Origin of the sequence: Arthrobacter sp. NPDC080031, from assembly GCF_040702485.1 — a bacterium.
In the GTDB taxonomy this organism is placed as follows: domain Bacteria; phylum Actinomycetota; class Actinomycetes; order Actinomycetales; family Micrococcaceae; genus Arthrobacter.
On sequence record NZ_JBFBLA010000012.1, the window covers coordinates 112164 to 168769 of the forward strand.

Sequence of the window (56606 nt, forward strand, 5' to 3'; positions counted from 1 at the left end):
GGCCGTGTTCGCCTCGCTCGTGGGCTATGGCATCTGGAACCGGCTGCTCAGCCTTTACCCGAGCTCGGCCGTGGTGCCGTTCACGTTGTTGGTTCCTGTGGTGGGAATGACCGCCGCGTGGCTGCTCATCTCAGAGGTCCCGACGGCGGCGGAGCTGGCCGGTGGCCTCCTCCTGCTGGGCGGCGTGGCGACTGCCGTGCTGCAGCGGCGCGCCAAACCTGAGGAAGCGGGGGCGCCCGAAGTGCCTCAACGCTTGGGGGCCGGCTTGCGCTGAACCGGCGATCGCGGAGGAAGGGATCCGGACGTCGCTCGCTTGGTAGGCGCTGCCGGGCTGCGGGGCGCAGGACGCTTGGCAGTCCCCGACGCCGGACGGGCCGCCGGCCGCTGGGCGGGCCTGGCGGGTGCCGGGGAAGGACGCGACGCCGGACGGGCCGCCGGCCGCCGGGCAGCCTGTCGGGCCGCGACCTTCGCACGGTTCTTGCGGGAGGGCCATACCGCCGCCACGAACAAGACCAGCAAGGAGATGCACCCGGCGAGTGCGGCGAGGTAGAAGTAGATGTCCGAATCTTTGGTGCTGACCGCGCTGCCCAGGGCATTCTCGTCCTGGTTGAAGGCCAGGCCCCACATGCGCAGGAACGCGATTCCGAAAGCGATGAACAGGATCGTCGAGATAGCTCCGAGAACCAGCATGAAGTACCTTCGACGGGCGAAAACCTCGGCGACGCACGCCAAGTAGCCAACTGCCAAGACTCCGAGGAAGGTGTACATCACGGTTTCCTCAAGGGTGATGGCGAGGAGCACCAGCAAACCAGCGGACACCACGGCAGAGATGATCGCAAGCTTTCCGCTGTTCCCCATGTGACGCATGGGATTAATCATCCCTGACCGGAGCATCGCCACGCCTCATGACGCGGCAGTTGCCATACCGTTACCGCAGCACATAGCCGCGCATGATGGTCATGATGGCAGCTATGCTCTGTTCGCGGGTGCGCTCGGGGTTGTACGTCTGCCTGTCAAGGCCCACCACGAAGATCGCTCCGAACATCGCCGCTTCGAGGCTGCCCCGGGCAATGCCGGCATCCACGGTGTAGGTGGAGGCGACCTTTTCGATGGCCGCGCCGATCACCGCCAGTAACTCGCTGCGGAGTTCGACGAAGAGCTTGCCCCATTCGCTCGGTGTCCGCCAGTTCTCGCTGATCCAGAGCCGCGCGAAGGACGGGTAATCGTCCATGAAGTCCATGGCTTGCCCGAGCATGGCTTCCATGGCCTCGAGCGGATCGGCGTGCAGGCCTTCGATTCTCTGGAGCCGCCCGAGCATGATGTCGACGCCGTGACGCAGCAACTGGGCGATCAGATCGGACTTGCTCCCGAAGTTGTAGTAGACCGTTCCCTTGGACACTCCGGCTGCGGCCGCGATTTCGTCCACCGTGACGCCTGCTGCGCCGCGCTCGCCGATCAGCTCCATGGAAGCGTCGAAGAGCCGCTGCTTGGTCGCGTTGGTGCGGGCCGGGCGGAGCTTCTTCTCCGGGAGCCCGGGGACATCCGGCTCTTGCATGCTCATACCGCGATCTCCGGCTTCAGGGTCTTGAGGGTCCAGAACTTGTGCTTGCGGACGGCCAGCGTGGAAAGCGCGGCTCCCAGCACAGTGTAGCCAAGCAGGCCCAGGACAATCGGCCAGATCATGGACAAGTCGCCACCGTAGATCAGGTGCCGCATGCCGGTCACCACGTAGCCCATGGGCATGATCTCGTGCACCACATGCAGCGGCATGGGGGTGGTTTGCCACGGGAACGTTCCTCCCGAAGACACCAACTGCAGGACCAGCAGGACCAGCACCACGAACTTTCCGGGAGTTCCCAGCAAAGCCACGATGCCCTGGATGAGGGCCGTGAACGCCATGACAGCAGCCAGCATGAACAACCACATCCATACCGGGTGGGCCGCGTTGAGCCCCAGCCCCAGGTCCACCACGAGGGTGAGGATGCTGGCTTGCAGCACGGACACCACGAAGAACGGCAGCCAGCCGCCGACGGCGATTTTCCACGACGGAGCGTTCGAGGCCAGGGCCCGCTGCGTGATAGGACGCATGGCCTGGACCAGCATGAACACGCCGATCCAGAGGGACAGCGTCAGGAAGAACGGGGCCAGGCCGGCACCATAGGACCCTGCCTTCGCCTGCGAAACGTTGTTGACCGCGACCGGATCGGCGATCACCTTGGACACCTCGCTCTTCTGGGCGTCGTTCGGGTTCGGGACCTTGCCCGCGCCCTTCGCCAACTCGCTCGCCAAGGTGCGGGATCCGTCTGCGGCCGTGGCTGCACCGCTGGCAAGCTGCGCCGCGCCGTCGTCGAGCTTTGCGGCACCGTCCGCGAGGGCCGCGGTGCCGTTGACGGCAGACTGTTCACCCGCGGCCAGCGTCCCAGCGCCGGAGCTGAGCTGGTCCGCGCCTGCCGAGGCCTGGCCGATGGCCCCAGTCAGCGCCGGCGTGGTGCCCGCAAGTTTGGCGGCACCCGCACTGACAGCGGCCGATCCGTTGGAAAGCTGTTGGATCTGGGCGGCATCGGCCGAGATTTTGGCTTTGGCGTCGGTGACCGGGCCGGACCCAGCGGCAGTGTCGAAGTCCGCCATGATCTTATTTGCCTGGTCCTGCGTGATGACACCACTCGCCACGAGTTTCTGGGTGCTGCCCACGACGCGGTCGCGCGCCCCGGCGTCGAACGCCGAGAGTTGCCCGACGACGTCCTGGACTTTCGCGTTCAGCTGCGCGTTTCCGGCGGCTACTTGGGCGGCGCCCTCGGCGAGCTTTTGTGAATCGGACGGGAGGGAAGCGGTCTTGTTCTTCAGTTCGGTGAGCCCCGCGCTGAGCTGGCCGGCGCCGTCGTTCAGCTGATTGGCGCCGTCGCGCAGTTTGTTTTGCCCCGCCAGAAGCTCGGACGCGCCCCCGCTGAGCTTGCTGGTGCCGTCGTGGAGGGTTGCCGCTCCGTCGCTGAGTTTGCCGACGCCGTCGGCGAGCTGGGAGGCGCCATCGGAGGCCTTGACGATGGAAGCGTGGATGGTCCCGAAGCCCGTGAGGAGTTGGTTGGCCGTTTCCTCACCGACTTCCTTGGCCACGGTGGAGTGCACCGCGGTGGTGAGCTTGTCCACGATGGTGCTGAGGAGGTAGTTGTTCGCGTCGTTGGTAGTGACGTTGAGCATCGCCTGGTTGGCGGCGTCGAAGCGGCCGGGAGAGACCAGGTTGGCTGAGAAGTCCTTCGGAATCTTCAGCGCGAAGGCGTATTTGCCGGATTCCACACCGGCGTCGGCCTCCGCCGTGGTTGTCACCCGCTGCCAGTTGAAGACGTGGCCCTCCACGAGGCTGTCGGCAACCTTCCGGCCTGCCTGCAGTTCGGGGCCGTTGGCTGGCTGGGCTCCCGCGTCCTCGACGACCAGGGCGGCGTCGATCTGGTTCAGGTTGCCGTAAGGATCCCAGTTCGCGTAAAGGTACACGGCTCCATAGAGCAGCGGAACCATGGTGAGGGCGAGGATGGTCAGCTTAGGCAGGAGCCCGCCGGTCATGCGCTTGAGTTCGGAGCGGGCCAGCCGCAGAACAGTCACTTTGCGGTCCTTTGCAGGGTTTCGGGTACTTCTTCGGGATCTTCTTGAGCGATTTCGAGGGGTTCGACGGCCGGCTCGGCGGGTGCCGTATGCATGATCGAGTTGCCGATCACCGCGGCCGGGCCGTCCCAGTTGTCCGGGAGGGCGGAAACGACCGCCACGACGGCGAGCGGCCGCCCGGCGTCGTACGCCAACTGTTCAAGCCTCGGAAGCCAGTCGGCAGGGTTCGCGCTGTGCCGGTCCGGGGAATCGAGCACCAGGAGGTCGAGGGCAGGGTCGGCGAGGGCGAGGGCGGTCAGCAGCTCGAGGCGGCGGTCTGCGGGGAGCTGCTCAATCCAGAGCCCGGCGATGTCCTCGAAGCGGTTGACCTTGAGCCACGGCTTGCTGAGGAGGGCGCCCCGGTAGCGGCGGGGGATGAGGGAGAGGTCTTCGGTGACGAGGTCCCGGACGCTCAAGTGCTGCTCTGGCTCGTTGACGCCAGGAGCGTCAATCAGGGCGCTCGCCGCCCGGATCTTCTTCGTCTTTGCCGAGTTGTCCCAGCTCAGGAGGCCTTTGCCGGGCTTCATCCGGCCGCTCAGCGCGAGTGCCAATGCCGTGCGCTGGTCCTGGCCGTCGCCGCTGACCAGGAGGAGCTCCCCGCGCCTGGCTTCGAGCGAGGTGGGAGGCAGGAGATCGTCCCGTCGGCCGTCGATCTGGAGTTGCTGTGCAGACAGCACAATTGGACCTTTCGCAGAACCAGTAGTCTGCTCCCAATTGTAAACTGAACTGACCGGTCAGTTCAAATAGATGCTCGGCTCCTTGGGAAGCTAGCCGCCGGTAGGCTTTGCGCGGCGTACGGGCATGAAAGTACGGGGCGGCTCCGCCGCGGCCAGAAAATTGCTTACCAGGCCCGCGACGGCTTCCGGCTGTTCCAGGGGAAGGCCGTGGGATGCTCCGGGGACGACAGCCAATTGGCCTTGGGGGAGGGCTTCGTACAACGAAAGAGTGTGGGGCAACGTGACCACATCGTCGTCGCCAACGATGACGAGCACCGGCTGGGTAATTTGCGAGATGTCGGTGGTGGTGAGTGCCGGCTCCGTAGTGAACATCGCGACACTCTTGCCAAAGACAGCGTCAAGGTGCTCTGCCCCGTCGGGAGATCGCTCGATGTAGGCCTTTCCGAGTTCCTGCGCGATGGGCGATTGCAGGTCCATGTCGAAGGGGACGGTGCCGTTGTAGTGGTAATTCGTACCAATGACCACTAGCTTTTGCACTAGTTCAGGCCGTCGGAGCGCGACAAGGAGGGCGACGATCCCGCCGTCACTCCACCCCACCAGATGGGCTGGTCCGCCCACGACGTCCTCGAGCACCCGGATCGTCTCGGTGGCCATGTCCGCGTAGTGGAAATCGGCATCCGTGTCCGCCGTATAGCCGTGTCCGCGGCGATCGAAGGCGACCACGCGGAACCGCTCCGACAGGCCCGGTCCGATGCTCCTGAGCAGATCGTCACTGTTGCCCAGGCCTCCGTGCAGCAGCAGGAGCGGTTCGCCGGAACCTCCCCGGTCTTCCACCCAGGTTGGGTGTCCGTCGATGTCGAGGTGCTTGGCCATGCGGCCATTGTCCTCCCGCGTCCTCCGCCCCACAACGGATCTCAGGGCTACAGGCCGTACTTCTCCAGCAGGCGCAGCCACACCTCGCTGATGGTCGGGAACGACGGCACCGCGTGCCACAGCCGGTCCAACGGGACTTCGCCGACAATCGCGATGGTTGCGCCATGCAAAAGCTCGGCCACCCCAGGACCGGCGAATGTCGCGCCCACCAGCACCTTCCGGTCCTCATCCACTACCAGTTGTGCCCAGCCTTGGTAATTTTTCGAATGTAGCTGGGATCCGGACACGTTGATGGGCAGTTCCACCGAGCTTGCGTTGATGCCCTTTTGGAGGGCCTGCTTGAGGCTGGGGCCTACGGATGCCACTTCCGGATCCGTGAAGACGACGCTGGGGATCGCATATTCGTCGGCCGTTTTTGCGAAGGAACTCCAGGGCTTCGGGGTGCCGTGGAGGGTTCCCTTGGCCCGCGCCACGATGGCATCGCCGGTTGCCCGCGCCTCGTACTTGCCTTGATGCGTCAGGAGGGCAGCGCCCGCCGCATCGCCAGCCGCGTATAGCCACAGCCCGCTGGTGCCGTCGCTGGCGGCGCCCTCAACCAAGCCGCTCGAGTCCGTGGTGAGGCGCAAAGCCTTCCCGTCTTCGGCGTCGAGCCCCACGTTCTCAAGTCCCAAGCTGTCCAGGTTCGGCCGCCGGCCCGTTGCCACGAGCAACTCGTCACTGTTCAAGACCGTCCCGTCGCCGAGCGTGACGCTGAAGGCGTGGTCCAGGTCGTGTTCGACGCGCGCGGTGTCCGTCCCAAGCCGAAGATCGATGCCGTCGGCCCGCAGTCCCGCAGCAACCAGATTGGCGGCCTCCTCGGGAAAAGTACTGAGCAGCCTGCCTCGGGCAACTATTGTGACCGTCGAGCCCAGGCGGGCGAACGCCTGGGCAAGTTCGACGCCGGCAACTCCGCCACCCAGCACTATGAACCGTCCGGGGATTTGCCGTGCAGACGTGGCGCCGCGGGTTGTCCAGTACGGGACAGCGCGCAGGCCGTCGATTTTCGGGATGAGCGGTGTGGATCCGGTGGCCACCACCACGGCGTGATGGGCTTTGAGCGAGTAGCTGTTGCCGTCCTTGCCATCCACTTGGACTTCGCGGGGGCCCGTGATGCGCGCCCGGCCCCGGATGAGTTCGATGCCGGTGTCCACGAGCCACTGGACCGCGCCGTCGTCCTGCCATTTGTTGGTGAAGTAGTCGCGGTTCTTCAGGACCGGCGCGGGATCCAGGACCTTCGTGACGGAGTCCGATGCTCCGGGTACTGATTGTGCGGTGTGCAATGCGGTTCCAGGCCGTAGGAGCGCTTTGGATGGTATGCAGGCCCAGTAGGAGCATTCCCCTCCGACGAGCTCAGCCTCGACAATGGCCGCGGTAAGCCCGCCCCGGGCCACTCGGTCTGCAACGTTTTCACCCACCGCCCCGGCGCCGATCACGATCACATCGAATTCCCGGATATTCTCCTCAGCCATGGGAGAAGCCTACGCCCGGAGGCCGGCTCGGTTCAGGGACCCGGGTCGGGGTTTCTACCGGAAGTCAGGCGTGCATAGCGTCCTTGAACCAGCCCGTAATGCTGGCCGGATGGGTGATCGCGGTGCCGACGACCACCGCGAACGCCCCGGCGTCGAGGGCTTGGCGGGCCTGCGCGGGGGTGTGGATGCGTCCCTCGGCGATGAGCGGCTTTCCTAGTCCGGCGCCGGCGATCTCCGCGAGAAGCTCAAGATCGGGGCCGTCTGTCTTGGAACGCTCAGCGGTATACCCGGCCAGCGTAGTGCCGATCATGTCCGCGCCGGCTTCGACGGCGGCCATTGCATCAGCGTAGGAACCGCAGTCAGCCATGACCAAGGCATGCGATTCGGCGTGGATTCCATCGACGGTTTGCTTGAGGGTCAATCCGTCGGGACGCGGACGCCGCGTGCCGTCAATAGCCACGACGTGGGCGCCGGCATTCACGACGGCGAGGGCGTGCCGGAGCGTGGGGGTGATGAAGACGCCGTCGTGGCCGTCCTTCCAGAGCCCGATCACGGGAACCTCCACAGCAGTACGGGTGAACTGGACGTCCGCGATGCCCTGGACCCGGACTGCGGCGGCACCACCGATAACCGCCGACGCCGCCACCTGGCCGGTCGTCCGTGGATCGCGCATAGGCTCGCCCGGGTACGCCTGGCAGGAGACGATCAGCTGCGAGCGGAGGGCTTCGAGGCCATCGAGGGTCAGGATCATGGGGTGTCTCCTTGCGAGGTGTTCGGGTTTTCGTGTATTTGGGAGTTCGGGTGTTAGTTCAGGACGAGTTTGGCCGCGCCCACAATGGCCGCGGTATTGCCCAGCGCCGCCCGAAGCACGGGAATGTCAGCAAGCGGGGCCATGAGCTCTTTGCGCAGGGCCCGTTCCATGGGTCTCCACCAGAAATCTCCCGCATCGGCCAAGCCGCCGGAAACCACGACCGTCTCCGGGTCGAGGATGTTGACGAGCCCGCCGATCGCCTGCCCGGCGGCACCCGCGCCCTCGCCGATGGCTTTGACGGCGGCAGCACCGTCAGGGGAGCCGGAAGCGGAAGCGGCTTGCGCCACGGCAAATACAGCACGGGTGTCCGGTACATCGGGGGAGCCGCCGAAACGGACGAAGGATTCATGGATGGCCGGCCCCGAAGCAATCGCCTCGACGTGACCCGACCCCCCGCACACGCACGGGAGGGCCGTGCCCTCGTGATAAGCGTACGGCGAAGCAAAGTGCCCCACATGCCCACCCACATAGCGGTGCCCCAAAACAGGAGAGCCGTCCAACACAAAGCTGCCGCCCACGCCCGTCCCGAACGCCACCATCAACGAACTCGAACTCCCTGCGGCCGCCCCACGCCACGCCTCACCAAGAGCATGCGCGTGCACGTCGTTGACCGCGCTGACCGACCCCCGGGGCAAGCCAAGGAGTTGCGCCAAACCAGCGGTCAACCTCGTCCCGGCCCACCCCAGAATCGCATCAGTCGCCGAAACCACTTCACCATTCACGGCATCGATGACCCCGGCAGAACCCACGCCGACACGCCCGACGTCGATTCCCTCACCCGCCGCCCGCCGCATGAGCCGCCCGACGAGCGCCGCTGTCGCCTTCAAAATGGCATCACCCCCGCCCCGATTCAGCGTAGGAATCTGCTCCGAAAACAACACCTCCCCATCGGCCCCCACAACCCCGGCAGCAGTCTTCGTCCCACCAAGATCAACCCCGACCACGTACATCATGTTTTGTCCTCCGGGTCTCTTGCTGCGGTTGTTGGGTTCATCGTTGTTGCGTCACGTGTTTGCTGCGGTCCGTCTGCAGTCGGGTTAGCTGTGGTTGCGGCGGCCCCAAACCGCGGCCTTGCCGGCGCTTAGACACCTTCCGGCGTCGCCTTCCGGTCGCTGGGCGACCTTCAGACGACTCTGGTCGGCGATGCGCGCCTACGCAAGACCCCGGCCCGGCGCCTCAGGCGGTCGGCCCAGCTGACGCTGCGACCGTCGTCCGTCGCTCCGCCCGCGGCGGCACAGTGCGGACCCAAAGTGGACCGCCCCGAAAGGTTCCGCGATCGCCCGAGTGGCGGAGGGACGGTTTTGTGTAGTCCCGCATCGCCGACCAAAGCATTGCGGAAGTCGCTCAGCGACTGTAGCAGTGCGTCGGGAGGTGTCTAAGGGACGGCAAAACTGGTCCGCCGCCACGACCCGACCACGGAAACAGGCTGAGGCGACATCCGGCAACCCACTGGAGGCAATGTCCGGCAACCCGCTCAAGTGAGCGCAGATCCGAAGCTAAGCCGCGAAGTCGCCGCCCCCTAGACCAGGCCGTTGCGCTCGAGGATCGTTCGGATTGCGGAGGTTTCTTCGGCGTTCAGGGAGAGCATCGGGGCGCTCATGGTGTTGGATTCGATGATGCCCATGATTTGGAGGGCGGTCTTGAAGGCGCCCAGTCCTGCTGCGCCGCCGGAGACTCGGCCGTTGGGGGTGTAGACGATGTCGAAGAGGTCGGCCAGGCGGTCCTGTTCGGCGGCGGCGGCTGTCCAGTCTCCGGCTTGGGTGGCGTCGAACAGACGGCGGTAACCGGCGGGGTCGACGTTGCCGAGGCCGGGGACTACGCCCTGGGCGCCGGCGAGGAGCGCCCCGTCCACGACTATTTCATGGCCAGTGAAGATGTCGAAGTTGGGAATGTCCTTGGCTGCGAGGACGAGTTGGCGGAAGGAGACGTCGTCGCCGGAGGAGTCCTTGACACCGGCGATGACGCCGTCGCGGCCGAGGCAGACCAGGAGGTCGGTGGGCAGTTTGAAGTGGGTGCGGACGGGGACGTCGTAGGCGAAGATCGGCTTGTCTACCGCAGCGTGGATGCTGCGGAAGTGGGTTTCGTTCTCCTGGGCGTTGCCGATGGCGTAGTACATGGAGGTGACTACGATTGCGTCGGCGCCGAGGTCAACCACCTTGCGTGCTTCTTCGATGACGCGGTTGGTGGTTTGTTCGTTGGCGCCCACAATCAGGGGCACCGCACCGGCGTTCGCGTCGGCGATCGTGGAGACGACGAGTTCGCGCTCTTCGTTGGTCATGTAGGGGACCTCGCCGGAGGAGCCCAACACGAAGAGGCCGGACACGCCGCCGTCGAGCAGGTGCTTGGTGACGTTCTTCAGGGACGCGGTGTCAACGCGGCCGTCTGCGTGGCGGGGGGTGATGACCGGGGGAATGACGCCCTGGAACTGAGTAGACACAGAAATCTCCGTTGTTTGGATCTGAATGGGAAAAACTTAGGCGTGGAGCAGGCTGGGCGCGGCGCCCAGCAGCTTCTTGGTGTAGTCGTTGCTCGGGTTGTCGAAGACCTGCGCGGCCGGGCCTTCCTCGACGATCTGTCCGAAGTACATGACGCAAATGCGGTCGGAGACGTAGCGGACGGTCTGGATGTCGTGCGAAATGAACACCATGCCGAGGTTCAGCTGGGTTTTCAGGTCGGACAGCAGGTTCAGGACTTGGGCGCGGACGGACACGTCAAGGGCCGACGTCGGCTCGTCCGCCACGATGATGTCCGGGTCCAGGGCGAGGGCACGGGCGATCGCCACGCGCTGGCGCTGGCCGCCGGAAACCTGCGACGGCGTGACCTCGGCAGCCGACTGCGGCAAGCCGACGAGGGCCAGCAGTTCCTTGACCTTCGCCGAGCGGGACGCGGCGTTGCCGATGCCGTGCACCTGCAAGGGATCGGTGAGGATGTCCTGGATGGTCATGCGCGGATTGAGTGCCGTGGCCGGGTCCTGGAAGACCACGGATACGGCACGTCCGAATTCCTTGCGCATCCGGGCGTTGCGTTTGATAGCCGGCGTTCCGTGGAAGAGCACCTGGCCCGACGTCGGGACCTGGAGTCCCACGAGCACCGAAGCGAGCGTTGACTTGCCGCAGCCGGACTCGCCGACGATGCCTACGGTTTCGCCTCGGCTGATGCTGAAGTCGACGCCGTTGACGGCCTTGACGATGTTGGGCCGGAAGAAGCCGCCAGTGCGGGCCCGGTGGTGGACCTTGACGTCTTTGAGTTCGATGACCGGCTTACCGGTTGAAACACTCATTTTGCGTCCTCCTTCAGGTGGCTGGCCCAGTAGTGGTCGCGGTCTGCTCCGCCACCGGCCGGTTCAACAACGGCGAGGACCAATTGCTGGTTCGGGTCGGCGTCGGGCCTCAACGAGCGGGCCGCAAAGCGGTCGCCGGGAGCGAAGTCGCGCGGGGACGGGACGGTTCCGGGGATCTGGTGGAGGCGGACGGCGTCGGCCTCGATCGACAGGACAGCGCCCAGCAAACCGCGGGTGTATTCGTGCCGGGGGTTCTGCAGGAGCTCCGAAGCCTGTGCCGATTCCACCACCTGGCCGGCGTACATGACCGTGATCCGGTGCGCCAGGGAGGCTACCAGGGCGAGGTCGTGGCTGACGAAGACCATGGCGAAGCCGAGCTGTTCGCGCAGTTCGTTGAGTAGTTCCACGACTTGTTTCTGGACGGTGACGTCGAGGGCGGTGGTCGGTTCGTCTGCCACCACGATCTTCGGCGAGCGGGAGAGAGCCATGGCGATCAGGACGCGTTGGCGCTGGCCGCCGGAGAGCTCGTGAGGGTAGCTGGCGAGCGTGCGGACGGGATCGAGCTTCACCATTTCGAGCAACTCGGCGGGGGTCTTGCGGCCGCCGCGCTTGGTCAGCTGGGTCATTTGCTCCTTGATCTTCATGGACGGGTTGAGCGAGCTCAGCGCATCCTGGTAGACCATGGCGATTTGTTCGCCGCGCAGGCCCTGGTAGGCCTTCGCATTGCTGTGCTTCGAGCCGGAATCCAGGAGTTCCTTGCCATCGAAGGTGATGGAACCGGTGATCTCGGCGGTCTTGGGCAGGAGGCCCATGATTGCGAGGGACGTGATGGACTTTCCGCAACCGGATTCGCCCACCAGGCCCATGGTTTCCCCTTCGCGGACAGTGAAGGAGACGTTGTCCACGATCGCGGTTTCGCCGAAACGGCCGGGGAAGCGGATGGACAGGTTCTTGACCTCGAGCACGTTCCGGGCATCGGCGGGGACCTGGGGGAGCCGGTCCGTGCGCTTCGCCTCGATGGAAGCGAGGAGTTCGAGTTCCTTGTTCAGCAGGGCGTGGGGATTCTCGGCTGCGAGCCTCGGGTTGTTCAGGACACGAGTATCCTTCAGGACCGATGCCGCGTAGTCCTCTTCGGAGAGCGGATCGCCGTTGGCGTCCCGCACGCCGTCGAGCTCGTGCTGTTCCACGACGGATGACTGGGCCACCGACGTCGCGATCTCGGTATCGATGGCGGCACCCGCCACCGCCGCGCCCGCAAAAGCAGCGGCAGCACCGTCGTCGTCCTTCACCACGGGAGCCTTGCGCAGCTTCGGGTTCACCATGGCATCGGTGAGGCCTTCGGCGAGGATGTTCAGCGCAAGCACGGTGAGCAGGATGGTGAGGCCGGCGAAGGTGGTTGCCCACCAGCCGCCCGAGAGGACCAGGTTACGGCCGTAGGAGATCACGTTGCCCCACGACGGTGCGGGATCCTGGACTCCGGCGCCGAGGAAGGACAGGGAGGCTTCGAGGATGATGGCGTCGGCCACCATGACCGTGGCGAAAACCAGCACCGGGGCGGCCGTGTTGCGGACAATGTGCTTGAGGAGGATGTAGGGGCGGTTGGCACCCATCACCCGTTCGGCGCGGACGTAGTCTTCGCCGTATTGGGCGAGCACGTTGGCGCGGACCACGCGGGCGAGCTGCGGGGTGTAGATGATGGCGATGGCGACGATGATGGTGGGTACCGAGTTGCCGAACGCCGCCAACAGCACGGCTGCGAGGGCGATCCCCGGGAATGCCATGAGAATGTCCATGAGACGCATGATGATCTCGTTGACGGCCTTGCTGGATGTCGCGGCGAGCGAGCCAAGCACCGCGCCGATGACGATCGCAAGGGCCACCGCGCCGAGGCCGATCATGAGCGAAGACTGTGAGCCATAAAGGAGCCGGGAGAAGACGTCGCGGCCAAGGCGGTCGGTGCCGAAGAAGTGGTCGCCGTCCGGAGCTTGCGCCGGAATGAACGTTTCCAGGGGATCATGCGGCGCGATGACCGGCGCGAAGATCGCCGCCAGGGCGATGACCACGAGGAACAACAGGGCAAAACGCGATCCCCAGGGGAGGGACTTGAAGCGGACGCCCGGGGCGCTGAGCCGTTCAGCAAGTTTGCTGCGCATGGCTATACCGTCCTGATTCGGGGGTTGATGAGCAGGTACAGGAGGTCCACCACGATGTTCACCAGAACGAACGTGACCGAGATGGTGAGGACCACGCCCTGGACCAGGTTGACGTCCAGGTTGGTGATGCCGTTGAGGATCAGCTGGCCCATGCCGGGAAGGGCGAAGATCATTTCAATCACGACGGCGCCGCCCAGGAGGTAGCCGATCCTGAGTCCCAGCACGGTCACCGGAGTCACTAGCGCGTTGCGCAGGACGTTCCGCGAAACCACCTCGGGGTAGGGGACTCCGTTGCCGATGGCTGTCCGGACGTAGTCGCGGTCCAGCTCCTCCACCATGGAGGTGCGGACCACGCGGATAAGGGAAGCGGAGACCGGAATGCCGAGAGCGAGGGCCGGGAGCGCCATCGAGTTGAGCCAGCCGCCGAAGCCGGACTCCGGCGTCGCGATCCCGCCCGAGGGGAACAGCGGGTTGTCACCGAGCGCGAACCACTGGATGAGCAGGATGCCAAGCCAGAAGGACGGGGTGGCGATGGCCGCGATGGAGAAGATCCGGACCAGCTGGTCCTGCCACTTGTCGCGGTAAAGGGCGCCGATGATGCCGAAAACCAAGGACAGGACGACGGCGATGATCACGCCGAGGAACGTCAGTTGGAGGGTCAGCGGGAAGGCCGAGGCGATCATGCTTGCCACCGATTTGGACGGCGGGGTGGTTACGCCGAGATCGAGCTGCAGGAGCCTGCCCAGGAAGCGGAAGTATTGGACGAACAGGGGATCGTTCAGGCCGTTGTCCTGGCGGTACTGCTGTTTGGCGGCCTCGCTGGCGCCTTCGCCGAGGGCCGAGCTGGCCTGGTCGCCCGGGGCTGCTTGTAGGACGAGGAAGACCAGCAGCGTGATGCCCAGGATCATCAAGGGCAATGCCGCGAGCCTGCGTCCAAGCAGACGCAATATCATGACCAATTTGTTCTCCGGTTGCTTTGGTGCGGGGACCCAACTAACTCGCAGTAGGTGTCGTTTTGAGCCGTCTAAACGACAACAAATGCGAGCTAGTTGGGCGGCTCAGCGTGTGGTGGGGCTAGGCTGTGCGGCCGACGCCGATGAAGGACAGCCCAGTGGTGGGGAGCGGTTTGAAGCCTGAGAGCTTCTTTTCGTCCCACGCGCTGGGGAGCTGGCGGTGGAAGAGCGGGTATAGCGGAACCTCATCTGAGACGAGGTCCACGATTTGGCCGGTGATCTTCTTCGCATCGGCCGCGGCGGCCTGCGAGCCCTTGTCCATCAGACCCTGAAGGGTGGCGCTTTCCGGAGTGGTCCAGTAGGCACGCTTGGCCATCCAGGTGGCGCCGGAGTAGAACCAGCTCAAGAGCAGGTCTGCGTCGTTGCCGAAGACGGAGGGGTCGCCCGGGGCCGCCACCACCGAGAAATCGGCCTTGCCGACCCTGTCTGCGTACAAGGCACCGGACTGCAGGTTCTTTGCGGTGACCTTGACTCCGGGGATCTTGTTCCAGGATTCCAGCATCAGCGGGGCAACGTCCTTGACCCAGGCGGTATCGGTGGTGAGCAGCTCGAATTCGAGGTTGCCCACGCCGGCCTGCTTGAGGAGGTCAGCGGCCTTCTGGGGATCGTAGCCGTAGACGTTCTTGGCCTTGACGTAATCCGGGTGGCCCTCCTGGAAGTACGACGACGCAGCCTTGGCATTGCCGAACAAGGCCTTCTTGATGATGGCGTCCTTGTCCAGTCCGTAGTGGAGGGCCTGGCGGACCAGCTTGTTGTCGAACGGGGCCTTGGCGCAATTGAACATCAGGAAGAGCATGCCGAAGGACTGCACGGATTCAACCCGGGTCTTGGACTTGAGCCCGTCCATGTCCAAGTAGGGGACGTCTTCGATCGCCTGGACGCGGCCCGACTGGACTGCCGTGACACGTGCTGCGGCGTCCGAGAGCAAGAGCCAGGTCATGCCCTTGGCGAGGGCGGGCTTGGGGCCGTTGTAGTCGGTGAATGCTTCGAAGACGATCTTGTCGTCCTTGACGGCCGAGATCAGCTTGTAGGGGCCGGAGCCGACGGGCTTGGCATCGAATCCCTTTTGATCCGCCGAGGCCAACGCCTTCGGAACCACCTTCACCACGGAAATTCGCGGTCCGAAGCCCGGGAAGGGGTACTTCAGGGAGAACTCGACCGTCTTTGCATCGAGCGCCTTGACGTCCTTGATGAATGGGATGAACTGGGAGAACAAGGACTTGTTGGCCGGATCCATCACGCGGGTGAAGGAGTAGACAACATCGTCGGCGGTGACAGGGGCGCCGTTGTGGAACTTGGCACCGTCGCGGATGGTCACCTGGTACGTGGTGTCGTTGACCTTCTTGGGGTCGCTCGCTGCCAGCGCGTTGTAGGGCTCGCGGGTGGCGGGGTGGAGCTCCACGAGGCCTTCGAAGATGTGCAGGTTTGCGGCCTGCGGCGTGGCTCCCGAGGACGTCATCGGGTCGAAACCCGTGGACAGGGCATAGGAGATGCCTGCTTCGATGGTGAGATCCTTGTTGACGGTCGCAGTGTTGTTTGCTGCGCCCGTGGTGGTGGAGGCAGGACCGCCACATGCGGACAGAGTGGCCGTGAAGGCTGCCGCGGCTCCAATCGCCCCGGTCAACTTGAGGAAGTTGCGTCGGCTGGCGTCGCTGACCAGCGGCAGGTTGTTAATCGTGTTGCTCATAGGATGCCTCACCATTCAAGTTTTCTGGTTATCGGATGTAGGACATCCGATGCTCGTAAAGAAACTGTAAGGGTGGTCACATGAAGTCGTCAAGCGAGATCTGGATCACTAGTGACCCGGAGAGTGGCCGCAGGGCTGCCGGCGAGGTACTGCCGATGGGTGCTGCGCCGAGGTTCACCTTGCGCGGGTTCGAACCGGGGCGCGGTCAAAAATAAAGGCGAACATCTATCAGGGAGATGGGACATCCGATATTGTATGTTGCGAAGCAATATATCCACGGTGGGCGCTAGGCTCACCTCAACATTAACACTGCACTGATTCCTTGTCCCTGATCCTGAGAGGATCCGGGCCGGGGATGGGTACTTTTGCAAGGAGAGCCATGACCACTTCCGGTGTCGTTCCGCAGGCGCGGTTCAGCGCACAGGCCCGGCTCAGGGCCCTCCAGTCGGACATTATGGAATTGATCCTCGAACGCGAGCTCGAGGCGGGCGATCCGTTGCCCACGGAAAATGAACTCTCGGTGGCGTTGGGGGTGGGGCGCAACACCCTTCGCGAATCCCTGAAAGTGCTGCAGGCGCTGGGCGTCATCGAGATCCGCCACGGCTTTGGCATGTTCGTCGCCCCCAGCAACTTCGACGCGCTCGCAGACGGCCTGACGTTCCGTGGGCGCTTATCCCTGCGCCACCAAGGGCTTGAGGCGCTGCAACTCGTGGACGTGCGCCAGGCCCTCGAATCGGGGCTGATCGGTTCTTCCATGGACGTGATGACCGCCGAACAGCTCGCCTTGATCGAAGAATCCGTCAAGCAGATGGAGGAGCTCGCCCAGGCTGGCGAGAACTTTGTAGCCGCCGACGCCGAGTTCCACCGCCGGCTGTTCGAGCCGCTGAACAATGAACTCCTCATCAACCTCATGGGCGTTTTCTGGAAGGTCTACCGGAAGATCCACGTGGAGATCGGCTCTGCCAACGAAGATCTTGTAGCCACAGCGGCCATGCACCGAAGCATCTACACCGCCGTCGCAACCGGGGACAAGACCGCGGCTGCCGAATTGCTCAACCGTCACTTCGACGGAATCCGCCGCCGCATCAGCGAGGCCGTCGCAGTCTAAGGCCAGGCACCAAGGCGCAAGGGCCGCCGTCGTACTTTCATGAAGTACGACGGCGGCCCTTGCCTTTGCGCTGCCGACCGCGTATCACCCGTTGCCGCCCAGTCCCTGCTCGACGCTGGGCGTCGGATTCTGCTGGATCACTCCCCTTGCCGAAGGTTCCCGGCGACCGCACCAGCGTCCCCATCTTTGGTTTGGGAAAGCGTTTGCGACACGGCGAGTCTCGTCATTTGGTGGCCTTGGCGCGGCAAACATGGGGAGGACTGTGCGGCCAGACATCGAGGCCGCCGCGACGGCAAGGGCAAACCCGGGCCAGAACTTTAACGAAAAAAGACCCGCACCGGGTCCGGTGCGGGTCTTGATTTGTGCGCCCAGAGGGATTCGAACCCCCGGCCTTCTGTTCCGTAGACAGACGCTCTATCCAGCTGAGCTATGGGCGCATCTTGGTGATTCTCGGGAGTTTCAAAACCATTCCCCCCTCGAACCTCAATAAACTTTACGCGAGATCCCTGTTGGTGCCAAATCGACGCGGTGTAATCTGTCTAACTAGACCGGTCTATGTGACCTTGGTCACTAAATTTAGCGAATCCCCGATGCGGATCCTTGATTTTTAGGGGTTTTGCTCCGAAATGGTCAAGAGATCCCATGTCTGGACCCAGATTGGTCTACTCCGCGCCCCCTAGCATTTAGGACACACCACTGAACCCGAGGAAGGGAACCACGATGGGCGATCTGGCGCGACTGCCGCTGCTTGAGAAGGCACCTACTACGCATGCACGCCTGTTGGCCTGGGTGGAGGAAGTAGCCGAGCTGACACAGCCGGACCGCATCCACTGGGTTGACGGCAGTGAAGCTGAAAACAAGAAGCTGACCGACGAACTTGTCGCGGCCGGCACCCTGAAGAGGCTGAACCAAGAGCTCTTCCCCAATTCTTTCGCTGCATTCTCCGATCCCGCGGACGTAGCCCGCGTGGAAGAGCAGACCTTCATCTGCTCCGACAAGGAACACGACGCCGGCTTCACCAACAACTGGATGGCTCCGGCTGAGATGAAGCAGAAGCTGCGCGGGCTGTTCGCCGGCTCCATGCGCGGCCGCACCATGTACGTCATTCCGTTCGTCATGGGCCACCTGGATGCTGAAGATCCGAAGTTCGGCGTCGAGATCACCGACTCAGCCTACGTTGTTGCCTCGATGCGCATTATGGCACGCATCGGTACCGACGTCCTTGAGCGCATTACGCAGACCGACGCTTTCTTCGTCCCCGCGTTGCACTCCCTTGGCGCTCCATTGGAACCCGGTCAGGCAGACGTCGCATGGCCCTGCAACCCCGACAAGTGGATCGTGCACTTCCCGGAAGAGCGTTCCATTTGGTCCTTCGGCTCGGGTTACGGCGGCAACGCCCTCCTCGGCAAGAAGTGCTACGCCCTGCGCATCGCGTCCGTTATGGCCCGCGACGAAGGCTGGCTGGCCGAGCACATGCTCATCCTGAAGCTGACTTCGCCTGAGCAGAAGACCTACTACATCTCGGCGGCGTTCCCGTCGGCTTGCGGCAAGACCAACCTCGCGCTGCTCGACCCCACCATCAAAGGCTGGAAGGTCGAGACCCTCGGCGACGACATCACCTGGATGCGCTTCGGCAAGGAAGGCGAGCTCCGCGCCGTCAACCCCGAAGCCGGCCTTTTCGGCGTCGCTCCCGGCACCGGTTGGGGCACCAACCCCAACGCGATGCGCGCCATCGCGAAGGGCAACAGCATCTTCACCAATGTGGCGCTGACCGACGACGGCGGCGTCTGGTGGGAAGGCATGACCGAGGAAACTCCGGCGCACCTGACCGACTGGCAGGGCAACTCCTGGACTCCCGAGTCCGACAAGCCGGCCGCGCACCCGAACTCCCGCTTCTGCACCCCGATCGACCAGATCGACATGCTCGCCGAGGAATACTTCAGCCCCGACGGCGTGGAACTCTCCGCGATCCTCTTCGGCGGCCGCCGCAAGACCACCATCCCCTTGGTCACCGAGGCCCGCGACTGGTCCAACGGCATCTTCATGGGTTCCACGTTGTCCTCCGAGACCACGGCTGCGGCGGCCGGTGCCGTCGGCGTCGTACGTCGCGACCCCATGGCCATGCTGCCGTTCATCGGCTACGACGCAGGCGACTACCTGAACCACTGGGTCAACCTGTCCGCCAAGGCCAACCCGGAACGCTTGCCCAAGATCTTCCTGGTCAACTGGTTCCGCCGCACTGCCGAGGGTGGCTTCGCCTGGCCTGGCTTCGGCGACAACGCCCGCGTCCTCAAGTGGGCCATCGAGCGGCTCGAAGGCAAGGCCGACGCCGTCGAGACTCCCATCGGCTTCGTGCCGACCGGCGAGTCCATCGATCTCGAGGGCCTGGACATGACCCCCGCCGAGGTGGAAGCCGCAGTGCGCGTCGACCCCTCCGAGTGGAAAACCGAACTGGCTTCGATCGAGGAATGGTACGCAAAGTTCGGCGGTTCCCTGCCGGCCGCGCTCATTTCCGAGCTCGAAGGCCTGAAGGCCCGCCTGGCCTAGGACCCCACCGCCTCCCTCGCTTCGCTCCGCTCAGCCAGGGAAACCCCCAGCGTGGGCCCGGCAACCGAACGACGGCGGTCCCGCACCTTGTGTCCTCAAGGTGCGGGACCGCCGTCGGCGTTTCATTGACCAGGCATTGTGCCGCGCTTGCGGCGGGAGTAGTTTTTAGAGAACCAGCAGTTCTCTAATTTTCCGGGACCGGGCCATGGATAATGCCCAGCAGCACACGCAGAAAGTCCACTCTGCCATCAGGACGGCGCTGCCCGGAATCCTGTTGGTGATGTTCCTCGGAGCTCTGGACCAAACGGTCATGGCCTCGGCCCTGCCCACCGTCGCCGGGGATCTGGGCGGCCTGGATCAGATGTCCACCATCATCACCGGCTACCTTGTCGCCGCCACGGCCGCCATGCCCCTCACGGGCAAACTTGGCGACGCTTTCGGGCGAAAACGGATCCTGCAGGCTTCCCTCATCTTTTTCATCATCGGCGCAGGACTGTGCTCGCTGGCGCAGTCCGTGCCGCAGCTCATCGCCTTCCGCGCGATTCAGGGCATCGGCGGCGGAGGGCTCATGATCGGGGCACAATCGATCATTGGCGAACTTGTCAGTCCCCGCGAGCGGGGCAAGCTTCTGGGCATTATCGGCGCAGCCTTCGTCATGGCCGCGGTTGCCGGACCTTTGGCTGGCGGCGCGGTGGTTGATCATTTCTCCTGGCGCTGGATCTTCTACTTCTATGTTCCGTTCGGATTGGCTGCCCTTGCCGTGGTGACCTTACCCTGCGGCTCCCGGCTACTCCGCGCGGGCGACGAGTGGACTACGGAGGCGCGGCCTTACTGGGCCTTGCGATCGTGTCCGTGATCTTCCTCTCCAGCGGCGGTTACCCGGAGCAGGTTTGGGTGTCTCCGGTCCTCGGGGGCGTGGCTCTTGTGGCATTGGCGGCTTGGCTGTTCAGGGCGCGTCGCACGGCTGATCCGATCATCCCCTTGTCCTTGTTCCGGGATCCTGCCTTTGCCATACCGACGGCGGTGAGCTTCCTGGTCGGTTTTGCGATGTTCGCCACCTTGAATTACCTTCCGGCGTTCTTGCAGGTGGGGATGGGCATGTCGGCAACGGCCTCGGGCGGCATGTTGATTTCGCTGATGGCCGGGCTTCTGCTCACGACGTCGGGATCTGGCGCGCTGATCACCCTCACCGGGCGCTACAAGCTGTATCCGGTGGCCGGGACGCTGCTTGCGGTTCCCGGGCTCTGGCTTTTCAGCACCATGGACTCGAGCAGCGGCCCGTGGCTCGTCCTGCTCTCCATGCTGCTTCTCGGTCTGGGAATCGGGCTCGTCATGCAGGTCATGGTACTGGTGGTGCAGAATTCCGTGGAGCGCCGGGACCTTGGCGCTGCGACGTCCACGGTGACTTTCCTTCGCCAGGTGGGTGCCGCCGTCGGCGTAGCTGTTCTGGGTTCCTTGATCACGGCGCGATTTGCCGCAGCGGTCCCGGCCCCTCTGGCGGCCGCGCTGGGCAGCCGTATTAATTCCTTGACGCCGAAGGCCCTGGAATCGCTGCCGGCCGCGGACCGCATCGCGGTTGCCCAGGCGTTCGGACATGCGCTTCCTCCGGTTTTCGGTTTTGCCGCTGTGGTGTTGGCTGTGGCATTCGTTTTGACGCTCTTCCTTCCCGAGCGGGAGTTGCGGACCACCGCGCACTCGGACACCGCGCTCCCGGAACCTTCCGACGCCGCAGACAGCACCGCACGAGGAGCCCAAGATGACTGAGAAAGCCACTGCCCCTCTGGCCGATTTCTGCGCTGGGGATATCGCCATCGCGGGCGGCAAGGGTGCCGCTTTGGGGGAGCTTGCGCGCGAGGGGTTTCCGGTGCCGCCGGGATTCATCATCACCACGAACGCGTACCTGTCCTTCCTGGCAGAAACGAAGGTGGGGCTTGAGTTGGATAGCCTGCTGTCCGGCTTGAGCGATGCGCCCGACGGCGGCGCGCGCACAGGCGCCGCCATCCGGGCACTCTTTGCCGAGGCGGATATGCCCGGCCCGCTGCGGCAGGAGATCCTCGATGCCTACGAGAACCTGGGCGGCGGGGCGGTCGCGGTCCGGTCCAGTGCTACGGCGGAGGATCTTCCGGGAGCGGCGTTTGCCGGCCAGCAAGACACCTACCTCAACGTCATTGGCGAGGAAGATATCATCCAGGCGGTCTCGAGTTGTTGGGCATCATTGTGGACGGACCGGGCTATGGCCTACCGGCTTCGGCAGGGAATCGACCCGCACGAGGTGGCCATCGCCGTCGTCGTACAAAAAATGGTGCCGGCCGCCATGGCGGGTGTCATGTTCACAGCGAACCCGGTCACGGGCGAGCGCGGCGAAATAGTGGTGGACGCGAACCCCGGGCTGGGGGAGGCAGTGGTCTCGGGGCGGGTGACTCCGGAGCATTATGTCCTGGACCGCTCGGGAAAGGTTCTTGGTTTCACGCCAGGTGGCCACGAAGTGGTGATCAGCGGGGCAGATGGCAGCGGTACGAGGGAAAGGGCCGGTACGCCGGGGGGCAAGCCTGGGCTCGCCGCGGGGCAGTTGGCGGAGCTGGCCCGGCTGGGCCAGGAAGCCCAACAGCATTTCGGCCGGCCGCAGGACATGGAGTGGGCCGTGGCCGGGGGCGTGCTGTATGTGCTGCAGTCGCGTCCGATGACCGCGCTCCCGCCTCAACCGCCCAGCCTCAACGCGGTCCAACGGCGAGTGGGGCCGTTCTTCGTCGAGATGTTCCAGGAACGGCCGTATCCGCTGGATGTCTCCGGGTGGATGAGCAGGGGAATCCTGGGCATGCTGCGGGAGATGGTCAGCAGCGTGGGCGTGGTCTTCCCGACGGTTGAGGAGTTGTTGCCGGAAGAGGACGGCGTGGTGGTGCAGCTCATCCCGCCGGTGCCGCGCCTGACCATCCGGACGCTCGCCGCGCCAGTGTCTTTGCTGCGTCGGTCAAGGCAATACAATCCCCGCGAGTGGACCCAAGATCCGCGCTTCGCCCAGTTCCTTGGCGAAATCGAACGGCTCAACGGAATGGACCTCGGTCCGCTTCGGTGGCCTTCGGTCATTGAACTTGTGGAGGAGTGTTTCGGGACGATGCGGGCTCTCGGGGATCTCCGGGTTTCTTACTTGCCCGGAATTCTCGTGCCGGTGCTGAAGATGCGCTTGATGCTCCTCTTCCTCGGCAAGATGAGGCTCGCCCCTGCGTTGATCGCAGGCGCGGAAACCCGGACGAGCCAGGCGAATCGGGCGCTTGAGCGGCTCGCGTCCCTTGCGGCAGGCGACCCCGGACTGTCACGCGCCTTTCGTGAAGCAGACCCCCGCCAGCTGCTGGACCAGGTCGAAAAGGATCCAGAGCATCGCGCTTTCCGGGAGGCGTTCCAGGAGTTTCAGCTGGAATACGGACACCGCGAAACCACCAGCGTTGTCCTGAGCAGTTCGCCTACGTGGTCCGATGCCCCCGAGGTGGTGCTGGGGCTGGTGAAGGCCATGTCCGGAGAGCGCCATCAAGCGGCCGACCAGACCGGTACAGCGATTGCGGAATTGAAGGGTCACCCGGCATTCCGCTTCGAACCGGTACGGCGAAGGGTGCTCGCGGCCGTCGAGTCCGCCCGGGCCGGAATGGCGTTCCGCGAGGATAGCCACTTCTACGCCACCAAAGCCATCCCGCCGATCCGCCGCGCCTACCGGGAGCTCGGCCGGCGGCTGGTGCTGGCCGGGGTGATCGATGAGCCGGACGACATCTATCACCTGCGGTTCGAGGAATTGGAGTCCATCACGGACGACGACGACGGCGCGCTGCCGGCTTCGCTGCGTGACCGCTACCGGCCGCTGGTGCTGGCACGGGCGGCGAAACGGAAGGAGCTGGAGGGCATCCCGCTGCTTGATCCGGTTTTGCTCTTTGGCCGAGGCCGCCAGGTGGACGGAGCCCTTGTCTCCGGTACTCCGGCCAGCCGCGGCCAGGCAAGCGGGCTTGTCCGGGTGATCCGGGGGCCGGCCGAGTTCGGCCAGCTCCGCAGCGGCGAAATCTTGGTCTGCCCGTACACCAACCCTTCGTGGACGCCGTTGTTCCAACGTGCCGCGGCGGTTGTGGTGGATGCCGGAGGGCTCGGTTCGCATGCGGCGATCGTGGCCAGGGAATACGGAATTCCGGCAGTCATGGGCACCGGTTCGGGGACCAGCGCCTTGGCCGACGGGCAGCGGGTGCTCGTGGACGGAAGCCTGGGCGTGGTCCTGCCGGCTGCGTCGCCGGGGAATGTTTGACATGCCGAAGCAACAGGAATTCTTGCCGGAGCAACAGCACCTCGTGCAGGCACAGCCCTTCCACCTGCAGCCGCGGCAGGACCATCGCAAGCTGCCGCGCCGGCGCGGAGCTGCCCTGAACAGTGCAATTTTCGAAGCAGTCCGGGCGGAGATCGCCGAATCCGGATACGCCGCGCTGACCATGGACAGTGTCGCCGAGCGCGCCAGGGCGAGCAAAGCCTCGCTCTACCGGCGGTGGCCCGGGCGGGCAGCGTTGGTGCTCGAGGCAGCCTACGATGCCATGCCCAGTCCGTCGTCCGCGCCGGATACGGGTAGCCTGCGCGGGGACGCCCTGGCGATCCTGCGGCTTGTAGCGCAACAGCTGGAAGGAGCAGTGGGCCAGGCCATGCGCGGGCTGCTAGGGGAGGCGCTCCAGAACCCATCGGTGGCCGCAGAAGTCCACGAGTACACGCGGGGCAACGTCGGGAAGATCATGCGAGCCATCATTGAGCAGGCCGCGGCGCGCGGCGAATGCGATCCCAGCGTGGCCACGGAGACGAGGATCGAGGCCGGACCCGCCTTGCTGCGGCAGCGGTTCATCTTCTCGGGAATCCCGATCGATGACGATTATTTGGTGCGGGTAGTGGACGAGGTGATGCTGCCGCTGCTGGGTGCCGGTCCGCCGGGGGTGGTGGTCAGTCCGCCGGGGGTGGTGGGCTGACCCAACTGACTCGCAGTAGTTGTCGTTCTGGGGTCTCTAAACGACAACTATTGCCAGCTAGTTGGGCGAGCCAGAGCCTTCGTAATGAATTCTCGTGGTGGTGTGCAATGCGGGACAGGACTTTACAAGCCGTGCCTACAGTTCGGGGCGTAACCCGATCGCCTGGAATGCCGGCGCCATTTGCCGCAGGTGCGGCAGGGAGGAGACGACGACGTCGTCCAGCTCCCGGTAGAAGGCTTCCCTCGCGCGAGCCAAGGCATGACGCAAGCCGCATTCCGTGATCAGGGGGCAGTCACCATGGGGGGATTGGCACTCGGCGGGGTCGAGCCTGGTATTCAGTACCCGCAGTATCTGGCCAACGGTGGCTCGCTGTCCGGCGGCGCTGAGCCGGGATCCGCCCTTGCGGCCGCGCTCGACGTCGATGAGGCCCAGCTCCCGGAGCCGAACAATGGCCTTGCTGACGTGGTGGTAAGGAGTCCCCACGGCGTCTGCGATGTTCTGGGTCGTCAGGAGTTCTCCTGCGGGCGCGGACGAGAGAACCAGGAGCGCACGCAGGCTCACATCCGCGAAGGCATTGATCTTCATGCCCTCAAGCTTACGGAGTGGGGTCTAGTCCACCCATACGAGGGGTTCATTGGTGTCGGCTTCGGCGTTGTCAAAGGTGAAGCCTTCGGCGGTGCGGACATAAGGGACGACGACTGCGAGGAGACCACCGCTGCGATGCTCAGCCGCGGCGTGGATCCCGTCCGAGCCGTGTTCCGGAAGGATTACATCGCTCGCAATCGCCACCGCACGGTATTCGTCACGGCCTTGACGCAGCAATTCGAGGATGTCTGCCAGCATCGACTCTGTGTCGACGTTTCCTTCCTCGTCCGGCTCTTCAGGCGTTACGAACAGGATCCGAAGTTCGTTGTCCTCGGCGAGCGTGACTGCGAAGGGCAGGAAGCCACCGTTTTGTTCCAGGTGTTCCTGCGCTGTTGCCAAGGCGGCCCCAAGCGTTTCACGCACTTCGCGGAGCTCGTGTTCCTCTGTGTTTTCGAGGCCGTTGATCTGGGAATTCATGCTGATGCTCGCCTTCGGGGCTGCCGGCTAGGACCGGACGATTGCGAGGACGCGGTCCCGCACCTTTTCCATCGTGGCAACATCCTTCGCCTCGGCGTTCAGCCGCAGGAAAGGCTCTGTGTTGGACGGACGCAGATTGAACCACCAGCTGCCGTCCTTCGCGGTGAAGGTGCTGCCATCCATGGTGTCCACGTCGACGTCTTCGCCATCAAATTCGGCGCGGACCCGCTCAATGGCTCCTGCCTTGTCTTCGATTTCGGAATTGATTTCACCGGAAGAGACATAAGGCTCGTACTGGCGGCCAAGGTCGGACAGCGGGCCATCCTGCTCGCCCAATGCCGCCAAGACGTGCATGGCCGCGAGCATGCCGGTATCCGCGTTCCAAAAATCGCGGAAGTAGAAGTGCGCCGAGTGTTCGCCGCCGAAGACGGCTCCTTCTTCGGCCATGACAGCCTTGATGAACGAGTGCCCCACACGCGTGCGCACAGCCCTGCCACCATCCGCCGCCACGAGCTCCGGGACTGCCCGCGAGGTCAGCAGGTTGTGGATGATCACGGGGGTCTTTTCACCCGCGGCCTGTGCGCGGGCGATTTCCCGGCGCGCAACCATCCCGGTGATGGCAGACGGCGACACGGGTTCGCCCTTCTCGTCAATCACGAAGCAACGGTCGGCGTCGCCGTCGAACGCCAGGCCGATATCCGCACCGTGCTCGATGACTGCGGCTTGCAGATCGCGAAGGTTTTCGGGCTCAAGCGGATTCGCGGGGTGGTTCGGGAACGAGCCGTCCAGCTCAAAGTAGAGGGGGATGATCTCGAACGGCAGGGCAGGAAGCAACTGGTCACCAAGCACTGCCGGAGTGGTCAGCCCGGCCATGCCGTTTCCTGCGTCGACGACGATCTTCAGCGGACGGGAGCCCTTGAGGTCAACCAGGCTGCGCAAGTACTCGGAGTAATCCTTCAGGACATCGCGGGTGCTGATCTTGCCTTGCACATCCGCAGCCGGGATGCTTCCGCTGTTGAGGTAGTTCTCCGCCAGCGCCTGGATTTCCTTGAGGCCTGTTTCGGAGGAGATCGGCTGGGCGCCGGCCTTGGACATCTTGATGCCGTTGTACTCGGCGGGGTTGTGGCTCGCGGTGAACGTGGCGCCGGCCGCATTGAGGGCACCGCAAGCGTAGTAGAGCTCGTCGGTGGAGATGAGGTCCAGGAGCTGGACATTGGCACCGCGGCGCGCGGCGCCGTCGGCGAATGCCTTGATGAATTCGGGAGATGACGGGCGCATGTCGCCGCCAACCAGCACGGTCTCCCCGGCGAGGCCGAGGGTGTCGACGAAGGCCGCGCCGACGGATTCCACGATCTGGGATGTGATGGATTCGCCGACGATTCCCCGGACGTCATAGGCCTTGAAGGAAGCCGAGAGGTCAAATGTCTTGTTCTGCTCGCTAGTCACGGGCTCAATCTTACTGTGGAGCGAGGTGGTCACTGCGCCGGAAGGTCATCTGTGTGGAAAACGCTTGTCCACATAGATGACGTCCCGGGTTCTGGCTGTCTGCGGGTGCTGGAATACTGAAGCCATGCCCAACAACCCGGATGCTTCCCTACTTGCAGCAGAACAGTCCACCACCCGGATGCAGGCCCTTGAAGTATTGAAGGAGCTTGTGGGAAATGCAGACGCCCGATTCCACGACGGCCAGTATGAGGCGATAGAGGCCCTCGTCGACGCCGGACGGCGCGCCTTGGTGGTGCAGCGGACGGGCTGGGGCAAGTCGGCTGTGTACTTCGTCTCGTCGTTGTTGTTGAGGCGCCGCGGCGCAGGGCCCACCCTCATCGTTTCGCCGCTGCTCGCACTCATGCGGGACCAAGTGGCAGCAGCAGCACGTGCCGGGGTGCGGGCCGTAGCGATCAACTCCGCCAACCAGCTTGAGTGGGACAACGTCCGCGCACAGCTCGCCGCTGACGAGGTGGACGTTCTCCTGGTTTCGCCGGAGCGGCTCACCAATCCTTCGTTCCGGGAAAACCAGCTTCCCGAGCTCATCCGCCGTACCGGTCTCTTGGTAATTGACGAGGCACACTGCATTTCGGACTGGGGGCACGATTTCCGTCCCGATTATCGGCGCATCTCCGATCTCATCGAGCAACTGCCCGGCAGTGTTCCCGTGCTGGCCACCACGGCGACGGCGAACTCCCGGGTGGTCCACGACATCGAAGAACAGCTCGGCGCCGGAGTGCTGACCATCCGTGGGGAGCTTGGCCGGGAGTCCTTGCGGCTGGGTGTCTTGAAGCTCGCCGACTCGCGGGATCGCCTTGGCTGGTTGCTGACCCATCTGGCCGACATGCCAGGCAGTGGAATCATCTACACCCTGACCGTTTCCGCCGCTGAAGACACCGCCCGGCTGCTCTCCGAGGCAGGCCACAATGTCTTGTCCTACACCGGGAGGACGGACCCCGCGGATCGTGAACGCGCGGAGCAACTCCTCAAGGACAACGAAGTGAAGGCGCTGGTGGCTACCTCGGCGCTCGGCATGGGCTTCGATAAGCCGGATCTCGGGTTCGTCATACACCTTGGTGCCCCGTCGTCGCCGGTGGCCTACTATCAGCAAGTTGGCCGTGCCGGCCGTGGCGCGGCCAATGCCGACGTGCTCCTCCTGCCCGGATCCGAGGACCGCGAGATCTGGCAGTACTTTGCGACTGCTTCAATGCCCTCGGAGGAAAAGGCCGCGGCCGTACTCAACGTCCTGGCCGAATCCGGCTCTGCCTTGTCCACGGTGGCCCTCGAAGCGCGGGTGGACCTGCGCCGGACGCCTTTGGAACTCCTGCTGAAGGTCTTGGCCGTGGATGGAGCGGTGGAGCGCGTCGGCGGTGGGTGGAGGTCCACGGGTCGGCCGTGGATCTACGACGCCGAACGCTACGCCCGCATCGCCGAGGCCCGGGTGGACGAGCAGGATTCCATGGTCATTTACCAGGACACCGCCGGATGCCGCATGGAATACATCACCGCGGTGCTGGACGATGATTCCGCACGTGCATGCGGCCGTTGCGACAATTGCGCCGGCAAGTGGTTCCCGTCAGACGTCGCAGCAGCGGCCGCTGACGCCGCCGGGCAGACCCTTCGGCGCGCGGGTCTTGCGCTCGAGCCACGGCTTCAATGGCCCAGCGGCATGGACCGGCTGGGCGTGACGGTGAAAGGCAAGATCAAGCCCGAGGAGTTGCTGGCCGAAGGACGCGTCCTGGCCCGACTGACCGACCTCGGCTGGGGCGGCGCCCTCCGTGAGCTCTTTGCCGCCGGGGCGGCCGACCGCGAGGTTGAACCTGCCATGCTGCAGGCCTGCGTGCAGGTGTTGCGGGAATGGTCTGCTGGAGACGGCCGATCCACCGGGTGGAGCGGCCAAGGGCGGCCTGCAGCAGTCGTGAGCATCCCCTCCAGGAACAAGCCGGCGCTGGTCGAATCCTTGGCCCGCGGAATAGCCGGCATCGGCCAGATGCCGTATTTGGGTTCCCTTCAACTGCAGCACGGCGGACCCACGGGCGGGCGCGGTGGCAACAGCGCCTATCGGCTGGCCGGTGTCTGGGAGCGCCTCGTCGTGGGTCTCGAGCTTGGACAGAACCTTGCGTCGCTAGGCGGTCAAGGCATCCTCCTCGTCGATGACCTGGCGGACAGCCGCTGGACAATGACCGTTGCCGGCCGCGCCCTCAGGCAAGCCGGGGCAGGATCGGTGTTGCCTCTCGTCCTCGGTCAAGCAGCATGACCGGCGCAGTCCCGGACGTCCAGTCCGAATCCAAGTGGCAGCCACGGCTCGCGTTGCTGGTTGCAGCCACCTTCTTCATGGAGTTCCTTGACGGAACAGTCCTTACTACTGCCATGCCGAGCATCGCCGCCGACTTCAAAGTGGTCTCGGCCGATGTCAACATCACGATGACGGCCTACCTGGTGACTGTGGCCATGGGAATACCGCTCAGCAGCTGGCTCGCGGAACGCTTCGGTGCGCGTCGGATCTTCTGCCTGGCGATCGCCGTGTTCACCTTGGCCTCGCTGTTGTGCGCGGCCAGCCAGGACCTCACCCTGCTGACCTTGAGCCGGGTGGCGCAGGGGGCCGGCGGGGCCATGATGGTGCCGGTCGGGACTCTCGTAGTGCTGCGGGGCACACCCAAGTCGGAGCTCCTCCGCGCCACTGCGTTCCTTGTGTGGCCCGGGTTGCTGGCCCCCGTTTTGGCACCGCTTGTGGGCGGAGCTTTCACTACCTATCTTTCCTGGCACTGGATCTTCCTGATCAACGTACCGCTGGGGCTTGCTGCGTTCATCGCAGCCCGGAGGCTTGTTCCTCGAACGGGAGGCGATGCCGCCCGTCGGCTCGACTGGGTGGGGCTCACACTTACCACCTTCGGCGTCGGATCGCTCGTGGTGGGCCTTGAAGGGGTTGGCGGTCATGGCGGGGGTGCGGTCCCGGTCGCCGTGCTGCTGGCCGGGGCACTGGCTTTGGCCGGAGCGGCCTGGTGGATGCTCAAAGCCAAGGCTCCGCTCTTCGATCTCCGGGTTTTCGCCACGCGGACGTTCCGGGCCACCTCCACCGGCGGGTTCGTCTATCGCCTGACGATCAGCTCGGTGCCTTTTCTGCTGCCGCTGTTGTTCCAGGACGGCTTTGGCTGGGATCCACTCAAATCCGGTGCCATGGTGGCCGCGGTGTTCATCGGCAACATCGGAATCAAGCCCGCCACGACCCCCATCATTCGGCGGTTCGGCTTCAAACCCGTGTTGGTCTTCGCCTCTTTCGCCTCGGCCGTCACCTTTGCCGGTTGTGCAACGCTCAACGCAGGGACCCCGGAGCCGTTGATTTTTGCCTTGCTGCTGGCCAGCGGGGCCTTCCGCTCGATCGGATTCTCGGCGTATGCCTCCGTGCAGTATGCGGATATCGTCCCAGGGGAGCTTCCCTCGGCCAACGCCGTGTCAGCCACTTTGGTGCAACTGGCCGCAGGTGGCGGTATTGCCGTGGGTGCGCTCTTCCTGCGACTCTTCGACCATGTGTCGCTCTTCGGCGACGGCCCTTCCTCGGCGTACCGGGGTGCTTTCCTCGCCATGGCGGCAGTGATGCTCTTGAGCACCGTGGACAGCCTCACGCTGCACCGGCACGCCGGAGCTGAAGTCAGTCGCAGTGTTGTGGGCAAACCCGAGGAACGGCGGGGCTAGGGTGCTTGGGGACGCCGGTCGCCGGAACCCCCACTAGGGAGATTCCGGCGACCTTTGGCTGCCCGGCGTCCTGTTTGGATTGCTTTAGCTACGAGGCCGGGTGCGTGAACGGGATCCGGTCGAACGACATGACGCTCGGTGCATCCTCCGGGTTGACCGTGACCTTGAGCCAGTCCTTCGCATTGTTGGATCCATCGACGGTGATTCGCGTCAGGTTCTTCGCTGCTGTGGCCTGACCGTAGAAAGACAGCCACGTGGAGCCGGCCGCGAGGGGGTGGTCCTGGTTGTACACGTGGCTGTCACCGTTGATGAGATAGACCGGGCCGCCGAACGCGTTCGACTCCTCGATCAAGGTCTGCACCAGGGGCTTGAAAGCACCAAAATCCGCCTGGGAAGGGGCCGCGACTGTCGGGTCGAACATGTCCGCCTGCGTCATCACGACGACGGCCCGGTCACCGTTGTTCCGTGCCTTGCGGAAGGTGTCCCTCAACTCCTGGATGTCAGCAGCTGTCCTCTGCTGCACCTCGTTAAGTTGGGCGGCGGTGGGCTGGGTCTGGCCAAGTCCGGTCCAAGGCAGCATTGAGTTATTGCTGCCCGGAATGTTGACGGCAGCAAAGGCGACCTCATGCTTGCGGAAGCTGACGTTCTCCGGGAAGCCTTCCTTTACCTGTGACTTCACTGTCATCGGTGCGCCAAGTGTGAATCCGGGCTTCGGGAAGAAGACATCCCGGACCTTGGCCAGTCTTTCCAAGGGGTTGTAGGCGCCATTGTTCGTTCGGTGGCAGTCAGTCCACTCGTTGTCGCCCGGGGTATAGACGAGCGGGACGGTAAAGCTGTCAAAGTTCTTTTTGATGGCTTCGAAGTACTGGTCGGTGCACTGGGAGGATCCATTTTTGATATCGCCCACGTGTGCTACAAAACTCAGTTCCTTGTGCGCGTTCAGGTCCTGAATGTAGGACGGGAAGGCCTGGATCTCGGCGTTACCGTAGGGCACGTCGCCGATCACGCCGAAGCTGAAGCCCTCGGTATTGCCTTGGTGTCCGTTGCCGTTAGAGCCGTTCTGTCCTGAGTTGCCGCCGTCGTCGGCCGCCACTGCAGGCGACATGAGCAACGTGGTTGACAGCAGGACGGCCCCAACCGTTGCGGTCGCGAATCTCGTCATTGAACGCATGAATCTCTCCTCGTCGTTGGTCTCCATTACCCGGACGAGGTTATTGGCGCGAGCTGAATTCAAAGAGTCGAAGACATGAATCTTCCCCGCCAGGTTCTGACGACAAAACGTGTGTATGGGAGGGGCTTGCTTCCTCACCTCGTTCGGCGCCGCCCGGTCATTCCGCCGCCGCACGGCCTGGCGCTGGACACCGTCGGATTCTGCTGGATCACTCTCTTCGCCGAATGTGCCGGTCCCGTGATTCCGCGGGCCCGGAATTTGTCCATTCGAGTGATTGAGCAGAATCCGACATCCGAGCGACGGCGAGTCCGGGACGGACATGACCGCACGGGGATTTACCTACGTTTTGTCCCATAACCCATAACTCCGAGCCCCCTGCAAAAGCTCCAAGGACGCAAAAAGGCCCCGGTCAGGGACCGGGGCCAAAACGCGGAGACGGGGGGATTTGAACCCCCGGTGGAGTTGTGCCCCACACTTCATTAGCAGTGAAGCCCATTCGGCCGCTCTGGCACGTCTCCAGTTGCTATTGCTAGCCAACCAAGGATACGCAGAACTGGGCACCCAGCGCAAAACGGGGGTGCGGGCCGCCGTCGGGCGCTCCGATCCTTAAGGGGCGCTAGTGCCCAGGGCCCTCCTTGCCCGCAAGCGCCCGCCACAGGAAGTGCTGGCTGCGCGCTTGGAGCGAGGCCGCCTGGCGGTTGTCCGAGGCTCCCGCGTGACCGCCTTCAAGTGCCTCGTGGAACCACACGTTCGGGATGCCCATCGCCAGCATCCGGGCTGCCATCTTCCGCGCCTGGACCGGGCCCACACGGTCATCGGAGGTGGCAGTCCAAATGAACGTCTCCGGGTACTCTACGCCGTCGCGGAGCAGGTGGTACGGCGAGAAGGTGCGGATGTACTCCCACTGCTCCGGGACGTCGGGGTCGCCGTACTCGGCAATCCAGGAGTAGCCGGCGGAAAGCTTGGTGTAGCGGCGCATGTCCAGCAACGGGACGCCACAGGAGATGGCTCCGAACAGCTCCGGGTACTGGGTCAGCATGTTGCCCACCAGCAGTCCGCCGTTGGAGCCGCCCACGCAGCCGAGCCGCCGCGGACTGGTGACACCCCGCGAAATGAGGTGCCGCGCCACGGCGGCGAAGTCCTCGAACGCGCGGTGTCGATTCGCCTGCAAAGCTGCGCGGTGCCACGCGGGACCGTATTCGCCGCCGCCGCGGATGTTGGCCACGACGTAGACGCCGCCACGTGAATGTGCCGTGGAGCCGTCTTCGGCCGTGGTGCTTTCGCTCCGGCGCTCCAGCCAGGCGCGCCCGATGGCCCCGCTGTAGGCCGGGGTCCTTGAGACCTCGAACCCGCCGTAGCCAGAAAGCTGCGTGGGGTTCTCGCCATCGAGGTCAAGATCTTTGGACGCCACCTGGAAATATGGCACGCGCGTGCCGTCTGCCGAAGTGGCAAAGTGCTGCTGGACCTCGTAATCCGCCTCGTTGAAGAACGACGGCGAGGACTTCACCACCGCGTGGGTGCTGGACACTCCGCGGTCATCGCCCGCGTCGAGCGTGTAGCCGGCAATTCCGCGGGACAAGGTGCCGCGCATGAGCGTGGTGGGGGTTGTGAAGCCCGTTGCCACGAGCCAGTAGTCGTTGCCGGCGTCGTCGCCTTCTGCTTCGTCCTCGTCGTCGACGGCGTAGGCGTTCACATCGTGCAGCGGCGGGCACGCGTCCAGCAACGTCGAGGCCCACCCGCCGGCGGAGTCCTTGCGGGCTGGGTCGAGCACCCTGATTTCGGAAGACACATCGTGCAGCAGGTTCAGGAGGAGGTAGTTCCGGGTCCAACTCCACGATTGGAGGGACGTGTGCTCATCCGGGGTGAAAAGCACCGTGAAGTCGCGTGCCCCGGCTAGATAGCCCTCGAAGTCGGCAGCCAGCAGAGACCCGGCGGCGTAGGTGGTTCCGTCCACCTTCCAGTCCTGCCGCGGACGGAACATGAGCCATTCGCGGTGGGAACTGAGGTTGACGTCAGTGGGGACGTCAATGGCGAGCCACGCGTCCTCGCGCAGCACAGAGGTGGTCCGGTTGAAGAAGTCGATCCAGTCGACCGCGAACGTGCGTTCGAAACCCGGGGTGGAGTCGTGGGCGACGAGGGCCATCATGTGGTCTTCGGGAATCTCGAAAATCCGTTCGGCTTCAACCAGGGATTGGCCCCGACGAAGCTTCACGCCGGTGCGCGAGTATGACGAGCTCGTCTTGGGCAGGCCGTCGGCGGTGGTGGCAACCAGCAGGGTATCGGCGTCGAGCCAGCTCACGTTGCCCTTCGCGGTCGGGAGGTCGAAACCGCCTGCGGCAGGGTCCACGAAGCTGCGGGTCTCGACGTCGAACTCGCGGTGGCGGTTGGCGTCACCGCCGTCGGGGGAGAGGGCGATGATGGCGAGGCGGTGCGGTTCGCCTTCGGCCGGGCGCAGGAAGTTGGCGCCGTGGAAAACCCACTCTTCGCCTTCAGCGGCGGCCAGGGCATCGATGTCGAGCAGCACGTCCCATTCCGGTGCGTCGCTGAGGTAGCTCTCCCATGTTGTGCGGCGCCAGAGGCCCTTGGGGTTCTGCTGGTCCTTCCAGAAGTTGTAGTAGTGCTCGCCACGCTTGTTGACCATGGCGATCCTGTCTGTGGAGTCCAGAACCTCCAGGATTCCGGCTTCCAAAGCGGCGTAGTCGGCGTCGTCGAGCAAGTCTTCGGTGCGGGCATTTTGCTCCCGCACCCAGGCCAGCTGTTCCTCGCCGTGAATGTCTTCGAGCCAGATATTCTCATCGACAGGCTCGGGGGCGATTGCGGTTTCCTGGGCAGTTTCGTTGTCGGGCGCGGGCGCTTGATCAGCTGCTGTGGTGGTCATCCCTCATCCTAGAGCGACTGTCTGAGAAGGAAGCAAGTCACAAGAAGTTAGGCTTGGGCGTGGGTAAATCGCAGAACATTCGGGTCGGGCTGATCGGGGCAGGCCCCCGCGGCACCAGTGTGCTGGAGCGTTTGCTCGCCAATTGGGCTGCGATGGAAACTCAAACCCGATCCCTGCACATCGACGTCGTGGACCCCTATCCCGCCGGCCCCGGGCACGTCTGGCAGCCCGATCAATCCCGGCTGTACCTCATGAACACGCAGTCTTTCTACCCCACCTTGATCCCGGAGGACGAGCGACTCGCGCCACCCCTGGCCGGGGGCTCCTTTGAGCAATGGCGGGCTGAACAGCGGTCCGTCGGCGGCCCGGCCCTGAGCGCCGAGGAACGGGCCGAACTTGCCGCGCTCGCTTCCCACGACTTTCCCAGCCGTGCCCTGTACGGGCGGTATCTGCGCTCCACATTGGAGGAATTGCTGGACCGTGTCCCTGCCGGCGTCGAGATCGCGTTTCACCGGAACAACGCCGTGGCGGCGCGTCCCCTGCCGGGTGGCCCGGCGGACGGTTCGCCCGGTAAGCCCGCGGACGGAGGGTTCGACGTCGAACTCGACGACGGCGCCCGGCTCACCGTGGATTCCCTCGTCCTCGCGCTGGGCCACCTTGAATCCCGGCTCAACCCGGAGCAGCGTTCGTTCAGGGAAGTGGCAGCGGAGCTTGGGCTGCTGTATGTGCCGCCGGCCGCACCTGCCGACGTGGACTGGGCCCTGGTCCCGGAGGGGGAGACGGTCCTGGTCCGGGGCATGGGCCTGAATTTCTTCGACGTCATGGGCCAGCTGACCGAAGGCCGCGGGGGACAGTTCGTGCCGGCCGAAGACGGTCTCCAGGGGAAGCTCAAGTACTTGCCTTCGAGCCGGGAACCGAAGATCGTCGCGGCATCCAGGCGTGGCACCCCGTACCGGGCCAAGGCCGGCTTGGACGGTTACTATCCCAAGTCCGTGCGCTTGCGGTATCTGACCGAGAGCGCGGTGGAACGCTTCGCCGCTGCAGGAATCCAACCTGGCTTCGATCACGACCTTTGGCCCCTCCTGCATCGGGACGCCCTGTGGGCCTACTATTCAACGTTGGTCCTGGCGGAACCCGTAGCCGTGTCTGATGCGACTGAATTCCTTGCGGCTTTGGAAGACGTGCTGCGGCCACACGCGCATGCCACCGGGCGATGGGAAAACCAAGTCGCGGAGTTGGTCTCCACCCATGTGGCCGCGTCGCGCCGCCTTGACCTGCTGGGCCTCGCCGCGCCTTTGGCCGGGCGTTCCTTCGCGTCCAGGAAGGAGCTCGACGCCGCCGTCGTGGACTATCTGGACGACGACGCCCGCCGCTCCGCGCTCGGGGAAGCAGATCCCGTGAAGATGGCCATCGGTGCCTTGCACACGGGAAGGGCCATCCTGAAGAGTGCCGTGGCCGACGGCGGCATCACGGACGAATCGTGGGTGGGCGAGCTTCGGGGTTGGTTCGAATCCTTCGTTGAGGGCCTCGCGAGCGGTCCTCCGGCCGTGCGCGCCGAACAGTTGGCCGCTTTGGCGCGTGCCGGCGTCGTGAGTTTCGTGGGCCCGGATCCGCGATTCAGCGTTGATCATTCCAAAGGCGTCTTCCGCGCGGTGTCTGCCTGGGTGCACGCCGACGCCGCGGAAGCCAGGACCCTGATCGAGGCGATGTCACCGGCGAACCGGGTGGGCGTGAGTGTTTCTCCGTTCCTGCGGCAGTTGCTCGCCGACGGGTTGGTGCGGCCCAAGGTGATGATGACTGCCGAGGGAACGCCGGTGCAGACCTCCGGCTTGGATGTCCAGCCGCACCCTTACCGATTGGTGGGCGCCAATGGCTCGGTGACTCCGGGGATGTACGTCCTTGGCCTGCAGCTTTCCTCGACCCAATGGGGGACGGCCATCGCCGCGGAAGCCCGGCCTTCCGATGGCATCAGCTACCGAAGCGGCCAACGGACACTCCGCGACGCCGACGAAATCGCAAGGGACATGCTCGGCCTTCCCCTCCAAAAATGAGCATGTTCCCCCAAGCAGAATGAGCATGCTCCCCGCCCGTTCCGACGAGTGGACATAAGCCTGATATGTCCATTCGCGGGTGCCGGGGGAGAGCATGCTCATCCGTGATGTTGCGGGCTTATGCAGCCTGGTTTTCGATGAGCTTGAAGATCGCACCCGTCGGGTCGGTCAGGGTAGCCGTCCGGCCGTAGGGGGTGTCCTCAGCTGCCTGGACAACCGTGGCGCCCAAGCCGGTGGCCTGCTCGATTGTGTCATCGACCTTGTCCACCGCGAAGTAGACGCCCCAGTAGGACGGCACCTCAGGCGGGAGGAAACCGGAAGCATCCATGATGCCGGCCTTGGAGGCGTCGCCTGCCCCGAGCGTGGTGTAACGGAACTCCGGAGTATCGCCCACGACGGTCGTTTCCCAGCCGAAGACGTTCTGGTAGAAGGAGACTGCCGAGTCGTACTCCTTGGCGAAGAGCTCGTGCCAGGCGGGTGCGCCTGTTTCGGCAGCCAGCTGATAGCCCTTCATCTCGCCGAACTGCCAGGCGCCGATGGCTGCTCCGGAGGAATCCGCGTACATGGCCATGGTTCCCTGGTCAGGGACTTCCATGGGTTCCATGTAGACCTGGCCGCCGTTGGCGACGGCAGCTTCGGTGGTTGCCTTGATGTCGTCAGTGCGCAGGTAGGTGGACCAGACATCGGGCATCTGGGCCATGTTTTCCTGCTTCTGCATGATCCCGGCCACCATCTTGCCGTCCTTCGAGGCCGTGATGTAGCCACCGTACTTTTCCTGGTCCCCGGTCTCGTAGGTCCAGCCGAAGAGCGTGTTGTAGAAGGACTTTGCCTTCTCCGGGTCCGAGGTCATCAGGTCGATCCAGCAAGGTGAGCCGGGGGTGATGTCAGGCGTGGGCATGTTTGCTCCTGTGTCGTGACCGCGGCTGTTGCCACGGTTTCATGAGTGGGTGGTGGAGACAGTCAAAACCCTATGCGGGGCCCCTGACAGTTTCAATGCCCTGGGTCAATGCCTCAGCGGAACCTAGCCCATGACGAGCATCAAGATGAAGTAGATCGCGCCGCCAACCACCGAGTAGATGGCGAAGGGCGTCAGGGTTCGGGTCTCAAAGAACCGAAGGAGGAACTTGGTGGCGAACCAGGCCGCCACACCCGCGCACAGCGCACCAACCAGGAACACGCCGCGCTCATCGGCCATGGCCGGGGTGAAAAGGTCCGGCAGCTTGAGCACGGCGGCCGCACCGATGATCGGCGTCGCAAGCAGGAAGCTGAACCGAGCGGCGTTCTCGTTGTTCAGCCCGGACAGCAAGCCGCCGGCCATTGACGAGCCGGAGCGGGAGATTCCCGGGATCAGGGCGGCTGCCTGGGCCGCTCCGATTCCCAAGGCACGCTTCCACGACAAAGTGGCGATTTCGGCGTCGGAAGCCGTTGCAGTCACCGGCTGCGCCGCCGCGCGGCGGTTTTCCCTGGTCCGCAGACGTTCGGCCGCAAAAAGGACGAGACCGTTGACAACCAGGAAAGCGGCAGCGATCAGCGGCGAACCAAAGAGGTTCCGAATGGGCTTTTCCAGGACCAAACCGATGATTCCGGCAGGCACGGTTCCCACCACGAGGAGCCAGCCGAGCTTTGCATACGTGTCTGACGGAGCAATTTTCCTGTCCCGGATGGAACGCCCAAGACCCTTGGCGATTTCAATCCAGTCCCGGAGGAAGAAGAAGAACAGCACCACTGCTGTAGCCAGGTGTGTGGCTATGAGGAAGTTGAGGAATTCCGGCGCCTTCTGGTCCAGGCCCCAACCGAATAGTTTGGGCAAGATGACGCTGTGGCCGAGGCTGGAAATCGGGAAGAGCTCGGTGATTCCCTGCAACAGGCCCATAACGATGGCCTGGATCATATTAATCATGGGTTCGATCCTAGCCAGTACCGGTTACTGGGAGATGAACGTTTGCTGGGAGGCAGCCGTGTGCCAACAGCCGAACGCAGTCAATAGTGCAGGTGGCTAGTATCGACGAATGACCCAAGAGCGATGGCGGCAGGTTTCCGAATGGCCGATGGTGGCGGCAGCAGTGCTGTTCCTGGTGGCCTACTCGTTCCAGGTGATCGCCAATCTTAGCGAGGCCCAGTCCACGGTCGTTGACACCATCATCTGGGTCACCTGGGTGGTGTTTGCCCTGGACTACGCGATGTGCCTCCTTTTGGCGCGGCGTCGCGCCAAATGGTTCGTGAGGAACCTGCACGAATTGCTGATACTGGCACTCCCGGTCCTGCGGCCCCTGAGGCTGCTGCGGCTCGTGACACTGCTTAAGCTGCTTCATCGCACAGCCGGGAACGCCATGCGCGGCCGTATCCTGACCTTCGTCCTCGGGTCCGCGGCCCTCCTGACGTATTGTGGTGCGCTCGCTGTGCTTGATGCGGAGGAGAACGCCGCGGGCGCCAACATCACCAACTTTGGCGATGCCATCTGGTGGGCGATGGTCACCATCACCACCGTTGGCTACGGGGATCACTACCCTGTGACGGTTGTGGGCCGCTGCGTTGCGGGGGGTTTGATGGTCTGTGGAATCGCGGTCCTGGGCGTCGTGACGGCTTCGGTTGCGTCGTGGCTGGTTGAACAGGTCTCTTCCGGAGCTGCGGCGGCCGCGACAGTCGCAGAGGAACCCATGAAACAGGAGATTCGCCGGTTGGCCGAGCAGGTCGAGCGCCTCAGCGCGCTTTTGGAAAACCCCGACGGCGAGCTGGAGGGCGGCGTGGTCGGAGCCCGCGGCGACCACTCGCCGTCGCCCTAGCATTTAACGCAAAAGAGGCCGGCCCTGGAATCCAAAGATTCGCAGGAACCGGCCTCTCGACTGCGCGATCGTCGCGCCACGCGGAAGGTAAGGGATTTGAACCCTTGGTGCGGGGTTACCGCACACTGGTTTTCAAGACCAGCTCCTTAGGCCGCTCGGACAACCTTCCCTGCCTAGTAGTGTTTCATAGGGAGTTGGCTGCGCCAAAAACCTGCCGCCGCGATTAACGCGGTTAAGGTGTCTGAAAGGCCAACTGCACTGAGCAAGGGATCGGGAGCACTCTATGAAAGCCGTCTACATCTCCGAACCGGGCGGGCCCGAGGTTCTGGAAATCCGCGACGTACCGGCTCCGGTTCCCGGCCCCGGCGAGGTTCTCATCGACGTCGTCGCCGCCGGTCTCAACAGGGCCGATGTCCAGCAGCGCCGCGGGTTCTACCCGCCACCACCTGGAGCATCCGAAATTCCGGGGCTTGAGGTCTCCGGCAGGATTGCCGCGTTCGGGCCCGACGTGAGCAAGCCGTTTTCCGTGGGTGACAAGGTAGTGGCCCTGCTTTCGGGTGGCGGCTACGCGCAGCAGGTTGCTGTCCCGGCGGAGCAGGTTGTGCGATTGCCCGACGGCGTGGATCTGGTCACCGCGGCGTCGCTGCCAGAGGTCGCCGCCACGGTGTACTCAAACCTCATCATGACTGCACAACTGCAAGCGGGTGAGACGGTATTGATCCATGGCGCCACGGGCGGCATCGGCACCATGGCGATCCAACTCGCCAAAGCGTTCGGTGCCACGGTCGCGACGACGGCCGGTACGGCCGAAAAGGTCGGCACCGCGAAAGCCTTCCTTGGCGCCGATATTGCCATCAATTATGCGGAGGAAGACTTCGCCGAAAGCCTCAAGGCGCAAAACGGCGGCAAAGGCGCGGACGTGATTCTCGACGTCGTCGGTGCCAAATACCTGCAGCAAAACGTGGAAGCCCTCGCCGACTACGGCCGGCTGGTGGTGATTGGGCTGCAGGGTGGTGCCAAGGGCGAACTCAACCTCGGCCAGTTGCTCAGCAAGCGCGCGGCGATCATCGGCACAGCGCTCCGTCCGCGTCCCGTCGCGGAAAAGGGCGTCATCATGAACGCCGTCCGCGAATCGGTTTGGCCAATGCTCGCGGACGGCCGGATCAAGCCGTTCGTGGCCAAGTCATTCCCTTTGGAGCAGGTCCGCGAAGCCCACGAATACTTCGATTCCGGCGAGCATATGGGCAAAGTCTTGCTGCTGCTTTAGCGGCGCCCGCCACCGGCAGTACGAAGGAGAGCGATGTCCATCCGGTACAGCATCCTGGCGTTGCTTCAGGAGCAGCCAGGCTATGGCTACCAATTGCGGGCGGCGTTCGAGGAACGCACAGGAGCCGTCTGGCCACTGAACATCGGACAGGTGTACACCACCCTGAACCGGCTGGAGCGCGATGCTTTGGTCCGCAAGGAGGGCGACGACGGCCGCGGCCATGTGCTCTTCAGCATCACCGACGCCGGTACTGCGGAGATCCGCCGATGGTTCACGACCGCCGTCGATCGTGGAGCCCCGCCGAGGAACGAATTGGCCATCAAGCTGGCCCTGGCCGTTACGACGGCGGGCACCGACGTCCCCGCGCTCATCCAGGCCCAACGTGAGATTTCCCTGCGCGAACTGCAGGAGCACACCCAGGCCCGCAAGGATGTCGCCGCCAACCAAAGGGTGACGGACACTGCCAGGCTGCTCATCCTCGACTCCCTGATCTTCCATGCCGAGGCGGAGGCGCGCTGGCTCGATCTATGCGACGCCAGGCTGGTTCAGCAGGCCAATGGCGCCGGCAACGGCATGAACGGAACCGTCCGCGCTACGGGAGCACCCACCGCATAGAGTGCTCACCGAGGAGACGGATAACCTGTTCGACGAGGATCCTTCAGTCGCGCCCTCAGGGGCGTTGACGTCCGACGGCGCCCGCTCCTTTTTGGGCGACCCCACCGTGCTGTTTTGGCTGGCCGAGCCCGCCAACCTCTATGCCACGGGCTTCTACGAAAGGTGTGGTTTCGCTAAGGACGAAGGCGAAATACTCGTCAAGGCGCTGGGCTGAGTTGCGGCCCATGAGAGTATGAACGCATGAGCGATCAGGACGAAACTCAATCCAGTGGCGAGAGTTTTGACGACATCCCGGTGGAGGGCACAACCTTGGACGCTGGCACGGCACAGAGCACATCGGAAGCGGGTCCCAAGGCCGACGGCAAACCTGGCATCAAGAAGGGCAGCACCCTGCAGGACCTCGTGGACGAACCAGCCAAGGTCATGCGGATCGGCACCATGATCCGCCAGCTCCTCGAAGAAGTGAAGAGCGCGCCCTTGGACGACGCCGCGCGCGGACGGCTTGCCGAAATCCACGAACGCTCCATCAAGGAGCTGGAAGAGGGCCTCGCTCCTGAACTCGTGGAGGAGCTGGAGCGCATCAGCCTGCCGTTCCCCGAAAACGCCACGCCCTCAGACGCTGAACTCCGGATTGCGCAGGCCCAGCTGGTCGGGTGGCTCGAGGGGTTGTTCCATGGGATCCAGACCGCCATTGCCGCCCAGCAGGCAGCCAGGGAGCACGCCGTGGCCCAGTTGCAGCTTCGCCAGCTGCCACCCGGGACCATGATCGCGCCGGGCGTCGTTATCGGCGAAAATGGTGAACCGCAGCGCGCCCGCCTTCCCGGCAAGGAAGAGGAACCCGGCAAAACGGATCGCGTGGAACCGGACCACGGTCCAGGCCAGTACCTCTGAGCGCTGGGTTGGGATTCTTCGGGGCCGTCCGACAGGGACGGAAGGATGACGCTGAACTTGGCAAAGGACTCTGGAGGCGTGCCCACGATCGCTTCCATCGCGGCCTTGACCGGTACCACCAAGTGCTTGAAGGCGTAGAAGACGAACAGCTCTACGTCGAACTCGTGGCCATTGCGGACGAACTGGCGGGCTTGTCGTCCAGGGTACGTGCCATCTGCGCCGAGGCCCAGCTCCGTGCGCCCAGTGATGCGCTGGACATTCCCGGATCGCTCGCGGGCGTCCACCGCGCGCTGTCCAAAGCGGGGAACTCTCTTGCCACGACGGCGGAGGCGGCCGCGATGCTGCGTCTCGCCGTCGGGCCCGTTCCTGTGGGAGCCGCTTCGGTGCGACGACGCGCCGAGGCCGTTTACGAGCATGTCGAGGAGGCTGAACGGCTGCTCAGCGCGAGAGCTGGCTCGTAGGCTGTTGGCGATATTTGGTGTGGGGGATATAGGTGCAGACGCGTCTATTCCCACATAACAACTATTAAGCGCCTAGCTTAGAGCGGCCGGAATCCGTAGCCACCCCGGGTTCGCGGCTGGCAGGATGGAAGCCATGACTTCGTCACCGAACCTTACTTTTAACGACGGCAACTCCATTCCCCAGCTCGGCTACGGGGTGTGGCAGGTTGAGGACGATGTAGCCGAAAAGGTAGTGCGTCAGGCATTCGACGCCGGATACCGCCACATCGATACCGCCAAGATCTACGGCAACGAGGCAGGCGTGGGACGCGCCATCGCATCCTCCGGCCTCAAGCCCGAGGAAATCTTCATCACCACCAAGTTGTGGAACGCTGACCAGGGCTACGAGTCCACGCTCGCGGCTTTCGAAGAGTCCATGAACCGCCTCGGCCTGGAAACCCTTGACCTGTACCTGATCCACTGGATGCAGCCCAAGCAGGACAAGTTCGTGGACACCTGGAAGGCGCTCATTGAGCTCCGGAAGCGCGGACGCATCAAGTCCATCGGCGTCTCCAACTTCAGCAAGGAAGGCCTGCAACGCCTGATCGACGAGACCGGGGTTGTTCCGGCGATCCACCAGATCGAATTGCACCCGTTCTTCAACCAGGCGGAACTCCGGGAGTTCGCTACGGCACGCGGCATTTTGACGCAGGCCTGGTCTCCTTTGGGCCAGGGTGGCGAGCTCCTTGAGAACGCCACTATTGCCGAGATCGCTGCCAAGCACGGCGCCACCCCGGCGCAGGTGGTTATCGCCTGGCACCTGGCGATCGGCAATGTCGTGATTCCCAAGTCCGTGACCGAGTCCCGGATCCAGGAAAACTTCGCAGCACTTGGCGTCACCTTGGATGAGGCTGACGTTGAAGCCATCAACGGCCTGGACCGAGGCGCCGCAGGCCGCATCGGACCGGATCCGGCGGTCTCAGACTTCGCGTAGTTCTCAACTCGCGGAGTTTCTCAACTCGCGCAGGTTCTCAACGGGAAGGCCTCGCACCTGACAGGTGCGGGGTCTTCTTGTCTTAACTTCTTGTCTTAACTTCTTGTCTTAACTTCGCGGCGTAGGTCCTGGCTCCGGCGCCTGTAGCTGGTTCCCAACAGCTAGAAGATGCCGGGCCTTTCAGTCCTCCTGAAGTTCCGGGACCCGCTCGGTACTCAGGACCCGCAGCCACCCCAGGGCCTCTTGTTCGTCGGAGAAGTACTGGGTCGGACACTGCGGTGCAGGGAGTCCGTGCCTGCCGTGGGCGATGACGCGGTCCACTGGCGTGCTGCCCAGGATCGCAAAGGCCGTGATGGTGGCGGCTTCACTGAAGAATCGGACGGCGTCGCGGCTGACAGACTCGACGCCGATGACCTGCAGCAGTACTGCGGCGCCCGTTCCTCCCGTCAGAGCCAAATACCGCTCCCGGACAAGAGCTCCGTCCTCGGCAGTGATTCGGCCTCCAGGACGCAAAATGATCCGGAGGATCCCTCCACCCGCGTCCTCAAGCCTGACATTTTCATCTTCTGGGCTGAACCACGCCCTACCGCCGTCCGCGTCGGAAACGGTGTCCACCTCCGCGTGAACGTGTGATTCGCCCTCGGACTGGACCAGCGTTGTCATCAAATCCCCCCAGATGCGATTCCACTGCGATCCCCTTGACGCAGTTCCCGGATCGGCAAGAGCCGGGTGCAGATCACAATACCTTTGAGGATGACCGGCGTCCATGAACAGTAAGTATGCGGAGTGTTTCACTCGATTGCCCGCCGGAATCAAGGTGCGGGTACGGCGAAGGATCAAGGTGCGGGTACGGCGAAGGGCGCACCCCGATGGGATGCGCCCTTCGCTAGACCGTCAGGTCAGTCCTTACTTAAAGGCGTCCTTGACCTTCTCGCCGGCCTGCTTCAAATCACCCTTGGCCTGGTCCGCCTGGCCCTCCGCCTTCAGGTTTTCATCGCCCGTGGCGTTGCCTGCAGCTTCCTTGCCCTTGCCGCCAGCCTTTTCGGCGGCGTTCTCAATCTTGTCGCCTAGTCCCATGGTGTTTCCTCCTCTGGTTCGGCAGCCGATCGATACGGCCGTTACTACATACTAAGCATGCTTAGGGCTTGGATTTCAAGTCCGGCGATAAACAACGTCCCGGATCTGGTTGCCGACCCTGATCGTCGGAGTCAGCGCATCGCGGAGCTACAAACCAAGGTCATGGAGCGCAGTAACCCAGTTGTGGGCGATCGCCTTCTGGGCAGCTGACAGGGTGACCCGATGGGTGCAGACGGCCTTGTGCAGAGTGTTCTCCACCGCGTCTTTCGGGTTTGTTGTGCCCGTGGCGCTCGCCTTGTTCGGCTCAGGCCACAGATTTGATACGGAGTTGGTGCCGCCGAGCTCCAAGCTGATCAGGTGATCGTATTCCGTGGTCTTCATTGGGACCTGGCCGTATTCGCGCAGGCTCTCGGCCTTCACCTTGTCTGTGTTCGAAGCGGGCGGGCGCACCGTGGCCGTGTAGCCGCTCGTGCAAATGGTTGAATCGATGTTCTCCTGGGTAACCGCTGGATCTGCGGCCCCCGGAGTGCAGGCCGGGTCCGGCAGGTACTCGCCGGTGGCGGCATCGACCACTTTGGCGGCGCACTGCCCGGTGGCAAGCTGCTCGTCGGAAGCGACGACGCCGGGGGAGTGGATGGACTTCACAGCTGCAGCTGCCGCACCCGAGGCTGCGCCCACTGGAACGGGGGCGCCTGTTTGAGAAGCTGCCGGTGACGGGCCTTTGGTTATCGCTTCGGCGGCGGGGTGGGTTCCCTGCTGGCATCCGGTGAGGACCAATGCGGCAAAGAGGAATGCGGCGGGCAGGGTGAAGCGATTGCGGAAGTTCATGACCTTCAGGTGTTCGGCAGCTCGGAAGTCTGTCCCCCGGAAGGGGAACGATGGGCGGAAGCCGGTAGCTCCCGCCCATCTTTTCTATCCTGTTGCCTGGACTTCGGAGCGCCCGGCGCGCCGGGCGGTCGGTCGCAGCGAGCCCAGGCATTCAGCCCCCTGCCGTGGAAGCCGCCAAGAACTTAAAAAGCAAGCCCCGCTCATTCCGGTGGAATGGCGGGGCTTTTTCGAGCTTCCTATCAGAATCGAACTGATGACTTCCCCATCTGGGCTACGCGGGGACACCGGGGCTGAACCGGTTCGCCCCGACGACTACAACGTCAGACTCTAGCCCGAGGGACTACTGGCGCCGATGAAACTATCCGAACAGGGACGCTGCAGCGCCGTCAAAACGACAGGCCGTCAAGCCCCAACTCTTCCGCCGATCGACGTTGCCGATCATCGATGCGCGCGCGATGGAACCTCGGTACCTAGCCCCGGAAATGCCTGCTGAGCAATACCGGAAGCCGGACGGGCACTAGAGACTGCACGAACCACCGGAAGGAGGCCCGCCGTCCCAGACTCGGGCCTCCTTTGCGCCACCTTGGTGTGATCACCCCTCAAAGGTAGTCCGTCGCCCTTCGAGCCTTGACCCGTCTGGCAAGAGCGGAGCCGGGCCTTCACGCAGACTCGCTGGTCGCACCGTCTTGTTCGAGATGCTGCCCGCTGTTGATGGGCCCGCCGTACCTTCTACGTGCCAGGAGGATGAGGATGGTTGCAAGAAGCAGGAGGGCCGCGAGTACTGCTGGAAGAACCCAGGGCTCGAATTGGGGGGAAGGCGTAGCCGGGGCGGAGGCGCCGGGATTATCCGGGAAAGTGAGCGTGGCCTCCGTGGACGCTTTGGTGGTGCCGCTGCTTAAGTCCAGGTGCGCGGTCCACGGCCCGTCCGGCAGACCCTTGGCAAGGACGAGGATGACTGTCCCGCTCTGCCCTGGGCGCAGTGTCACAGCCTTTTCCGTGGCGTAAGGTCCCCCGCTGAGGCCGCCGGGACCGGACGTAAGGGCCAGCTCTCCGGTGATGTCCAGCGCTCGGCCACCGGTGTTGCTGACCTGGGCCGTGACCGTGGGACGCCCGCCAGTGTCCCGGTTGCCCGTTAGTGAGCCGATGCGCATCGCGGAAGCGGGTTCACCTCCTGGCCCGACGGAAAGGTAAATCCGGATCCCGACCCGGTTGACGACCGTGACCGCGCCGGGGGAGCCTGACCGCACTTCCGCCCAGACCACCCCATAGCGTTCCCCGGAGGGCGCGTCAGGCGGGACGGCGATGGTGACGCTGACCGGGACTGCCTGCCCGCTGGACAGGTCAAGCGAGCTCTGGTCAACATTGGTCCACCGCGTGAGCTCGTCGCCATCGCGTCCGGAGGCCGGCACGAAGGCGCCTCGATCCACGGACGCCGTCCCTTCATACACCGAGACCGCCTCGGACGATGGAGTCGTGTTGGATATTTCGATCCTGCGCCGGATCGTCGTCCCTGGAGCGAGGTGATCCACGATGTAAGTGCGGGCACGGGGATCATCTGCTCTGGCCACCGGAACGTCGAGCAACCTGACGCCGATCGCGCCGTCCTGAGACTGCGCAGGGGCTGCCTGGGCTGCCGCCGGGACCAGGGCCCCGGAAAGCGGCAGAAGCAGGAGCAACAGTGCGCGCAGAATCCTGCGGCGCACGCTCAGGAAACGGAGTGGGTGATCGTGCCGGTGTAGTGGCCTGCGATGGCCTGCGCCGGGATGCTGACCACGACCGTTGGATTCCATGTCGCAGAGTTGTTTCCTGTCGCAGCCGACGCCGAGAATGCGGTGATTCCCGTGGACGTCAGGGCAGCCGGTACCGCGGGGGAGATCTGTCCCGGGAGGAATGTTGCCAGACCGCTCGTCGCTGTCGCGGTGCCTGACGCATAGGTCACCGTCGTGATCGGTGCGGCCTGGCCTACGTCTGCGTTGGTGAATCCGGCCGAGGACACGGTCGCCGTCCAGCTGGCGCCGAGCTGGGCACGACTATCGGTCACCGTGACGTTCCCCAGTTGGGCAGTCAGCGTCCCGGCAGCGGCACCGGTCCCCAGATCCTTCGTGGCCGGCGCGGAAACGCTCAGCGCACCCCCGCTGACCTGAAAGGTGGTGGTTGTGTCGGCTGCCTCCGCCGGACCTGCCGGCGACACCAGCAAAGCTGTCAAGGCCAGCATGGCGACAGCGCCCGCGACGGACAGTTTTCTTGCAGTCTTCATCGTTCCCCCAATGAACCAATGGTCTCTTCTGTGGACCCGCGTGGACCAGATGCTACAGATCCGGCAGAAATCATGTCAACGGGATTCCGCTGTCCGGAACTCGTGTCCGCGAGGAATTCCCGGACGCGGCTCGCCTGGACGCCACCCTTCGGAAGAACACTGATCATCATGCCGTTGCCCGTGTAGATGCCCGCATGCGTGATACCGGCTCCGAAAAAGACGAAATCGCCTGGTTGCGCCTGTGCGTACGGAACCTTGTTCGGGCAGTTGTTGAACTGGCTGCCGGCCGGAGCTGGGACGGAACGTCCGGCTGCGGTGAAGGCAAACTGGACCAGACCGGAGCAGTCGAAGGAGTTCGGACCTTTTGCGCCCCAGACATCGGGTGCGTGCATTTTCGCGGTCGCGGCTGAGCCCGGAAACCCTATCCGGCGCCACCCTTTCGTCACAGGAATGCCGTCAAGGAAGAACGGTAAGCCGTGGAGAATCCCTACAACGAGGCCGACCGGTCTGTCCCTCGAAGGGGCGTTAAGTTCCTCCCCTGACTCTTCGATGCGGATCGCCCGATGCTGCCGGGCACCTGTCCCAGGAGTGTCTCTGCCGACGCCGGCTGGCTCATCGATCGACCGGTGCTAGCATCCGAGCAGGATATGCACCCTGAACGATAGGCGCTGCCCGGAGCCGGATCGATGAGGCCCGAACAGTCCACCGCAGGGGGTCAGCTGTCCGCCTTCGTTTCGGCTGCGGACACGTCGGCTCCCGTCCTTGATGATGTAACCCATCCAGGCACCTGGGCGGCCGGCATGGGGTGGTGCCAGAAGTAGCCTTGGGCTTTGGGGACGCCGAGGCGGATGAGTTCGTCCCGTTGCGCCCGGGTTTCGACGCCTTCGGCGATGACGTCGAGACCGTAGCTGCGCGCCGTTCCCAGGATGAGTTCAATGAGCGTGGCGCCGTGGGGGTCCTTGCCGAGCTCTTCGATGAAGGTGCGGTCTATTTTGAGGACCCGGGCAAACAGCCATTTCAGGTAACTCAAGGAGGAGTAGCCGGTTCCGAAGTCATCGATCGAGAGCCGGACGCCTTGGGCATGCAGGGCGCGGAGCGTGTCCATGGGCAATTGATTCTGTTCCATAAGCACGCTCTCGGTGATTTCCAGGCTGAGAGCTAGAGGGTCGATGCCGCTGCCGGTAATGGCTCGGTCGACTACATCGAGGAAGTCCGCGTCCAGGAGCTGGCGGACGGAAATGTTCACGGCGATGGACAGGTCTTCTGCGCCGGGGACCGTTTCGCGCCAGTGCTGGGCCTGCGTCAACGCCTGGTTCATGACCCAGGCTCCAATGGGCACGATCAGGCCCGTCTCCTCGGCGACCGGAATGAAGATGTCAGGGGCGATCATGCCGTGGGAGGGATGGGTCCAGCGAAGGAGTGCTTCGAAGCCGACGGTGTTGCCGCCGGGGAGCTCGATGATGGGCTGGTACTCCAGGTGCATCTGGCCATGTTCCAGGGCCGTCCGGAGTCCGGATTCCAGATCCAGGCGCGCCACCGCCTGCTCCGGGTCGTTGGCCGGCTCCAGGTCGTAGACCTCGGTGCGGTCACCCCCGGCGGTTTTGGCCGCGTACATGGCTGCGTCTGCGCCGCTCAGCAGGGACTCGGCGGTGTCATCTTGCCCGGCGGCGGCGACGCCGATACTCACGTTTAGATAGATCTTCCGTCCGTCCAGATCGAATCCGTCCCTGGTGGAGGCCCGGATGCGTTCGGCCATTGCGGCGCCCTCGCCGGGGCCGAGGTCCTCGCAGACGACGACGAACTCATCCCCGCCGAAGCGGCCCACCGTGTCGGCTTCGCGGACGGTCTCGCGGATCCGCTCGCCAAGTTGGATCAGTACCGCGTCACCGGCGCCGTGGCCGATGCCGTCGTTGACCAGTTTGAACCGGTCCACGTCCACGAACATGACCACCACCTGCGACCTTCTGCGGTCCAGAAGGTCCTGGAGGATCTTCGTGAGCAGAAACCTGTTCGGCAGACCGGTCAGGCCGTCGTGGAAGGCCTGGTGTTCGAGGATTTCCTGCGCACGTTTGCGCTCGGTGGTGTCCATGACGGTGACCAGGAGGCGTGAGGGGCGCCCGTCCGGGGCCTGGGCAACCCGGGCCCGCGCATGCAGCCAGCGGACCGTGCCTTTCTTGGTGAGGACGCGGAACTCGTATTCGACGTACCGCTCACCCTCGTCGAGCCTGCGAAAGACGTCCCCGAGCAAGTCTCGGTCATCCGGGTGGGCAAGGGAGAGAATCCTTTCCATGGAGGGCTGTTCGTCCGGTGCTCCGCCGATGAGCCGGGCGTATTCCTCTGAATGCCACCAGCAACCGGTGGCGTAGTCGTACTCGATGCTCCCGACGTGGGCGATTTCCTGGGCTGCGATCAGCCGTTCTCGCTCCTTGTCGGCATCGGACTGGAGCCGTTTGAGCTCGGTGATGTCCCTGGCGATGACGGAGCCGCCGACTCGCCGGCCGTCGTCGTCGAAGACCGGCGAGACGGTCAAGGACACGTCAATGGTGTTTCCGTCTTTGCGTTTCCACCGGGCTTCGACGCCGGTGGCGAATCCTGAAGTCTGCAGGTGTTCGAGGACTTCATCTTTGAAACCCTTATCCGTGCGGGTGGTCAGCAGCCGGTAGTCGCGGCCCAACGCCTCGGCGGCCCGCCAACCGAACATCCTGACAGCACCGGCATTCCAGCTCGTGACGGTGCCGTCCAGGTCAGCTCCGATAATCGCATCGCCGGACGATTCGACCAGCGCCGACATACGCCGCAGGCGCGCCTCGGCGTGTTTGCGTTCGGAGATGTCCTTGGACACCGCCACCACCGCCACGGGTACCGGATGGGTGCCACGGACCGGAGCGACCGTTACATGGATGGGGAATTTCCTGCCCTCACGGTCACGCATCCAGAACTCGCCCGCCCACGTCCGTCCCGACGTGAGCGTGTCCGCGATTTCCTTACCGGTCGCCTTCGGCCCGGCAATAATGGACAGCTCCGTGATCATCCGGCCCTGCACTTCAGCTGCAGCGTAACCGTACAGACGCTCCGACGCACGGTTCCAATACGTAACACGCCAGTCCCGATCCAAGGCGATCACGGACTGACCAATCTCCTCCAGCAGAAGCGACTGCATCAGCAAATCGTCGTAATCTTCTGCGGTCATGGGGCCCCCTCGCCGTCTCCCGTACAACCAGAACGTCCGGAACAGGAATTTTCCCAGCAGGCTACGTCCAGACACTGCCTACGGGCAATAGCCCGGTCCGGGCGTTGCGCAGATCGACGCCGGCAATCGAGTTCCTCATCGGGAGCGGGATAGCCGCGTCTTCCTTCTATCGTTGGCACGACATTTTTGGTTCACTAGCGAGAACAAGGATGGCAACCAGCTCAGGAGGCTCCGTGGCAGCAATTGAAGCCGACTACCTGGTAGTTGGGAGCGGTGCGGCGGGGATGGCGTTTGCCGACGTGCTGCTCCACGAGACAGACCACACGATGGTCACAGTCGATCGCCACCATGCTCCTGGCGGGCACTGGAACGATGCCTATCCGTTCGTGCGATTGCACCAGCCGTCGGCCACCTACGGTGTGTGAATTCACGTGATCTGGGCAGCGGCGCGCGCGACGGGACAGCGCTCAATCTGGGCCTGTGCGAACGCGCGAGTAGCGCCTCAATCCTCTACTACTACGAGGAATTGATGCGCGACTTTGTCGACTCAGGCCGGCTCCGGTGCTTCCCGATGTGCGAATACGAGGGCGACTACGTGGAGCGTCATCGATTCACCTCGCTCACGGGCGGTGAGATCCTCGAAGTGCACGTGAGGGACAAGGTTGTCGATACCTCGTATCTGAACACGGCTGTGCCTTCCACGCATCCGCCCAAATATCGGGTGGCTGCGGGTGCGTAGAGTGCGTGCCGCCCAATAATCTGCCGCACGTGAAGCGGCCGCCTGCAGTCTACGTCGTCATCGGGGCCGGTAAGACCGGTATAGATGCGTGCCTCTGGTTGCTGCAGAACCAGGTGTCGCCGGACGACATCTGCTGGATCGTGCCGCGCGACCCGTGGCTTCAGAACCGCGCGAACGTACAGCCCGGCGAGGAGTTCTTTGAGCGATCGTTCGGCGCGTTCGCGATCCAGGCCGAGATCGCTGCGGCTGCGGAGACGATCGATGCACTGTTCGCACAACTGGAAGCCACGGGACAACTGTTGCGGCTGGACACCGGCGTCACACCCACCATGTATCACGGGGCCATAGTCTCCTTGGCGGAGCTCGACGCGCTGAGGCAGATCCAGAACGTCGTTCGCATGGGCAGGATCCAACGTATCGAACGCGACCGGATCCTCCTGGAACGCGGGACAGTGGAGTCGTCAACAGAACGTCTGTACGTGGACTGCTCAGCCAGTGCGGTCGAGAGACGGCCGGCGACTCCGATCTTCACTGGCCGGAAGATCACCGTACAGATGGTACGCGCGCTCCAGCCGACGTTCAGCAGCGCCTTCATCGCCCATATCGAGGCCTCGATCGACGGCGAGGCCGAGAAGAACGAGCTCTGCACACCCATACCGATGTCGGATGCTCCGCATGACTGGCTCAACATGATGCTGATGAATCTGACCAACCAAGACCGTTGGAGGCGCGATCCCCAGCTCAGGGACTGGATCACGCGCTCCAGGCTCGACAGGTTCTCCGATTTGGCCCACAAGGTTACGCCGCGTGGTGAGGCCGCCCCGCCTGTTGCGTCCCACCCGGGCACATCGTGAATAGTAAGTAGGCTGAGTGTTTTCGCCCGAGAGCCCGTCAGAAATCAAGTATCTGGCACTCGTGCCACTACCTACCCGCGGGCCGTTGACTCTAAGTAAGAACCTTGGTGCCTGTGGGGAGGACATGGGATGGACGCTGGAGTACCGTCGCGGCAGGTTCCGTTGACTTTGCGGCAGGCAGCCAAACGGGAAGGAATGGACGTGATGTCCTTTAAGGCCTTGGCAGACGTGAACAACGGTACTTCGGCTGATTTACGCCTGTCTGGGAACCGTGGCGCAGCCCGGTACGACCCGGTTCGGCTCGGCAACTGGCTCTGCAGCCGAGAAAGACCTGAGAAATCTCCGGTGACCGTTCAGGTCAGGGCCATCTGGGAGGGCGCTCAGTGGTCGGCGAGCGATATTGAAAGGTCCATGAGTGTCGCTGGGCCTCGCCTGATGGCTGCGCAACGGTCCTTGGCGGATTGGCTCGCTAACGTTCTGCGGCTTGGAGCGGACCAGATATTCTTCGACGTCGTCTATGAGGCGGTCTGCCCTGGCATGCTCGCATGGGGGCAGGCCGAGTCCTTAAATGTCCGGGCCGATGGGCTGTTGAATGAGGCCGGGCGGCTTCGCGTGGAAGCGATCCTTGGACTGGTGGGTGAAGGCATGACCCCTGCGGAAATCGCCGAGGTATTCGGAGTGTCCTACCAGCGCGTCCAGCAGATCCTGGCCGGTGCAAGGGATGAAGGATCCGAGAACTCCGACACCGGTGCCGGACAAAGGGCCCCAGCCCAACCGGCGCGGCATCGGTGAGGGGCACCGAAGGAGACGACGCGGCCCGGCAGTGGGCCGCGGCCGAACGTGTCGCGAAGGGCTTGCCGTCGGGGATGTGGTCGCCACCCAGAAACGAGGCGTGGACCCTCGTCGCTGTAGTGGTCCTGGTTGTTGCGGCGATAAGTGGTGTCACCGCGCTCCTTCTGCTCCAGCCGCTGTTCAGGGATGTCATTGTAGTGCCCGGATGGCTGAAAACGGCAGGCGTCATTGTTGAGTGTGCCGGGATACTCCTCGACGTCATCGTTTGGTTTCATGCCGGACGAACCGGCGAAAAGCCCAACAGCCAGGGCTTGGTTGTGGCTCAGCTGTCCCTCACGCAGCGGCGGCGCGTCGCGAACCAGATCAAAGGCCGGGAGCCGGTCCACCCTGAAGAGTTGAACGTCGTGCTGGGGGCCGCCCGGCAGACTCTCGCTGTCCAGCGGTTCTCATTGCGGCTGCTGCCGGGATACTTCTTGTTGGCCTTGGGAAATCTGATGATGTGGACCGACTTGGGACCCGCGATGGTGCTGTACGCCTTCACGATGATCCCTTTCTTGGTGGCGGTTCCCATTGGACTAAGAAGATTGCGGCAGACTAGGGCCTTTCTCGCGTACGCCGGCCTTGACGCCCTAAATACGAAGTGAATCAGCCTCTCGGGAGTGTGCGGCTTGAACAACGAGTAAGCGCCGGAAATCGGGCGAGAACACCCACACATCGGGGTATACGCGAATCACAGGCTCCAGCATCTGCATGGGATTTCTCGGCGGGGGAGCGGGTCGGCGGGGGAGCGGGCCGAGGTTATCGCGGTGGTGGACCGGCTGGCGGGCACCCAGATGGGCCTGCCTAAGAGCCGCTCATACTCCCGGGCCCCTATGCCGGTCCGCTTAAGGACAGCCGCCGACTGGTCATTTGCTCTGGCCAGGTGTCAGACTGGGTCTCATGTTTCGCAGACCTCGTGACGCCGACATATCTAGGCGGCAGTGACCTACCCGTAATCCCGTGGGGATGGGCGCTGCCGCAGAATGTAGGAGCGTCACATGTCCCGTACCGAGAAGACCCAGCCGTTTCGTATCCGCCTGTGGGACGGCACTTTGCACCGCGTCGCTGTCCACGATCACCGGGACGGTATCTGCGACCTCCCCGCCACCGTCCACGAGGACCTGGAGCAGGTCGAGGACACTGTTGGCTCCATGGCTCGGGGATCCTGCCACTGGGAATTCCAGTACACCGGAACGAGGACTTGCTGCTGCCCGCTGTGCCGTGACGCAGACGGTCTGCGCTATGAGCGCCGGGCAGACCGTCACCGGAACCGCCGCGAACTGGCCGAGCTGCTGAAGCTGACCCGCCATGGCCGGCGCGAACTTGACTGAAGGACTGGTCTGGAAGCCGGGGCTCCGTCCTTCGAAGCGTGCCAACATCGTCTGCTACGGAACGCCGACGGTCAAGGGTCCCCGCGCTGGCAAATGTATCCAGACATGACCTCGGGCCCGCACGCGCGTCACCTTCCCTCACACAAGTAAAGGGGAGGGCGGGCCCGGACCTCTGTCGCGGCAGGATGGCAGCCCTTACTCTTTGGTCAAAGGCAATCGACGGAGGGGCGGCATTGGGGAGAACTGTTAAGGAACTGGGGTCGCTCCCGCTGCCGCTGCGGGTGGCATGGGTGACGTGCGCCGTCCTCATTCTGCTCACCGTCCTGAGCTCACTTGCGCTGCCGCGCGATGTGGCGAAAGCGGTCCTTCCGTACGCCTTCGGGTTGATTGGCCTTGCCGCGTTCCTTGAAGGCATGATTCTGGTCACCGATCATCGCGGTTCCTTATCTAGGGTTGCCAAGCTCTCAACGATTGGCATCGGGTCGCTGCTACCCGTTTTTCTTCGCGTGTATGGCGCCCTCTCAATGGTCTTCGGCGCCATCTTTGTCGCGGTGTCCGTTTTTGTCCTGGTTTTCGTGCACCCGTTATGAACACCTCGCAGCAAGAAACGCCGTTGATGTATTTGGGCCCCGTTTGTAGCGGGCCCGGCGCATGCAATAGATTCGCGAGCAGTTGCGCTGTTCCTAAGCGGGACTGGCTAGTGGCAGATTTGGCGAGGTGATTCGATGGCTCCCGGGGTATTGTTCGGGCTCGTGATGGGCGGCGCGGGCCTGTTTAGCTGGGCTATCGCACGGCCGTTGGCGCGTCGCGCTGCCAAGATCCGGACGTGGGTTTCGGCGACTGCCGATGTCGTGTGGTGGACACAGCGAGGTACCACGCAGGTCCGTGTCATGGCGGCCTGTTGGATTGTCATCGGATTCCTGATCGCGGTTCTCTCCCTGACAGCAGGCCTGTAGGGGCCGCTCCCGGTGTTGGCCATGCGGGCCGAGCTCAAGAGGGCACCTCGGTCACCGAACCGGGCAGCCGGCTAGCACTGCACGAAAGCCGTGCCAGATGACATGCGGACCGGCGGCGAGGGGCGCCAGTGGAGGTGGGCTCTTCCTGTTCTCCGCCGGCATTCCCTTGGCGGCCGCTCGTGCCCAACGGGGTCAGCGGGGCATAGGATCGTGATGAATTGCCGCAACGCGGCACGACTTGACGAACCCAGGGGCCCTCGCAACGGTCACCGGCGTCCTGGTCGGCGGCGCATTCGCCATTGTCTCCTACCGGCATATCTCTCAGGCCAGAGCCCGCGATAAGGTCAGCGACATGGACACCGTCCCGGGGAAGCCTGCCGACAATGAGCAGTACAGAGAAGTCATTGGATTCAACAATCAACGTTTCAACGCCACGGTGCCTTTGATTGAGCTTGTGGCCACGAGGGAGCGGCTGGAGTTCCGGGCAAGGTTTGGTTTTGGTCGGTTCGCGGGACCGTGGCGAGTTGAGCGATCTCAGGTCGAAAGAGTCTTCAGAGCCCATGGGCTGTTTTCCGACGGCATCGCCATCCAGGGTGACAAACATCTGGACTGGACCATCTACTCATTCCACCCGGAGGTAGTGCTTCTCTCGCTTGAGGAGCTCGGCTATCCGGTCAACTGGCTTGACCGCTACTGAGGCACACACCCGCCGAGCCAACCCGGTCGAGTCTCACAGACTCTAGCTTGGTGCTACGTGCTCTCAACAACCCAAAACCAGCCAAATACTGGCCAAAAGTGTCTCACCAAGTCTGTCTCACTTGTGCTGTCTCACAATGCCTCGAAGCAAAAGGGACTGCCCCCGGTTTTGTTGACTCCTTGACCTAGCGAGCTTGTGCTCGTGGAAGGATGTTGACCATGCCCACAGCTTATGGGGCGGAGTTCCG

The 56606-nt window shown here is 63.9% G+C and carries 53 protein-coding genes and 3 tRNA genes (1 of these 56 only partly in view); 26 read left to right on the top strand and 30 right to left on the bottom strand.

The window, feature by feature from the left end:
• Nucleotides 1-274: the 3' portion of an EamA family transporter gene (locus AB0323_RS12200; RefSeq protein ID WP_366177546.1), read on the top strand. It extends 683 nt beyond the left edge of the window; only the last 274 of its 957 coding nucleotides appear in the window; its start codon lies off the left edge, out of view; it ends in the stop codon at nt 272-274.
• On the opposite strand, the gene AB0323_RS12205 is transcribed toward AB0323_RS12200, so the two are convergent.
• The 13 genes from AB0323_RS12205 to AB0323_RS12265 form a co-directional block, all read right to left on the bottom strand.
• The gene (locus AB0323_RS12205) at nt 247-858 is read right to left on the bottom strand and encodes a hypothetical protein (protein ID WP_366177547.1); all 612 of its coding nucleotides are present in this window, start codon (nt 856-858) and stop codon (nt 247-249) included. The two genes, AB0323_RS12200 and AB0323_RS12205, sit on opposite strands and share 28 nt — an antisense overlap.
• A 70-nt stretch (nt 859-928) precedes the next feature.
• Entirely contained in the window at nt 929-1561 is a 633-nt protein-coding gene (locus AB0323_RS12210) for a TetR/AcrR family transcriptional regulator (RefSeq protein WP_366177548.1), read from the bottom strand.
• Nucleotides 1558-3594, bottom strand: a complete 2037-nt coding sequence (locus AB0323_RS12215) for a YhgE/Pip domain-containing protein (RefSeq protein ID WP_366177549.1) — start codon at nt 3592-3594, stop codon at nt 1558-1560. Before AB0323_RS12215 ends, AB0323_RS12210 begins: the two co-directional genes overlap by 4 nt.
• The gene (locus AB0323_RS12220) at nt 3591-4310 is read right to left on the bottom strand and encodes an ABC transporter ATP-binding protein (protein WP_366177550.1); all 720 of its coding nucleotides are present in this window, start codon (nt 4308-4310) and stop codon (nt 3591-3593) included. The genes AB0323_RS12215 and AB0323_RS12220 overlap by 4 nt, the downstream gene beginning before the upstream one ends.
• A 90-nt stretch (nt 4311-4400) precedes the next feature.
• Nucleotides 4401-5183: an alpha/beta hydrolase gene (locus tag AB0323_RS12225; RefSeq protein WP_366177551.1), complete on the bottom strand. Its 783-nt coding sequence runs from the start codon at nt 5181-5183 to the stop codon at nt 4401-4403.
• Nucleotides 5184-5230: 47 nt separating this feature from the next.
• Nucleotides 5231-6691, bottom strand: a complete 1461-nt coding sequence (locus AB0323_RS12230; RefSeq protein ID WP_366177552.1) for an NAD(P)/FAD-dependent oxidoreductase — start codon at nt 6689-6691, stop codon at nt 5231-5233.
• 64 nt (nt 6692-6755) lie between these two features.
• Nucleotides 6756-7442 carry an N-acetylmannosamine-6-phosphate 2-epimerase gene (locus AB0323_RS12235; RefSeq protein ID WP_366177553.1) on the bottom strand — a complete coding sequence of 229 codons (687 nt, stop codon included), beginning with the start codon at nt 7440-7442 and terminating at the stop codon, nt 6756-6758.
• A gap of 53 nt (nt 7443-7495) precedes the next feature.
• Nucleotides 7496-8455, bottom strand: a complete 960-nt coding sequence (locus tag AB0323_RS12240; RefSeq protein WP_366177554.1) for an ROK family protein — start codon at nt 8453-8455, stop codon at nt 7496-7498.
• A gap of 566 nt (nt 8456-9021) precedes the next feature.
• Nucleotides 9022-9939, bottom strand: coding sequence for a dihydrodipicolinate synthase family protein (locus AB0323_RS12245; protein ID WP_366177555.1), 918 nt, complete (start codon nt 9937-9939; stop codon nt 9022-9024).
• 36 nt (nt 9940-9975) lie between these two features.
• Nucleotides 9976-10782, bottom strand: a complete 807-nt coding sequence (locus AB0323_RS12250) for an ATP-binding cassette domain-containing protein (protein WP_366177556.1) — start codon at nt 10780-10782, stop codon at nt 9976-9978.
• Nucleotides 10779-12935, bottom strand: coding sequence for a dipeptide/oligopeptide/nickel ABC transporter permease/ATP-binding protein (locus AB0323_RS12255; protein WP_366177557.1), 2157 nt, complete (start codon nt 12933-12935; stop codon nt 10779-10781). Before AB0323_RS12255 ends, AB0323_RS12250 begins: the two co-directional genes overlap by 4 nt.
• A 2-nt stretch (nt 12936-12937) precedes the next feature.
• On the bottom strand, nt 12938-13888 hold the full coding sequence (locus tag AB0323_RS12260) for an ABC transporter permease (RefSeq protein ID WP_366177558.1): 951 nt from the start codon (nt 13886-13888) through the stop codon (nt 12938-12940).
• 121 nt (nt 13889-14009) lie between these two features.
• Nucleotides 14010-15650 carry an ABC transporter substrate-binding protein gene (locus AB0323_RS12265; protein WP_366177559.1) on the bottom strand — a complete coding sequence of 547 codons (1641 nt, stop codon included), beginning with the start codon at nt 15648-15650 and terminating at the stop codon, nt 14010-14012.
• A gap of 364 nt (nt 15651-16014) precedes the next feature.
• On the opposite strand from AB0323_RS12265, the gene AB0323_RS12270 reads away from it, so the two are divergent.
• Nucleotides 16015-16743, top strand: a complete 729-nt coding sequence (locus AB0323_RS12270) for a FadR/GntR family transcriptional regulator (protein ID WP_366177560.1) — start codon at nt 16015-16017, stop codon at nt 16741-16743.
• Nucleotides 16744-17106: 363 nt separating this feature from the next.
• Here AB0323_RS12270 and AB0323_RS12275 read toward each other — a convergent pair.
• Nucleotides 17107-17180, bottom strand: a tRNA-Arg gene (locus AB0323_RS12275).
• 283 nt (nt 17181-17463) lie between these two features.
• Here AB0323_RS12275 and AB0323_RS12280 point away from each other — a divergent pair.
• The 5 genes from AB0323_RS12280 (at nt 17464) to AB0323_RS12300 (ending at nt 24269) form a co-directional block, all read left to right on the top strand.
• On the top strand, nt 17464-19290 hold the full coding sequence (locus AB0323_RS12280; RefSeq protein ID WP_366177561.1) for a phosphoenolpyruvate carboxykinase (GTP): 1827 nt from the start codon (nt 17464-17466) through the stop codon (nt 19288-19290).
• Between the two features lie 205 nt (nt 19291-19495).
• Entirely contained in the window at nt 19496-20146 is a 651-nt protein-coding gene (locus AB0323_RS12285) for an MFS transporter (protein WP_366177562.1), read from the top strand.
• On the top strand, nt 20098-21054 hold the full coding sequence (locus tag AB0323_RS12290) for an MFS transporter (protein ID WP_366177563.1): 957 nt from the start codon (nt 20098-20100) through the stop codon (nt 21052-21054). The genes AB0323_RS12285 and AB0323_RS12290 overlap by 49 nt, the downstream gene beginning before the upstream one ends.
• Entirely contained in the window at nt 21047-23569 is a 2523-nt protein-coding gene (locus AB0323_RS12295; RefSeq protein ID WP_366177564.1) for a PEP/pyruvate-binding domain-containing protein, read from the top strand. Before AB0323_RS12290 ends, AB0323_RS12295 begins: the two co-directional genes overlap by 8 nt.
• A 1-nt stretch (nt 23570) precedes the next feature.
• On the top strand, nt 23571-24269 hold the full coding sequence (locus AB0323_RS12300) for a TetR/AcrR family transcriptional regulator (protein WP_366177565.1): 699 nt from the start codon (nt 23571-23573) through the stop codon (nt 24267-24269).
• A 135-nt stretch (nt 24270-24404) separates the two neighbouring features.
• Here AB0323_RS12300 and AB0323_RS12305 read toward each other — a convergent pair whose 3' ends face one another.
• The 3 genes from AB0323_RS12305 to AB0323_RS12315 are packed head-to-tail and all read right to left on the bottom strand — an operon-like array spanning nt 24405 to nt 26777.
• Nucleotides 24405-24854 carry an Rrf2 family transcriptional regulator gene (locus AB0323_RS12305; protein WP_366177566.1) on the bottom strand — a complete coding sequence of 150 codons (450 nt, stop codon included), beginning with the start codon at nt 24852-24854 and terminating at the stop codon, nt 24405-24407.
• 24 nt (nt 24855-24878) lie between these two features.
• Nucleotides 24879-25331 (bottom strand): hypothetical protein, encoded by a 453-nt coding sequence (locus tag AB0323_RS12310; RefSeq protein ID WP_366177567.1) that lies wholly within the window; start codon nt 25329-25331, stop codon nt 24879-24881.
• 27 nt (nt 25332-25358) lie between these two features.
• A complete protein-coding gene (locus tag AB0323_RS12315; RefSeq protein ID WP_366177568.1) occupies nt 25359-26777 on the bottom strand; it encodes a phosphomannomutase/phosphoglucomutase in 1419 nt (472 codons plus the stop codon).
• A gap of 124 nt (nt 26778-26901) precedes the next feature.
• On the opposite strand from AB0323_RS12315, the gene AB0323_RS12320 reads away from it, so the two are divergent.
• A complete protein-coding gene (locus AB0323_RS12320) occupies nt 26902-29073 on the top strand; it encodes a RecQ family ATP-dependent DNA helicase (RefSeq protein ID WP_366177569.1) in 2172 nt (723 codons plus the stop codon).
• Nucleotides 29070-30509, top strand: coding sequence for an MFS transporter (locus AB0323_RS12325; protein WP_366177570.1), 1440 nt, complete (start codon nt 29070-29072; stop codon nt 30507-30509). Before AB0323_RS12320 ends, AB0323_RS12325 begins: the two co-directional genes overlap by 4 nt.
• An 88-nt stretch (nt 30510-30597) precedes the next feature.
• On the opposite strand, the gene AB0323_RS12330 is transcribed toward AB0323_RS12325, so the two are convergent.
• The 3 genes from AB0323_RS12330 to AB0323_RS12340 form a co-directional block, all read right to left on the bottom strand.
• A complete protein-coding gene (locus AB0323_RS12330) occupies nt 30598-31680 on the bottom strand; it encodes a hypothetical protein (protein WP_366177571.1) in 1083 nt (360 codons plus the stop codon).
• Between the two features lie 430 nt (nt 31681-32110).
• Nucleotides 32111-32198, bottom strand: a tRNA-Ser gene (locus AB0323_RS12335).
• Between the two features lie 98 nt (nt 32199-32296).
• Nucleotides 32297-34558 carry a prolyl oligopeptidase family serine peptidase gene (locus AB0323_RS12340; RefSeq protein ID WP_366177572.1) on the bottom strand — a complete coding sequence of 754 codons (2262 nt, stop codon included), beginning with the start codon at nt 34556-34558 and terminating at the stop codon, nt 32297-32299.
• 59 nt (nt 34559-34617) lie between these two features.
• On the opposite strand from AB0323_RS12340, the gene AB0323_RS12345 reads away from it, so the two are divergent.
• Nucleotides 34618-36609 (top strand): FAD/NAD(P)-binding protein, encoded by a 1992-nt coding sequence (locus AB0323_RS12345; RefSeq protein ID WP_366177573.1) that lies wholly within the window; start codon nt 34618-34620, stop codon nt 36607-36609.
• A 118-nt stretch (nt 36610-36727) separates the two neighbouring features.
• Here the strand turns inward: AB0323_RS12345 and AB0323_RS12350 are convergent, their stop codons facing one another.
• Both AB0323_RS12350 and AB0323_RS12355 read right to left on the bottom strand, forming a co-directional pair.
• Nucleotides 36728-37507 carry a VOC family protein gene (locus AB0323_RS12350; protein WP_366177574.1) on the bottom strand — a complete coding sequence of 260 codons (780 nt, stop codon included), beginning with the start codon at nt 37505-37507 and terminating at the stop codon, nt 36728-36730.
• Between the two features lie 123 nt (nt 37508-37630).
• Nucleotides 37631-38509 (bottom strand): undecaprenyl-diphosphate phosphatase, encoded by an 879-nt coding sequence (locus AB0323_RS12355; RefSeq protein ID WP_366177575.1) that lies wholly within the window; start codon nt 38507-38509, stop codon nt 37631-37633.
• Between the two features lie 109 nt (nt 38510-38618).
• Here AB0323_RS12355 and AB0323_RS12360 point away from each other — a divergent pair, with 109 nt between their 5' ends.
• Nucleotides 38619-39392: a potassium channel family protein gene (locus tag AB0323_RS12360; protein WP_366177576.1), complete on the top strand. Its 774-nt coding sequence runs from the start codon at nt 38619-38621 to the stop codon at nt 39390-39392.
• Between the two features lie 81 nt (nt 39393-39473).
• Here AB0323_RS12360 and AB0323_RS12365 read toward each other — a convergent pair.
• Nucleotides 39474-39561: transfer RNA gene (locus AB0323_RS12365), tRNA-Ser, on the bottom strand.
• A gap of 114 nt (nt 39562-39675) precedes the next feature.
• Here AB0323_RS12365 and AB0323_RS12370 point away from each other — a divergent pair.
• From AB0323_RS12370 to AB0323_RS12395, 6 genes are all read left to right on the top strand, one after another.
• Nucleotides 39676-40659: an NAD(P)H-quinone oxidoreductase gene (locus AB0323_RS12370; RefSeq protein ID WP_366177577.1), complete on the top strand. Its 984-nt coding sequence runs from the start codon at nt 39676-39678 to the stop codon at nt 40657-40659.
• A gap of 33 nt (nt 40660-40692) precedes the next feature.
• Nucleotides 40693-41274 (top strand): PadR family transcriptional regulator, encoded by a 582-nt coding sequence (locus AB0323_RS12375; protein WP_366177578.1) that lies wholly within the window; start codon nt 40693-40695, stop codon nt 41272-41274.
• A gap of 1 nt (nt 41275) precedes the next feature.
• Nucleotides 41276-41488, top strand: a complete 213-nt coding sequence (locus AB0323_RS12380) for a hypothetical protein (RefSeq protein WP_366177579.1) — start codon at nt 41276-41278, stop codon at nt 41486-41488.
• 26 nt (nt 41489-41514) lie between these two features.
• Nucleotides 41515-42165: a bacterial proteasome activator family protein gene (locus tag AB0323_RS12385; RefSeq protein WP_366177580.1), complete on the top strand. Its 651-nt coding sequence runs from the start codon at nt 41515-41517 to the stop codon at nt 42163-42165.
• 8 nt (nt 42166-42173) lie between these two features.
• Nucleotides 42174-42626 carry a hypothetical protein gene (locus AB0323_RS12390; RefSeq protein ID WP_366177581.1) on the top strand — a complete coding sequence of 151 codons (453 nt, stop codon included), beginning with the start codon at nt 42174-42176 and terminating at the stop codon, nt 42624-42626.
• 133 nt (nt 42627-42759) lie between these two features.
• Nucleotides 42760-43599 carry an aldo/keto reductase gene (locus AB0323_RS12395; protein WP_366177582.1) on the top strand — a complete coding sequence of 280 codons (840 nt, stop codon included), beginning with the start codon at nt 42760-42762 and terminating at the stop codon, nt 43597-43599.
• 180 nt (nt 43600-43779) lie between these two features.
• On the opposite strand, the gene AB0323_RS12400 is transcribed toward AB0323_RS12395, so the two are convergent.
• The 7 genes from AB0323_RS12400 to AB0323_RS12430 form a co-directional block, all read right to left on the bottom strand.
• Nucleotides 43780-44262, bottom strand: a complete 483-nt coding sequence (locus tag AB0323_RS12400) for a hypothetical protein (protein WP_366177583.1) — start codon at nt 44260-44262, stop codon at nt 43780-43782.
• A gap of 243 nt (nt 44263-44505) precedes the next feature.
• Complete coding sequence (locus tag AB0323_RS12405) at nt 44506-44676, bottom strand: CsbD family protein (RefSeq protein ID WP_366177584.1); 171 nt, start codon at nt 44674-44676, stop codon at nt 44506-44508.
• Nucleotides 44677-44823: 147 nt separating this feature from the next.
• Nucleotides 44824-45504, bottom strand: a complete 681-nt coding sequence (locus AB0323_RS12410; protein ID WP_366177585.1) for a hypothetical protein — start codon at nt 45502-45504, stop codon at nt 44824-44826.
• A 659-nt stretch (nt 45505-46163) separates the two neighbouring features.
• A complete protein-coding gene (locus AB0323_RS12415) occupies nt 46164-47207 on the bottom strand; it encodes a hypothetical protein (protein WP_366177586.1) in 1044 nt (347 codons plus the stop codon).
• Nucleotides 47208-47209: 2 nt separating this feature from the next.
• Entirely contained in the window at nt 47210-47761 is a 552-nt protein-coding gene (locus AB0323_RS12420; protein ID WP_366177587.1) for a hypothetical protein, read from the bottom strand.
• On the bottom strand, nt 47758-48153 hold the full coding sequence (locus AB0323_RS12425) for an NlpC/P60 family protein (protein ID WP_366177588.1): 396 nt from the start codon (nt 48151-48153) through the stop codon (nt 47758-47760). The genes AB0323_RS12420 and AB0323_RS12425 overlap by 4 nt, the downstream gene beginning before the upstream one ends.
• Before the next feature lie 323 nt (nt 48154-48476).
• Nucleotides 48477-50951 (bottom strand): EAL domain-containing protein, encoded by a 2475-nt coding sequence (locus AB0323_RS12430; RefSeq protein ID WP_366177589.1) that lies wholly within the window; start codon nt 50949-50951, stop codon nt 48477-48479.
• Between the two features lie 233 nt (nt 50952-51184).
• Here AB0323_RS12430 and AB0323_RS12435 point away from each other — a divergent pair, with 233 nt between their 5' ends.
• The 9 genes from AB0323_RS12435 to AB0323_RS12475 all read left to right on the top strand — a co-directional run bounded on the left by AB0323_RS12435 (nt 51185) and on the right by AB0323_RS12475 (nt 56359).
• Nucleotides 51185-51376, top strand: a complete 192-nt coding sequence (locus AB0323_RS12435; RefSeq protein WP_366177590.1) for an NAD(P)-binding protein — start codon at nt 51185-51187, stop codon at nt 51374-51376.
• On the top strand, nt 51373-51690 hold the full coding sequence (locus AB0323_RS12440) for a hypothetical protein (RefSeq protein ID WP_366177591.1): 318 nt from the start codon (nt 51373-51375) through the stop codon (nt 51688-51690). Before AB0323_RS12435 ends, AB0323_RS12440 begins: the two co-directional genes overlap by 4 nt.
• 29 nt (nt 51691-51719) lie before the next feature.
• Complete coding sequence (locus AB0323_RS12445) at nt 51720-52544, top strand: hypothetical protein (RefSeq protein WP_366177592.1); 825 nt, start codon at nt 51720-51722, stop codon at nt 52542-52544.
• A 411-nt stretch (nt 52545-52955) separates the two neighbouring features.
• Complete coding sequence (locus tag AB0323_RS12450; protein ID WP_366177593.1) at nt 52956-53336, top strand: helix-turn-helix domain-containing protein; 381 nt, start codon at nt 52956-52958, stop codon at nt 53334-53336.
• The gene (locus AB0323_RS12455; RefSeq protein ID WP_366177594.1) at nt 53333-53980 is read left to right on the top strand and encodes a hypothetical protein; all 648 of its coding nucleotides are present in this window, start codon (nt 53333-53335) and stop codon (nt 53978-53980) included. Before AB0323_RS12450 ends, AB0323_RS12455 begins: the two co-directional genes overlap by 4 nt.
• Before the next feature lie 393 nt (nt 53981-54373).
• Entirely contained in the window at nt 54374-54706 is a 333-nt protein-coding gene (locus AB0323_RS12460) for a hypothetical protein (RefSeq protein ID WP_366177595.1), read from the top strand.
• 233 nt (nt 54707-54939) lie between these two features.
• Nucleotides 54940-55296 carry a hypothetical protein gene (locus AB0323_RS12465; RefSeq protein WP_366177596.1) on the top strand — a complete coding sequence of 119 codons (357 nt, stop codon included), beginning with the start codon at nt 54940-54942 and terminating at the stop codon, nt 55294-55296.
• A gap of 135 nt (nt 55297-55431) precedes the next feature.
• Nucleotides 55432-55662, top strand: coding sequence for a hypothetical protein (locus AB0323_RS12470; RefSeq protein ID WP_366177597.1), 231 nt, complete (start codon nt 55432-55434; stop codon nt 55660-55662).
• Nucleotides 55663-55900: 238 nt separating this feature from the next.
• Nucleotides 55901-56359, top strand: coding sequence for a hypothetical protein (locus tag AB0323_RS12475; RefSeq protein WP_366177598.1), 459 nt, complete (start codon nt 55901-55903; stop codon nt 56357-56359).
• Nucleotides 56360-56606: the final 247 nt, after the last annotated feature.

What these genes read in the sequence shown, in the direction of transcription:
- AB0323_RS12420 (WP_366177587.1), bottom strand. Translation starts at nt 47,761, where the DNA reads ATGAAGACTGCAAGAAAACTGTCCGTCGCGGGCGCTGTCGCCATGCTG.
- AB0323_RS12205 (WP_366177547.1), bottom strand. Translation starts at nt 858, where the DNA reads ATGGGGAACAGCGGAAAGCTTGCGATCATCTCTGCCGTGGTGTCCGCT.
- AB0323_RS12360 (WP_366177576.1), top strand. Translation starts at nt 38,619, where the DNA reads ATGACCCAAGAGCGATGGCGGCAGGTTTCCGAATGGCCGATGGTGGCG.
- AB0323_RS12340 (WP_366177572.1), bottom strand. Translation starts at nt 34,558, where the DNA reads ATGACCACCACAGCAGCTGATCAAGCGCCCGCGCCCGACAACGAAACT.
- AB0323_RS12470 (WP_366177597.1), top strand. Translation starts at nt 55,432, where the DNA reads ATGGCTCCCGGGGTATTGTTCGGGCTCGTGATGGGCGGCGCGGGCCTG.
- AB0323_RS12300 (WP_366177565.1), top strand. Translation starts at nt 23,571, where the DNA reads ATGCCGAAGCAACAGGAATTCTTGCCGGAGCAACAGCACCTCGTGCAG.
- AB0323_RS12235 (WP_366177553.1), bottom strand. Translation starts at nt 7,442, where the DNA reads ATGATCCTGACCCTCGATGGCCTCGAAGCCCTCCGCTCGCAGCTGATC.
- AB0323_RS12310 (WP_366177567.1), bottom strand. Translation starts at nt 25,331, where the DNA reads ATGAATTCCCAGATCAACGGCCTCGAAAACACAGAGGAACACGAGCTC.
- AB0323_RS12400 (WP_366177583.1), bottom strand. Translation starts at nt 44,262, where the DNA reads ATGACAACGCTGGTCCAGTCCGAGGGCGAATCACACGTTCACGCGGAG.
- AB0323_RS12305 (WP_366177566.1), bottom strand. Translation starts at nt 24,854, where the DNA reads ATGAAGATCAATGCCTTCGCGGATGTGAGCCTGCGTGCGCTCCTGGTT.
- AB0323_RS12255 (WP_366177557.1), bottom strand. Translation starts at nt 12,935, where the DNA reads ATGCGCAGCAAACTTGCTGAACGGCTCAGCGCCCCGGGCGTCCGCTTC.
- AB0323_RS12230 (WP_366177552.1), bottom strand. Translation starts at nt 6,691, where the DNA reads ATGGCTGAGGAGAATATCCGGGAATTCGATGTGATCGTGATCGGCGCC.
- AB0323_RS12325 (WP_366177570.1), top strand. Translation starts at nt 29,070, where the DNA reads ATGACCGGCGCAGTCCCGGACGTCCAGTCCGAATCCAAGTGGCAGCCA.
- AB0323_RS12265 (WP_366177559.1), bottom strand. Translation starts at nt 15,650, where the DNA reads ATGGTGAGGCATCCTATGAGCAACACGATTAACAACCTGCCGCTGGTC.
- AB0323_RS12350 (WP_366177574.1), bottom strand. Translation starts at nt 37,507, where the DNA reads ATGCCCACGCCTGACATCACCCCCGGCTCACCTTGCTGGATCGACCTG.
- AB0323_RS12450 (WP_366177593.1), top strand. Translation starts at nt 52,956, where the DNA reads ATGAGTGTCGCTGGGCCTCGCCTGATGGCTGCGCAACGGTCCTTGGCG.
- AB0323_RS12355 (WP_366177575.1), bottom strand. Translation starts at nt 38,509, where the DNA reads ATGATTAATATGATCCAGGCCATCGTTATGGGCCTGTTGCAGGGAATC.
- AB0323_RS12270 (WP_366177560.1), top strand. Translation starts at nt 16,015, where the DNA reads ATGACCACTTCCGGTGTCGTTCCGCAGGCGCGGTTCAGCGCACAGGCC.
- AB0323_RS12430 (WP_366177589.1), bottom strand. Translation starts at nt 50,951, where the DNA reads ATGACCGCAGAAGATTACGACGATTTGCTGATGCAGTCGCTTCTGCTG.
- AB0323_RS12370 (WP_366177577.1), top strand. Translation starts at nt 39,676, where the DNA reads ATGAAAGCCGTCTACATCTCCGAACCGGGCGGGCCCGAGGTTCTGGAA.
- AB0323_RS12280 (WP_366177561.1), top strand. Translation starts at nt 17,464, where the DNA reads ATGGGCGATCTGGCGCGACTGCCGCTGCTTGAGAAGGCACCTACTACG.
- AB0323_RS12460 (WP_366177595.1), top strand. Translation starts at nt 54,374, where the DNA reads ATGTCCCGTACCGAGAAGACCCAGCCGTTTCGTATCCGCCTGTGGGAC.
- AB0323_RS12375 (WP_366177578.1), top strand. Translation starts at nt 40,693, where the DNA reads ATGTCCATCCGGTACAGCATCCTGGCGTTGCTTCAGGAGCAGCCAGGC.
- AB0323_RS12425 (WP_366177588.1), bottom strand. Translation starts at nt 48,153, where the DNA reads ATGCACGCACCCGATGTCTGGGGCGCAAAAGGTCCGAACTCCTTCGAC.
- AB0323_RS12210 (WP_366177548.1), bottom strand. Translation starts at nt 1,561, where the DNA reads ATGAGCATGCAAGAGCCGGATGTCCCCGGGCTCCCGGAGAAGAAGCTC.
- AB0323_RS12320 (WP_366177569.1), top strand. Translation starts at nt 26,902, where the DNA reads ATGCCCAACAACCCGGATGCTTCCCTACTTGCAGCAGAACAGTCCACC.
- AB0323_RS12385 (WP_366177580.1), top strand. Translation starts at nt 41,515, where the DNA reads ATGAGCGATCAGGACGAAACTCAATCCAGTGGCGAGAGTTTTGACGAC.
- AB0323_RS12260 (WP_366177558.1), bottom strand. Translation starts at nt 13,888, where the DNA reads ATGATATTGCGTCTGCTTGGACGCAGGCTCGCGGCATTGCCCTTGATG.
- AB0323_RS12250 (WP_366177556.1), bottom strand. Translation starts at nt 10,782, where the DNA reads ATGAGTGTTTCAACCGGTAAGCCGGTCATCGAACTCAAAGACGTCAAG.
- AB0323_RS12405 (WP_366177584.1), bottom strand. Translation starts at nt 44,676, where the DNA reads ATGGGACTAGGCGACAAGATTGAGAACGCCGCCGAAAAGGCTGGCGGC.
- AB0323_RS12285 (WP_366177562.1), top strand. Translation starts at nt 19,496, where the DNA reads ATGGATAATGCCCAGCAGCACACGCAGAAAGTCCACTCTGCCATCAGG.
- AB0323_RS12295 (WP_366177564.1), top strand. Translation starts at nt 21,047, where the DNA reads ATGACTGAGAAAGCCACTGCCCCTCTGGCCGATTTCTGCGCTGGGGAT.
- AB0323_RS12330 (WP_366177571.1), bottom strand. Translation starts at nt 31,680, where the DNA reads ATGCGTTCAATGACGAGATTCGCGACCGCAACGGTTGGGGCCGTCCTG.
- AB0323_RS12395 (WP_366177582.1), top strand. Translation starts at nt 42,760, where the DNA reads ATGACTTCGTCACCGAACCTTACTTTTAACGACGGCAACTCCATTCCC.
- AB0323_RS12225 (WP_366177551.1), bottom strand. Translation starts at nt 5,183, where the DNA reads ATGGCCAAGCACCTCGACATCGACGGACACCCAACCTGGGTGGAAGAC.
- AB0323_RS12410 (WP_366177585.1), bottom strand. Translation starts at nt 45,504, where the DNA reads ATGAACTTCCGCAATCGCTTCACCCTGCCCGCCGCATTCCTCTTTGCC.
- AB0323_RS12240 (WP_366177554.1), bottom strand. Translation starts at nt 8,455, where the DNA reads ATGATGTACGTGGTCGGGGTTGATCTTGGTGGGACGAAGACTGCTGCC.